The 43,387-nt window shown below is 70.8% G+C and carries 36 protein-coding genes; 13 read left to right on the top strand and 23 right to left on the bottom strand.

Annotated elements, in window-relative coordinates; translation table 11 throughout:
• Window positions 1-714: 714 nt before the first annotated feature.
• The 6 genes from ACESMR_RS18995 to ACESMR_RS18970 form a co-directional block, all read right to left on the bottom strand.
• Window positions 715-2,163 carry a hypothetical protein gene (locus tag ACESMR_RS18995; RefSeq protein ID WP_373048689.1) on the bottom strand — a complete coding sequence of 483 codons (1,449 nt, stop codon included), beginning with the start codon at window positions 2,161-2,163 and terminating at the stop codon, window positions 715-717.
• Between the two features lie 80 nt (window positions 2,164-2,243).
• Window positions 2,244-5,120, bottom strand: coding sequence for a TonB-dependent receptor (locus tag ACESMR_RS18990; RefSeq protein WP_373048688.1), 2,877 nt, complete (start codon window positions 5,118-5,120; stop codon window positions 2,244-2,246).
• A gap of 12 nt (window positions 5,121-5,132) precedes the next feature.
• Window positions 5,133-5,558: an ExbD/TolR family protein gene (locus ACESMR_RS18985; RefSeq protein ID WP_373048687.1), complete on the bottom strand. Its 426-nt coding sequence runs from the start codon at window positions 5,556-5,558 to the stop codon at window positions 5,133-5,135.
• A gap of 17 nt (window positions 5,559-5,575) precedes the next feature.
• Window positions 5,576-6,043: an ExbD/TolR family protein gene (locus ACESMR_RS18980; RefSeq protein WP_373048686.1), complete on the bottom strand. Its 468-nt coding sequence runs from the start codon at window positions 6,041-6,043 to the stop codon at window positions 5,576-5,578.
• Window positions 6,012-6,698, bottom strand: a complete 687-nt coding sequence (locus ACESMR_RS18975; protein WP_373048685.1) for a MotA/TolQ/ExbB proton channel family protein — start codon at window positions 6,696-6,698, stop codon at window positions 6,012-6,014. The genes ACESMR_RS18980 and ACESMR_RS18975 overlap by 32 nt, the downstream gene beginning before the upstream one ends.
• Window positions 6,699-6,745: 47 nt before the next feature.
• Window positions 6,746-7,546, bottom strand: coding sequence for an energy transducer TonB (locus tag ACESMR_RS18970; RefSeq protein WP_373048684.1), 801 nt, complete (start codon window positions 7,544-7,546; stop codon window positions 6,746-6,748).
• 396 nt (window positions 7,547-7,942) lie between these two features.
• Here ACESMR_RS18970 and ACESMR_RS18965 point away from each other — a divergent pair, with 396 nt between their 5' ends.
• Both ACESMR_RS18965 and ACESMR_RS18960 read left to right on the top strand, forming a co-directional pair.
• Entirely contained in the window at window positions 7,943-8,404 is a 462-nt protein-coding gene (locus ACESMR_RS18965) for a FixH family protein (RefSeq protein ID WP_373048683.1), read from the top strand.
• Window positions 8,401-9,621 (top strand): cytochrome-c peroxidase, encoded by a 1,221-nt coding sequence (locus tag ACESMR_RS18960; protein WP_373048682.1) that lies wholly within the window; start codon window positions 8,401-8,403, stop codon window positions 9,619-9,621. The genes ACESMR_RS18965 and ACESMR_RS18960 overlap by 4 nt, the downstream gene beginning before the upstream one ends.
• On the opposite strand, the gene ACESMR_RS18955 is transcribed toward ACESMR_RS18960, so the two are convergent.
• The 6 genes from ACESMR_RS18955 to ACESMR_RS18930 form a co-directional block, all read right to left on the bottom strand.
• The gene (locus ACESMR_RS18955) at window positions 9,618-9,926 is read right to left on the bottom strand and encodes a DUF2325 domain-containing protein (protein WP_373048681.1); all 309 of its coding nucleotides are present in this window, start codon (window positions 9,924-9,926) and stop codon (window positions 9,618-9,620) included. The two genes, ACESMR_RS18960 and ACESMR_RS18955, sit on opposite strands and share 4 nt — an antisense overlap.
• 258 nt (window positions 9,927-10,184) lie before the next feature.
• Complete coding sequence (locus ACESMR_RS18950; RefSeq protein WP_373048680.1) at window positions 10,185-11,378, bottom strand: hypothetical protein; 1,194 nt, start codon at window positions 11,376-11,378, stop codon at window positions 10,185-10,187.
• Window positions 11,379-11,414: 36 nt separating this feature from the next.
• Entirely contained in the window at window positions 11,415-12,392 is a 978-nt protein-coding gene (locus ACESMR_RS18945) for a hypothetical protein (RefSeq protein ID WP_373048679.1), read from the bottom strand.
• A 2-nt stretch (window positions 12,393-12,394) separates the two neighbouring features.
• A complete protein-coding gene (locus tag ACESMR_RS18940; RefSeq protein ID WP_373048678.1) occupies window positions 12,395-13,105 on the bottom strand; it encodes a c-type cytochrome in 711 nt (236 codons plus the stop codon).
• On the bottom strand, window positions 13,105-14,319 hold the full coding sequence (locus ACESMR_RS18935; RefSeq protein ID WP_373048677.1) for a YncE family protein: 1,215 nt from the start codon (window positions 14,317-14,319) through the stop codon (window positions 13,105-13,107). The genes ACESMR_RS18940 and ACESMR_RS18935 overlap by 1 nt, the downstream gene beginning before the upstream one ends.
• A gap of 2 nt (window positions 14,320-14,321) precedes the next feature.
• Window positions 14,322-14,930, bottom strand: coding sequence for a hypothetical protein (locus ACESMR_RS18930; RefSeq protein WP_373048676.1), 609 nt, complete (start codon window positions 14,928-14,930; stop codon window positions 14,322-14,324).
• Window positions 14,931-15,072: 142 nt separating this feature from the next.
• On the opposite strand from ACESMR_RS18930, the gene ACESMR_RS18925 reads away from it, so the two are divergent.
• The 3 genes from ACESMR_RS18925 (at window position 15,073) to ACESMR_RS18915 (ending at window position 19,400) form a co-directional block, all read left to right on the top strand.
• Window positions 15,073-15,786: a hypothetical protein gene (locus ACESMR_RS18925; protein WP_373048675.1), complete on the top strand. Its 714-nt coding sequence runs from the start codon at window positions 15,073-15,075 to the stop codon at window positions 15,784-15,786.
• Between the two features lie 90 nt (window positions 15,787-15,876).
• Window positions 15,877-16,269 carry an aspartate 1-decarboxylase gene (gene panD, locus ACESMR_RS18920; RefSeq protein ID WP_373048674.1) on the top strand — a complete coding sequence of 131 codons (393 nt, stop codon included), beginning with the start codon at window positions 15,877-15,879 and terminating at the stop codon, window positions 16,267-16,269.
• A 323-nt stretch (window positions 16,270-16,592) separates the two neighbouring features.
• Window positions 16,593-19,400, top strand: a complete 2,808-nt coding sequence (locus tag ACESMR_RS18915) for an ATP-binding protein (RefSeq protein ID WP_373048673.1) — start codon at window positions 16,593-16,595, stop codon at window positions 19,398-19,400.
• Here the strand turns inward: ACESMR_RS18915 and ACESMR_RS18910 are convergent.
• The 3 genes from ACESMR_RS18910 to ACESMR_RS18900 all read right to left on the bottom strand — a co-directional run bounded on the left by ACESMR_RS18910 (window position 19,358) and on the right by ACESMR_RS18900 (window position 23,521).
• Window positions 19,358-22,165, bottom strand: a complete 2,808-nt coding sequence (locus tag ACESMR_RS18910) for a hypothetical protein (protein ID WP_373048672.1) — start codon at window positions 22,163-22,165, stop codon at window positions 19,358-19,360. The two genes, ACESMR_RS18915 and ACESMR_RS18910, sit on opposite strands and share 43 nt — an antisense overlap.
• Before the next feature lie 113 nt (window positions 22,166-22,278).
• On the bottom strand, window positions 22,279-22,737 hold the full coding sequence (locus ACESMR_RS18905; RefSeq protein WP_373048671.1) for a ferritin-like domain-containing protein: 459 nt from the start codon (window positions 22,735-22,737) through the stop codon (window positions 22,279-22,281).
• A gap of 196 nt (window positions 22,738-22,933) precedes the next feature.
• Complete coding sequence (locus ACESMR_RS18900) at window positions 22,934-23,521, bottom strand: YqaA family protein (RefSeq protein ID WP_373048670.1); 588 nt, start codon at window positions 23,519-23,521, stop codon at window positions 22,934-22,936.
• 193 nt (window positions 23,522-23,714) lie between these two features.
• On the opposite strand from ACESMR_RS18900, the gene ACESMR_RS18895 reads away from it, so the two are divergent.
• Window positions 23,715-24,074 carry a DUF971 domain-containing protein gene (locus tag ACESMR_RS18895; protein ID WP_373048669.1) on the top strand — a complete coding sequence of 120 codons (360 nt, stop codon included), beginning with the start codon at window positions 23,715-23,717 and terminating at the stop codon, window positions 24,072-24,074.
• On the opposite strand, the gene ACESMR_RS18890 is transcribed toward ACESMR_RS18895, so the two are convergent.
• Window positions 24,067-24,588, bottom strand: a complete 522-nt coding sequence (locus ACESMR_RS18890; RefSeq protein WP_373048668.1) for a ClpXP protease specificity-enhancing factor SspB — start codon at window positions 24,586-24,588, stop codon at window positions 24,067-24,069. The two genes, ACESMR_RS18895 and ACESMR_RS18890, sit on opposite strands and share 8 nt — an antisense overlap.
• Before the next feature lie 113 nt (window positions 24,589-24,701).
• Between ACESMR_RS18890 and ACESMR_RS18885 the strand changes: the two genes are divergently transcribed.
• Entirely contained in the window at window positions 24,702-25,685 is a 984-nt protein-coding gene (locus ACESMR_RS18885; protein ID WP_373048667.1) for an aldo/keto reductase, read from the top strand.
• Here the strand turns inward: ACESMR_RS18885 and ACESMR_RS18880 are convergent.
• From ACESMR_RS18880 to ACESMR_RS18865, 4 genes are all read right to left on the bottom strand, one after another.
• Entirely contained in the window at window positions 25,682-27,232 is a 1,551-nt protein-coding gene (locus ACESMR_RS18880; RefSeq protein WP_373048666.1) for a GMC family oxidoreductase N-terminal domain-containing protein, read from the bottom strand. The two genes, ACESMR_RS18885 and ACESMR_RS18880, sit on opposite strands and share 4 nt — an antisense overlap.
• Window positions 27,232-27,735 carry a hypothetical protein gene (locus ACESMR_RS18875; RefSeq protein WP_373048665.1) on the bottom strand — a complete coding sequence of 168 codons (504 nt, stop codon included), beginning with the start codon at window positions 27,733-27,735 and terminating at the stop codon, window positions 27,232-27,234. The genes ACESMR_RS18880 and ACESMR_RS18875 overlap by 1 nt, the downstream gene beginning before the upstream one ends.
• 40 nt (window positions 27,736-27,775) lie before the next feature.
• On the bottom strand, window positions 27,776-28,291 hold the full coding sequence (locus ACESMR_RS18870) for a sterol desaturase family protein (protein ID WP_373048664.1): 516 nt from the start codon (window positions 28,289-28,291) through the stop codon (window positions 27,776-27,778).
• A gap of 61 nt (window positions 28,292-28,352) precedes the next feature.
• Window positions 28,353-29,129 (bottom strand): DUF2270 domain-containing protein, encoded by a 777-nt coding sequence (locus ACESMR_RS18865; protein WP_373048663.1) that lies wholly within the window; start codon window positions 29,127-29,129, stop codon window positions 28,353-28,355.
• Between the two features lie 94 nt (window positions 29,130-29,223).
• Between ACESMR_RS18865 and ACESMR_RS18860 the strand changes: the two genes are divergently transcribed.
• The 4 genes from ACESMR_RS18860 (at window position 29,224) to ACESMR_RS18845 (ending at window position 36,065) form a co-directional block, all read left to right on the top strand.
• A complete protein-coding gene (locus tag ACESMR_RS18860) occupies window positions 29,224-31,239 on the top strand; it encodes a response regulator (RefSeq protein WP_373048662.1) in 2,016 nt (671 codons plus the stop codon).
• 63 nt (window positions 31,240-31,302) lie between these two features.
• Entirely contained in the window at window positions 31,303-32,760 is a 1,458-nt protein-coding gene (locus ACESMR_RS18855) for a potassium/proton antiporter (protein WP_373048661.1), read from the top strand.
• 60 nt (window positions 32,761-32,820) lie between these two features.
• Window positions 32,821-34,566: a hypothetical protein gene (locus ACESMR_RS18850; RefSeq protein ID WP_373048660.1), complete on the top strand. Its 1,746-nt coding sequence runs from the start codon at window positions 32,821-32,823 to the stop codon at window positions 34,564-34,566.
• Between the two features lie 101 nt (window positions 34,567-34,667).
• Window positions 34,668-36,065 carry an aldehyde dehydrogenase family protein gene (locus ACESMR_RS18845; RefSeq protein ID WP_373048659.1) on the top strand — a complete coding sequence of 466 codons (1,398 nt, stop codon included), beginning with the start codon at window positions 34,668-34,670 and terminating at the stop codon, window positions 36,063-36,065.
• Window positions 36,066-36,090: 25 nt separating this feature from the next.
• On the opposite strand, the gene ACESMR_RS18840 is transcribed toward ACESMR_RS18845, so the two are convergent.
• On the bottom strand, window positions 36,091-37,461 hold the full coding sequence (locus tag ACESMR_RS18840; protein WP_373048658.1) for a serine/threonine-protein kinase: 1,371 nt from the start codon (window positions 37,459-37,461) through the stop codon (window positions 36,091-36,093).
• A gap of 306 nt (window positions 37,462-37,767) precedes the next feature.
• Between ACESMR_RS18840 and glgP the strand changes: the two genes are divergently transcribed.
• Window positions 37,768-39,387: an alpha-glucan family phosphorylase gene (gene glgP / locus ACESMR_RS18835; protein ID WP_373048657.1), complete on the top strand. Its 1,620-nt coding sequence runs from the start codon at window positions 37,768-37,770 to the stop codon at window positions 39,385-39,387.
• Window positions 39,388-39,526: 139 nt separating this feature from the next.
• Window positions 39,527-40,327: a glycosyltransferase family 2 protein gene (locus tag ACESMR_RS18830; RefSeq protein ID WP_373048656.1), complete on the top strand. Its 801-nt coding sequence runs from the start codon at window positions 39,527-39,529 to the stop codon at window positions 40,325-40,327.
• A gap of 69 nt (window positions 40,328-40,396) precedes the next feature.
• Here the strand turns inward: ACESMR_RS18830 and ACESMR_RS18825 are convergent, their stop codons facing one another.
• Both ACESMR_RS18825 and pruA read right to left on the bottom strand, forming a co-directional pair.
• Window positions 40,397-41,212 carry a hypothetical protein gene (locus ACESMR_RS18825; RefSeq protein WP_373048655.1) on the bottom strand — a complete coding sequence of 272 codons (816 nt, stop codon included), beginning with the start codon at window positions 41,210-41,212 and terminating at the stop codon, window positions 40,397-40,399.
• Window positions 41,213-41,561: 349 nt separating this feature from the next.
• Window positions 41,562-43,202 carry an L-glutamate gamma-semialdehyde dehydrogenase gene (gene pruA / locus ACESMR_RS18820; protein WP_373048654.1) on the bottom strand — a complete coding sequence of 547 codons (1,641 nt, stop codon included), beginning with the start codon at window positions 43,200-43,202 and terminating at the stop codon, window positions 41,562-41,564.
• Window positions 43,203-43,387 lie beyond the last annotated feature (185 nt).

Here is a 43,387-nt window from a genome sequence, read left to right as displayed (position 1 = left end):
GAATTGCGATTGCTCCGCAATTCGACGTTACTGGCTTGCTATTCAGTTTTCAGAGACCAACCTGTCCTGCTCACCCGCCGGCCGGCGAGGCCGTCCGTCGAGGTGGGGTGCGGCTTTTATCCCGCATCCCGTTCACCGTCAAGCAGTTTCTTTCAACCGCCCGTCGGCGCCGGCTTCTTTCAACCGGCTGGAACCTCTCGGCTATTTGCCAAGTCCGATCCCGAAGAGCTCCAACCAGGGAGCTCCTCCCTCTCCTTCCCGGCTGCGCCGTTCCGTCGAGATGGGGGCGGCTTCTACTGCCGCTTCCCGATGCCGTCAACCTTTTCTTTCGAAAGGCTTTCTGGCTGCCGACCTTTCGGTCGGCGGCGTCTCTCTCGAGACGCAAAGGCCCCAAACGAGTGGGGCCCCTTCCGTCTTCCCGGCGGATGCCGCGTCGACGTGACTTGGGCGATCTACGCTCGCGACGGCGATGCGTCAAGATGATCGCTCCCTTTTTCTCCCGGCTCCGGTGACACCTGCGCTGATCCGGAGGGAAAGCCCGCAATTCCGGTCTGTTGCACTCCGCGGCCATCCCCTGCCGCCCGGGCAGGATGATCAAAGCGCCTCGCGGATGATCGGCTCTTGCCCTCACCCGCCCTCTCCGGAATGGGCAAGGGCCCGCCGGCTGGTGCCGGCGGGCCCTTGCTTCAGAGGCCTGGTTGGCTTCGAGACGCCTTACATCTCCTCGGGCAGGACCGGGAAGTCGGTCCAGCCGTCCATCCAGTTCTCGGTGCCGAAGGCGCCGACGAAGGTGGCGGTGGTGTCGAAGAAGCCGTCGTCCGGCGGGGTGGCGCCACCGGTGAGGGCGGGCGAGCCGGCCTTCGGGAGGAAGTTCGGCGCCGCGAGGTTCAGGGCGTCGGTGAGCTGGGGGTCGACGTTGCGGTTGCCGTGCGCCGCTGCGGTGAACTCGGCGGCCTCGTCGAAGCCGTTGTCCTTGTCGGCCTTGTCCACGCTGGTGTTGGTGGTCTCGAAGTCGCTGCCCGCGTTGTTGTCGAAGTAGATCGAGTCGGCGAAGACGAGATCACCGGTCGAGAAGAGCGCGGTGGTGGCGTCGTGCTCCACGTCGATGCCGAAGTCGGCGAAGTGGGCGACGATGTGGTTCTTGAGGATGCCGCCCGTGCCCTCGTGGAGCATCATCCCGACCTGGGTCTTCCCGGCGGCGCCCGGCGCTGCGTCGGATCCGATCAGCGTGGCGTTGAAGATGGTTGGCTTCGAGCGGGGGCTCTTGTCCATGTTCGAGCCGTCGTTGTCGGACTCGTAGCCGTAGTTGCCGACGAGCGCCTCCTGCTGCACCACCACGAACTGGAGCTTGCCGGTCCAGCCGAGGTCCCAGTCGATGCCGTCGTCGTCGGGGCGGGACACCACGACGTACTTCGCCTCGGCGGTGCCGCCGAAGAACTCCACGCCGTCGTCGGCGCCGAGGTGGGTCTGGATGTACTCGAGGGTGGTTCCGCGGCCGACCCCGCCCAGGGTCAGGGCGTTGATCTCGGAGTCGGGGGCGTACTCCCAACCGGCGTACTCGATGCGGACGAAGCGGAGGACGCCGCTGTCGTCGTCGGCGTCGTTGCCGCCGTACTCGATGTCGGCGCCAGCAGCAGCCGGAAAGCCCTCGATGCTGTTCACGCCGCCGTCGGTGTTGATGGGGGCGTTGCCGAGGAGGATCAGGCCGCCCCAGTCGCCGGGGTAGCGGCCGTCGCCGTCCGGGTCGGTGGCGGTGAAGACGATGGGCGCCTCGCGGCTGCCGTCGGCCATGATCTTCGAGCCGCGGGTGACGATGAGCGCGGTGCCGTCGTTGCCCTCGATCCGGGTGCCCGGCTCGATGGTGAGCGTGGCGCCGTTCTTCACGAAGATGCGGCCGTCGAGCTCGTAGACGTTGTTTGCCGTCCAGGTGGTGTCGCTGGTGACGTCGTTCGCGACGTCGATCCGCTCGGGCTCGACCGAACCACCGGTGCCGCCGGTACCGCCCGTGCCACCGGTCCCGCCGGTGCCCCCCGTGCCGCCGGTCGCGCCGCTGCCGCCCGTGCCGCCGGTGTCGTTCTTCTCGGTGGCGTCGCCGCAGGCGATGCCGACGGTGGCGAGCGCGAGAGCCGCCAGGATGGTGAGGGTCTTGTTCCAGGTACGCATTTCGCTGTTCCTCCAGGTCGAAGCTGTCTTGCTTTTCGGCGCGCTGGGGAGCGCGCTGTCGATGCGGGGATGTCTACCGGTCAAAACGTCCAACCGAGCGACGCGGAGGCACCAACACCGGGGCTGAAACGTGACACCTCAGTGTCGCCCTGGGAGTAGGTCTCCTCCTGGTCGAGCAGGTTGGTCGCGGCGAGCTTCATGTCGAAGCCGCTGCCGAGGCCCTGCGTGAACGTCAGGTCGACGCGATGGAAGACGTCCTCGTAGATGTCCGGGAGCCCCTGGATGCCGGCGACGTCGAGGCGGGGACCGAAGACGTTGTAGAGGAGCTGGGCCGTCGTGCCGGTGAGCTCGTTCTCGTAGAGGAGACCGAAGTTCACCGCGTAGGGCGACTGGCCGTTCAGGGGCCGCTTCTGGTTGGTCATCAGCGGCTCGTCGATCTCCACCTCCGAGGTCGCGAGGGTGAGGTTGCCGGTGACGCCGAATTCGCGGAGCGACTTCGAGAGGTGGTAGAGCCCGACGCGGCCCTCGAGCTCGATGCCGTAGACGTAGCCGCCGTCGGCGTTGTCGTAGGTCACGCTCTTCCCGGTGTCGGTGAAGAAGAGCTCCTCGATCGGATTCTCGAAGACCTTGCCGAAGACGCTGGCAGCGAGGACCTCGGTGGCACCGGGGAAGAACTCGAAGCGGAGATCGGCGTTGTGGATCCGGCTGCGCTCGAGCTCCGGATTGCCGGAGTAGAAGCGGCGGCGGTCGAAGTCGTACCAGCTCGCAGAGGAGAGCTCGCGGAACTGCGGCCGTGCCACGGTCATCGCGTAGGCAGCGCGGAGGTTCATCTGCTCGCCGAGGGCGTAGACGAGGTTGACCGAGGGCAGGACGTCCTCCTCGAGGCGGTCGACACCTTTCGGTGCGTCGTCGGCGCTGGCGAAGGGCGAGTCGTGGACGAGCTCGGTGTGGGCGCGCTCGAAACGCGCACCGAAGATGACCCGCAGCGGATCGAAGAGCGTGACGTCAGCCATCGCGTAGGTGGCCACGAGCTGGAAATCGGCGGTGTAGCTGTCGGAGGTGCGGGTCTGCTCCTTGAACTGGAAGTACCTGCCGATGGTCTCGTCGTTGAAGATCTCGTTGGCGGGCAGGCCCAGCACCTCGGGGGTGGCGCGGCTGTCCTCGTAGAGGAAGCGGCGCATGCCGTAGTCGCGGGCGGACTGGCTGTAGAGCACGCCGACCTTGGGCTTCCAGCTCTCCATCGGCAGGGCCAGGTCGAAGCCGCCGCCGAAGGTCCGATCGTCGAGTTCGGAGAAGAGGCGCTGGCCGCCGCGCTCCTTGTTCATCCGCATCGAGCCGTCGCCCATGTCCTCGTAGTAGATGGTCCGGGTGTCGGGCTCGTCGCGGTTCACCACCGAGAAGTTGCCCTGCCAGTCGAGCTCGAGCTGGCCCAGGCTCTCGAAGCGGTGGTGACCACGCAGCTGGTTGAAGCTGAGCTGGCGCGCGATGAAGGCGAGGTCGGTCTTCTCGAAGTCGCGGTCGTTGTTGCTGAAGCCCCGGGTCACCTGGGCCCGGTCGTCGGCGCTGCGGCTGAAGAGCGTGATGAACGCCAGGTCGTCGGAGGGGCCGAGCTGGTAGGAGAAGCTGCCGAGGCCGCCGAGCTTCACCTTGCGGATGCCGGCGATCTCGGTGGCGTTCTCGGGCTTGCTCCCGTCGAGCGCGACGTCGACGTTGTACTCCCCCTCGAGATCCCAGCTCTGTCCCCAGGAGAGGCTGGCGAGATAGCCGAAACGGTTGCCGAAGGCGCTGACGGTGTCGCCGACGGAGGCGCCGAAGTTGAAGTTGGCGGGGAGGCTCTCGTTGCGGGCGGCCCAGGTCTGGTCGAAGGACTTGCCGACGTTGGCCCGCTCCTCGCGGTTCAGCTCGTTGGTCGGACCGTCGCCGGGAACGGCCGCCGGCAGCGCGCGGGTGCCGTCGTCGAAGCCGAGCCAGTCGCTGGAGCCGCCGGTGTAGCGCGGGCCCTGCTGGAAGGTGGTGACGCTGTCGCCGGAGAAGCCCGCCTTGAGGTTGAGCTTGAATTCGGTGGGGTACTGCTTCGAATCGATGAGCAGCGCGCCGCCGGCGAAGTTGCCCGGCAGATCCGGCGTGGCGGTCTTGGCCACGCTCACGCTGGAGAGCAGCGACGACGGGAAGAGGTCGAGGGGCACCGACGGCATGTCGGGTTCGGGGCTGGGGACGCTCACGCCCTCGAGGAGCGTGGTGTTGTAGCGGCCACCGAGGCCGCGGACGACGAGGTATTTGCCGTCGACCACGCTGGCGCCGACGACGCGCTTCATCGCGTCGGCAGCGGAGGAGTCGGGGGTCTTGCTCATCTCCTCGCCGGAGACCGCGTCCATCACCACCGCGGCGCGCTTGCGCTTCTCCATCTGCACGGCGGCCTTCGACTTGTCGGCCTGTGCCTCGACGACGATCTCGAGGACCGAGTCGTCGTCGCCGACCAGGGCGACGTCGAGCTGCTGCTCCGCGCCCGCCTCGACGACGATGCCCTGCACGCGCTGGGGCTGGTGGAGCTCGTACCAGACGCGGAATTCGTAGGTGCCCGGGGGCAGCTCGAGCTCGAAGTTGCCGTCCACGTCGGTGAGCGTGGAGAAGGGCGTGCCCTGCACGGTGACGCGGGCCTCGATGAGGGCGTCGCCGTTGGACTTCGAGGTGACCCTGCCCTGCACGAGCCCCTTGGTCGGGTCGCGGGTGGTCTCCTCCTCGCCCCAGTCGACGTCGTCGCCCAGCACCACGACCTCGTCGGCGGGTGCCGCCTCGGTGGGCGCGGCCTCGCCGGCCTCCACCGCCGCCGGCATCTCGTCCACCGCCGCCGGCATCTCGGCTGCACCATCCTCCGCCCACGCCTGCGGGGCGGCGCCGAGGAGACACACGAGGAGCGTCAGCCCCGCCGTAACGCGGGACACAAGGATGTCGTTCATGTCTTGCCTGCCTTATTTGAGCTCGCGAGAGGAGACCGCGATGGTGACCGCGCCTGCGGCACGGGCCAGATCCATCACCTTGACCGCTTCGCCGTAGGGCGCGCCGTCTTCCGCATCGAAGACCAGCGTGGCGTCGCCCTGCGCGGAGAAGATCCGCGGCAGGCGCCTGCCGATGTCGTCGCGCCGGATCGTGTCCTTGTTGATCCGCAGCGTCCCGTCTGCAGCGAGGGAGAGCACCACCGGCGGCTTGCTGTCGTCCGGCAGCGGCTGCTTCACCTCGTCCGCCTTCTTCGGGACGTTGATCCAGAACTGCTTGGTGAGCAGCGGCGTGACCACCATGAAGATGATCAGCAGCACCAGCACCACGTCGACGAGCGGGGTGACGTTCATCTGCGGCGTCACCTTGTGCTTCTTGCCGCCGCCCTGTCCGACCGACATGCCCACGTTGGAACTCCTTAGCCCGCGGCGTCTTCCGTCGGGACGCCGTCCGGGACCTTCTTGTCACCCGATTCGGAAACCACCAGCGAGACACCGGGGAAGCCGATCCGCTCGCACATCGTGAAGAGCCCGCGGACCTGGCCGTACTGCAGCTTGACGTCGCCGCGGAGGACGAGGCGGCGGTTGGGCTCGGCCTCGTGCATCTGCGCGAGCCGCTCCTCGAGCCGATCCGCCGGAATCGCTTCCTTGTGGATCAGGTACTGCCCGGCGGCGGTGTAGGTGAGCTCGATGGGGTCGAGCTTTCCCTTCCCCTCCTCGTCCGGGAATTGGATCGAGGGGAGGTCCACCGAGGCGCCGCTCTCCATCTGCGGCGTCACCACCATGAAGATGATGAGCAGCACGAGGACGACGTCGACGAGAGGCGTGACGTTGATCTCGGGCTTCGCGCCGCCCTTACGCCGCGACCCGCTCACGGTCATGCCCATGGTTCTTCTCCAGCTGGTCGATCAGCTCGCCAGAAGCGGTCTGCAGGGAGAGCTCGAAGCGGTCGATCTTCGCGCTCAGGAAGTTGAAGAGGAGCACCGCCGGGATGGCGACGCCGAGACCGATGCCGGTTACGATGAGCGCCTCGGCGATGCCGGCCGAGACGGCGCCCAGGCCGCCGGAGCCCGTCTTCGCGATCCCCTCGAAGGCCGCGATGATGCCGACCACCGTGCCGAAGAGGCCGACGAAGGGCGCCACCGACGCGATCGAGGCGAGGGCGTTCATGCCGCGGCGGCAGTCGGCGCCGATCATCTCCGCCACCCGGGCCAGCTCGCGGCGAGCGAACTCCACCGCGGTGATCTCGTGGGAGGGCTGCTTGATCCCGTCTAGGTAGCTCTTGAGGCCGGCGCGGAGGAGCCGCGGCAGCGGGTGCTTGTTGTCGCCCACCTCGGCGACGAAGGCCGCGTACTGGTGGCCGCGCACCGCCTCGGCTGCGCGCGGGGCGTATTTCGCCGCCTCGCGGTGCCAGCGGGAGATCGCCACGAGGCGGTCGATGGTCACCGCAATCGTGATGATCGCCATGACGGAGAGCGAGATGACCACCAGCTTGGCGGCGATGCCCATCTGGGCCCAGAGATGCAGAAGATCGATTTCCATCGTGCTAGCTCCTTCGGAAATTCGAGACGGATGTCGGCGCGCTCCGCTCACATGCGGAGGCGGAAGGGGATCTGGAGAATCTTGAAGACGGGGAGCTTCTCGCCGCCGGCGGCGACCGCCGGCTGCCACTTCGTGGCCTTCGCCCAGGCGATGGCGGCGGAGACGAAGGGCTCGTCTCCCTTCATCAGCTTGAGCGCGGCGATCCTGCCGTTCTCGTCGATGACGACCTTGAGGATGACGAGGCCCTCCTTGCCCTGGGCCTTCATCTCCGCAGGGAAGGTCGGGGCGCCGGACGCGGGCAGGAGCTTCGGCGGCGTGGCGTTCTCGGGGAGCTGCACCGGCTTCTTCCGGCGCACGGGCCTGGCCACCGGCTTCGCGTCGGGCTCGATCGAGGCGACCTGGGTCCCGGGGATGCCGGTGCCGCCCTCGCGGCCCGCTGCGTCGCCCTCGCCGGGCGCCGCAGCGGCCACGGCGAAGTCCTTCGCGTCCTTCTCCTCCGGCTTCTCGTCGGCGATCTTCGCCGGGGCCTCGAGCTTCTTCGGCTTCTGTGCCGGGTCCGGCGCCTTGCGCTTGAGGTGCTTCGGGGCGGAGACCATCGGCGCCGCAGGCGGCGGCTCCGGCGCAGCAGGCTCCGGCGGCGGTGGCGGCGGGAGCGGCTCGGGCTCCGGCTGCGGCGCGAAGACCACCTCGATCGGCTCCTCTTCCACCGGCTTCGGCGGCGCCGCGCCGCCGAGCAGCACCGCGCCGGCGACGAGCCCCCCGTAGGCGAAGACGCCGAAGCCGAGCGAAAAGGCCCAGCGCCGGCGCTCTCCTGCTGCCCTGTCGTGCCTCGAGAAGGATTCGAACATCCCTGTCCCTCGTGGACCGCGGGTCCCGCCGTGGATGGCGGGCTCGTCGCGGCCGTTCGATGGGTCGGGGTTCTAGGGGGGCTCTGTGACAATTGGACTGCAGGCAGGTGGCCTTGCTGCAGATCCCGCATGTGTTTCCGGCAACGCGCCCCACGCCGGGCCCATCGCCGGCCGGAGAACCCCGGCGGAGCAGGCCCCTCTTGCAGCAGGCGACCGTTTGCGGTCTGCCGGCGTCCCCGGGGCGTGACGAGGATGATGGAGCTGCTTCATGGCGAGCAGGCGGCGATCGCTCGGCTGCTCGCCGGCGGCGATCGCTTTTTTGCGTGGCCTGGTCGACTTGCGGATCGCGTCCGAGGTGATATGGCTGCTCGGATCCCCAAAGGAGCGAGAGAAGTGATGAAGAAGTTGCCGGTCCTCCTCGCGCTGCTCGCCGCGACCTCGTTCGCCTGCGGCAGCGAGTCGGAAACGGAAGCCGATCACGGGCACCAACACGGCGGTGGTGGCGAACACGACCACTACACGCCCGGGATGCAGCGGCTGACCGAGGACGGCCTCTACGAGGTCACCCTCTACAGCGACCCGGGGCCGCCGGAGATGGGGCTGAACGTCTTCACCCTCGGCCTCGCCGACGCTGCCGGCGCGCCGGTCACTGGCGCCACGGTCACCGTCGTTCCCTTCATGACCGCCCACGGGCACGGCTCGGACCGCGACCCGGTGGTCACCGAGGAGGTCGACAGCCCGGGCACCTATACGGCGACGGACGTGTCGCTGACGATGCTGGGGGTCTGGGACCTCGAGATCGGCGTGGACGGAGCGGAGGGCTCGGACGTGGTCCACTTCCGCTTCGACGTCCAGTGAAGCGGCTCCTGCTCGCGGCGCTCCTCGTCGGAGCCGGGGCCGGCGCCGCCGCCTGCGACGCGGGCTCCGACGAGACGCCGCCGCCCATCCTCACCGCGGAAGAGCTGCAGCGGCTGCGGCGCCTCGGTCCCCTGGGCGAGCCGCCGCCCTCCCCCACCAACCGCTTCGCCGACGATCCCGCAGCGGCGCGCCTCGGGCAGGCGCTCTTCTTCGACGTGCGGATGAGCTCCGACGGCATCGTCTCCTGCGGCACCTGCCACGATCCCGCCCACGGCTTCGCGGACCCCAACCCCCTCTCCTTCGGCTCCTTCGGCAGGGAGGGGAGCCGCCACGCCTCCACGCTGACCAACGTCGCGTACAACGCCTTCCAGTTCTGGGACGGCAGGGCCGACTCGCTCTGGGCGCAGCCGATCCAGGCGATCGAGAACCCGGCGGAGGGTGATTTCACCAGGACCGAGGTCGCCCACCACATCGACACCCACTACCGCTCGAGCTACGAGCCGATCTTCGGGCCAGTCCCCGATCTCGCGGGCGTCCCCGACCGGGCGGGCCCCGGTGATCCGGAATGGGAGGTGATGACCGAGGCGGAGCGCGACGCGGTCCTGCGGATCTGCGCCAACGTGGGCAAGGCCCTCGAGGCCTACATGCGCCGATTCGTCTCGCGGGACAGCAGGCTCGACCGCTTCCTCGCAGGCGACGAGAGCGCGCTCACCGAGGCGGAGCTCCGCGGCGCGAAGGTCTTCGTGGCCGAGGAGCGCGGCCGCTGCATCGTCTGCCACGACGGTCCCAACCTGACCGACGACCGCTTCCACAACATCGGCATTCCGGACGCGAGCGGGGACACGGGCCGCTTCGACGGCGTGGCGAAGCTCCTCGCCGATCCGCTCAACGGCGACGGCCCCTACAGCGACGCGCCGGGTGGCAGGCTCGCAGGCCTCGTGCAGCGGACCGATCAGATCGGCCAGTTCAAGACGCCGACCCTGCGGGACGTGACCCTGCGGCCGCCCTACGGCCATGCGGGGAGCTTCGAGAACCTCGAGGCGTTCATCGAGTTCCACGACCAGGGTGGCGGCGCAGCCGGCACCTTCGCCGGCGAGAAGGAGGGGACGATCCGGCCGATCGGCCTCTCCGCCCAGGAGAAGGCCGATCTCCTCGCCTTCCTCCACGCCCTCGAGGGCGCGCCGCTGCCTCCCGAGCTCATCGCGCCCCTTCGTTAAGCCGCCTGCCTGGTGGCGAGGGCGTCGAGGAGGGCACGGAAGCGGGAGACGCCGCAGGTGCGCAGGACCACGAAGGGCCGCTCCGACTCGCGGGCGGCCTTCTTGCCGAGCTGCACCGCGCCGTGGCTGTTCACGTCGGGGGTGAGGACCACCAGCTCCGCCCGCTCCACCAGGGAGCGGAGCTCGCCGGCGCCGCGGCCGCTCATGTGGCCGCCGTGGAACTCGAGCTCGTGCCCGTAGGTGGCGGCGAGCTGCTCGAAGAGGCGTTCGTTGCGGTCGAGGCCGCCGATCATCGCGATGCGCATCACAGGCTCCGGAAGGGAAGGGCCGGGAGCCGGGGGTGGGCGGGGCGATGCTTCGGGGCACAACGGAGAAAGCCCACCTCCCGGAACCGGGCGGTGGGCTTCGAAGAACGGACCGTCGTCGGCAATCAAGCCGGCGACGGGCGCACGCCCACCGCAGCGACTCGACAACAACACGAGGTGGCGGCGAAGGGCGTCATCGAGAGAAAGCGTAACGCTGCCGCCGGCGGCACGCAAGGCGAGCTGCCGCGCCACCGCAGCTCACGGCGCAGGGAGCGACCAGACGCCGCGCTCGGTGGCGACGTAGACCGTGCCGTCGGCGCCGATCTCGATGGCGCGGATGCTGCTCGCGCCGAGGGTGCCGGTCGGGTTGTGGAAGGTGGTCCCCTCCTCCCGCAGGGCGCCGAGGCCGAGATCCTGATCGCCCACCCAGACGGTGCCGTCCGGCGCCACCCGCACCGCCCGCAGCGCCCGCCCGGGGATGAGCGGCGGGAGGAAATGGTCCACCGACGCGTCGGCGGGGTCGTAGCGGGCCAGCCCCCTGCCGAGGGAGGCGGCGTAGACGCGGCCCTGCGCGTCGACGGCCAGGTCGAAGTTGTCGTCCGTCTCCTCCGGCGTGCCCCAGAGGTTCTTCACCACGGTCCACTGCGCGGTGAAGAAATCGTTGGTCTGCTCGTAGGAGAGGCGCGCCAGCTGGTGCATGTCGCCCTCCCAGACCGAGCCGGCGTGATCCACCGCGAGGCCCCAGGCGCTGCCGTGGGGATGGCGCGGGTGCCGGTGCTGGAGCACGGGGTCGCTGCCGAGGAAGAGCGCGATCACCTCGTTGGTGCCGAGCCAGACGTGGTCGGTGCGGCCGGGGCGGCGGTCGACGACGATGCGGAAGACCTCGTGGATCGGCTCGCCCATCGAGAGGTCGGAGATCACGTGGTGGCTCACGGTGGCGGCGCCATCGGTACCGATGCGCAGCCAGCCGAGATCGTGGCCCTGGTAGCCATAGCCGACGAAGACCTCGCCCGGTGCGCGGCCCGCGACGGCGACGATCTCGTTGCTGGCGAGCCCATCGTCGGTGGTGAAGCGGCGCAGCTTGCCGTCGGGGGTGCGGAGGACGAGACCGGCGGAGGTGCCGATCCAGATCTCCCCCTCCGGCGTCACCGAGAGCGCCCAGGCGCCGGGATCGGGCAGGGCCTCCGGCGGCACGACATTCGTCCAGGCGGCGGAGGTGTCGCCGGGCGGAAGGCCACCGGGCCATTCCCAGGCGCCGCCGCTGCCACCCTGCCCGCCGCTACCGCCGGTGCCACCAGCCCCGCCGGTTCCGCCCGTGCCGCCGGCACCGCCCGGTCCGCCGGAGCCCCCGCTCCCGCCGGGAACGAGGGGGTCGGGCGAGGCGTCCGTGGCCCCGCCGCCGCAACCGAGGAGAATGCCGCCCACCACCACCGCCAGAAGACCCGCCCGCATGGCAGGCAAGTTGGCGAGGGGAGACGGGCGCCGCAATCACCCCGCTGCCTTGCCGGGGCGACGCCGCCGCCGGGCGAGCGCGAGGAAAGCCGCAGCGAGGCCGGCGAGAGGACCACCGGGCGCCGCAGCGCAGCCGCCATCGTCGCCGCCGCTTCCGCTGCCCGCCGTGCCGCCGCCGGTGCCACCGCTACCACCGCTGCCGCCGGCACCAGCGCTCCCGCCTGCGCCACCGACACCGCCGACGCCCCCCGTGCCACCGCTCCCCCCGGTCCCGCCGGTACCGAGGGGCTCGTCGACGCGGACGAAGAAGCGCCCCCACGCCTCGTGCGAGAGTCCCCGCCCGTCCTCGAGCGTGGCCTTGACCATCCAGTCGCCCTTCGCGAGGCCGGTGGTCTCCCAGGTGTAGCTGCCGTCGGCGGCGGGAAGCCCCTCGGCCACGAGGATCCGCTCCGAGCCGTCGATGGCCGTGGTGGCCTCGAGGCGGATGGTGCCGGTGCCGTCGGGATCGAAGGCCTCCCACTCGATCACGTAGCTGCCCCGCGCCACGTCGCTGTCGCCGTCCGGCTGCGCGACCAGCACCGCCGGCGGCACCGGGTCGCCGGGGTGGGCGACGGTGACCACGCCGCGGGAGAAGGCGACCATCTCGAAGGGCGGATCGTGCGCGAGCGAGAAGAGGAAATAGCTCCCGGTGGGGACCTCGGAGGTATCCCAGACCATCTCGTTGGCGGGATCGAGCTCGACCACGCCCTTGGCGATCGCGGTGCCGTCCAGCCCCTGCGGCATGCCGCCCATGCGGTACGTCGGCGGCATCTGCGCGGTGAAGAAGAAGTCGATGGTGGTGTTCTCGGTCTCCGCTGCGTCGTCGTAGTCGAGCCAGCCGAAGGTGAAGGATTCGTCGGCGAGCTCACCCACCGTCTCCGGCGCGGTGAACCAGGCGATGGTGGGCACGCCGCCGACGTGGGCCGAGGCAGCGGCAGGGGCGAGGACGAGGGCGGTGGCGAGCAATCGCTTCATGACTAGAGCCCGTAGAAGGAGAGGAGCGCGCCGAGGTCCTCGTCGGAGAGCGCCTCGAGCGAATAGAGCGGCATGTTGCCACCGACGCCGAAGAATTGGCCGTGCCGCACCTTCTCGGTGAAGACGAGGGCCGGTTCGAATTCCGGGAAGGCCTCGAGCGCCTCCTCGCGGGCCTGGTCGGGCAGGATCGGCGCCGCCGCGACGAGGCGCCCCGCCCCGGTCGATGGCTCGCCGTGGCAGCCGCCGCAGGCGAGGCGGTGGACCTCGGCGCCCCGGGCCGCGTCACCGCGGGGCGGCGCCTCCTCGATCCGCTGCACCACGGTGAGGGGCAGCGCCTCGGTGGGGCCGTCGCGGTCGATCGAGAGCAGGTAGTCGTAGAGCGCCCTGCCCTCCTCGCTCGCTGGATCGAGCGGGTCGCCCTTCATGAAGTAGACGAGGCAGAAGTCGACCGCCTCGCGCAGGTCGAGGATCTTGCCGCCCCACCAGCTCGGCCGGGCAGCGGCGCCGGCCAGCGGATAGCCCGCGAGGATCCGCTCGTCGCCAGGCGCCACCGCGTGGCAGCTGGTGCAGGCCAGGGTATTGAAGCTGCTGCCGGAGAGAGACGGGGACGCTGCCAGCGCGGCGCCGTGCTCCGCTGCCGGCGTCGTCTCGGCCTCCGAGCCGCAGGCAGACACAACGAGTGATAAACCCAGGGTGAGAAAGAGCCGGCGCATCAGCGGGCCTCCGGGACGAGGACGACGTCGTCCGGGAAGAGGCCGAGCTCCACGTGGCCGGTGGGCGTGAGCCCCTCCGTCCGGAAGCGCTCGAGGGAGCCGGGGCGGCTGAGCCGATCGCCCTCGCAGACGACCCAGAGCTCGCTCTCGTCGGCGGAGAGCACCGCCGCGTGGGGGTTCTCGCAGCCGAGGGGGCCGAGCTCGACGCTCTCGAGAATCGAGCCGGCTGCAGGATCCACGACGACGAGGCGATCGGGCCCCTGCATCGGGAGGTAGAGGCGGCTCCCGTCCGCGGTGAAGTCGCCGAAGAGCGGCGTGCCCTCGAGCGGGAGGGCACGTTCGGGGAGCTCCGCCCCTGCTGCCGGATCGATCACCCGAAGCCCGGGGTTGAGCGGCGAGGTGCTGCTCACCCAGACCAGGCCGTCCGGGGCGACGGTGAGGGCGTAGGGCAGGTAGCGCGTCCGGAAGAGCTCGCCGGTCCCTGCATCCTCCGCCACCGGCACGATCCGCACTTCGAAGGAGGCGGTGTCGACGATCGCCAGCTCGTCGCTGTAGCCGCAGCTCACGTAGGCCTGCGAACCGTCGGGTGCGAAGCCGATGCCGTGGGAGGAGGGGCAGATCTCCACCCGGGCGATCCGCTCCATCGTCGCGCCGTCGGTGACGACCACCGAGGAGGCGGCGGCGGCGTAGTCGCCTTCCGCCTCGGCGAGGGTGACGAGGTCGTAGTGGCTCTGCCAGACCCGCATCGTGCCCGGCTGGAGGCGCACGTCGCCGGGACTGCGGTCGACGCGGGCCCGCCCGAGCTGCCGCCCGGTGACCGCGTCGATCTTGATCAGGTAGCCGTCGGCGGTGCCGGTGCCGTGGCTGCCGTGGGGCCCGCCGGCGCTGGCACCGGGTTCGACCGTGTTGGCGATCCCGACGAAGAGGAAGCGCCCGTCCGGCGTCGGGGCGAGATGGTGCGCCCCTTCGAGCTCGACCGGGAAGATGCCCACCGGCACCCGGCCGATCTCCTCGAAGGAGACGGGATCGACGAAGGAGACGGTGTCCTCGCCGGAATTGGAGACAGCGAGCCGGGGCCCCTCCACCGGCGGCAGGAGCGAATGCGTGGGCCAGGCGGTCGCCGCTGCGAAAGCGAGGCCGCCGTCGGCCTCGGCGTCACAGGCTGCGGCGAACAGGAGCGGCAGGAGGGCTGCCGCGCGGTACGGCAACGGCACCGTCATTTCTCCCCGATCGAGAAGGTGCGGCGCTCGCCGAGCCACGGCCCTTCCTCGATCACGTTCTGGTTGAGATAGGTGCTGGTGATTTCGACCGAAACCTCGCCCGACCCCACCAGGCGCCGCCAGGCGATCGGATCGGGCTGCCAGCTGCGTTCGGTGGTGAAGAGCCAGAGCGAGGAGCCGTCGGCGAGCTTCATCTCGACCAGGTAGACCCAGCCGGTCACGGGCGGAAGATGGGCCCAGGCGAGGGGTAGACCGAAGGCAAGCTGCGGCATCACCCCTGCCGGTGCCTGCAGCCGCGTCGCGCCCCCGGGGAGCGCCGCGATGGCCTGCTCCCAGCGCAACGTCGCGGGGACGCTGCTCCCCACCACCGCGCCTGCCGCCGGCTCGGAGAGGGTGGCGGCGCCGGCGACCGCTTCCGCGGTGCAGCGCTTGTCCCAGACCCGCTCGATCGCCTCGTCCGAGGCGTCGCCGTCGTAGACGACGGCGGGGAGCGCCCCTTCGCAGCGCAGGCCCTGGTTCTCGGTGGCGTCGCTTCCGCCGCAGCGCACCAACTGCACCGCGAGCAGGCTACAGGCCACGAGGGAAATCCGGGTGAGGACGCGCATGCTACCTCCGGTTGCGCGCAGGAAGGACCCACTCTATCGGACGGCAGCGGCCGGGATGCAACCACAGGGAAAGCAGGCAGGCGGACGGGGGCGCACCGCGGTGTCGGTTGACGCTCCTGCAGGCGGGCGCAATCGTATGGGGGTGAAGCAGCCCGAACGCTCGAAGAAGGAAAAGACGATCCTGGTCACGGCGTTCGAGCCCTTCGGCGGACGATCCGTGAACCGATCGCAACTCGTGCTCGAGCACATCGCCCGGGCTGCAGCTGCGCCCCGGGGGATCCGGCAGAACGCCCGGGTGGTGACGAAGAGCCTGCCCGTCTCCTTCGGCAAGCTCGACAAGGCCCTCGATCGGGCGCTCGCCTGCAAGCCGGACGCGGTGCTCCTCATGGGTGAATCGGGTTCGGCGGAGGAGCTGCGACTCGAGCGGCTCGCGGTGAACCGCATCGAGGCGCGCCTCCCCGACAACGACGGCGAGCAGCCCACCGGGGAGCGGGTGATCGAGGCGGGGCCCGCCGCCTACTTCTCCACGCTGCCGCTCAAGGCGGCCCTCGGCAGCATGCGCCGCGCCGGGGCCCCCGCGGCGCTCTCCAGCGACGCGGGGCTCTATGCCTGCAACTACGCCTACTACCTCGTGCTCCACAAATTGCACCGGAAGGCGAGCGGCGAGCTGCCCCCCGTGGTCTTCGTCCACGTGCCGGTGAAGAGCCGGGCGGTGGCCCTGCGTACCGCCACCCGTGGGGTGCTCGCGCTGGTGCGCCACCTCATCGATCGCTCCGAGGCGGCGCCCCGGGTACCGGTGCGGCGCACCGCGTCGAAGCGGGTACCCGCAACCCCGGCTGGCGGTCGAAAGGGTTGAAACGCCCCCGCCCAAGTGTTTAGAAAGCCGGTGCCGAAAGGCGCCGACCCCGATCCACGGGGCGGCGACCGGACGGTACGGAGCGACCCGATGCGCCGCCAGGTGTTCAAGTCGAAGCTGCACCGCGCCACCGTCACCCACGCCGACGTCGAATACGAGGGCTCGGTGACCATCGACGAGGATTTGCTCGACGCCGCGGACATCGCGGAATTCGAGGCGGTCCACGTCTGGAACGTGACCAACGGCAGCCGCCTCGTGACCTACGCGCTCAAGGGCCCCAGGGGCTCGCGCGTGATCTGCATCAATGGCGCCGCGGCCCACCTCACCAGTCCGGGCGACAAGGTGATCATCGCCACCTTCGCCGACATGGAGGAGGAGGAGCGCAAGGCCTACAAGCCCACCGTGGTCCTTCTCGACGACGAGAACCGGATCAAGGAGGCGCAGGCCACCGAGGTGCCGGGGCCGCTCCGCCGCGTGGGATGAGCTCGTGAAGATCCACGAGCTCGCTCCGCCGGAGGCGGAGCAAACGCAAAAGGAGCGCTCTTCGCGCACAGCGCGAGCGACGGGATCGGGCCCGCTTCTGGCGGCACCGATTCCTTCCCGCTGATTGCCGGAATCACGCAGCCAGAGAGCCCGGGTCGCCGCTCCCACCGAGCGGGGCCCGGGCTCTCTCGTCTGCAGACGAAACGCCGCCCGTGCGGGTCCGTACCGCAAGGGCATCTTCGCAACTGCCGCTGCCCGCCTCATGTTCACGGGAGGTGCCGTGCTCTGTAGCCAGGAGCACGCGCCGGGGGGACAGACGCGGCGTGAGCCCGATCGTCAAGACAGCGCTCTGGGTGCTCGCCGCGATCACCCCACTGCTGATCGCTACGCTGGCGATCCTGCGGTGGGACGCGACGCAGCAGGTGCGCGCGGCGCAGTCGGAGGCGGAGCGGAGCGCGCAGTCGGTGGGACGGCTGGTCGAGCTCACCGTCGGCGTCGCCGCCGGCAGGCTCGAGGCCCTCGCAGACGCCCCGACCCTCGAGGCCGCGATCGAAGGTGACGCCCAGGCGATCGCGCAGGAGCTCGCCCTGGTCCGCCAGGATCCCGCCTGGCTGGGCCTGGTGGTGGTCGGCCCCGACGGCGAGAGCCTCGGCAGCGTGGGCCAGATCACCGCCCGGGATCTCGAGCTGGTGCCCGAGGGCGGCGGCGTCTCGGTGGCGCCGCGCAGGGGCTTCGAGGCGGCGCGGGCGATCATCGCGCGTCCCGTGGTGGTCGACGGACGGGAGATCGGCTGGCTCGCCGGCGCCTATTCGCTGGGCGCCCTCGAGGCGGTGCTGGGCCGCTCCCCCGACGGCGGGATGACCCTTCTCACCCTGCCGGACGGCACCGTCCTGCTCGGGCCCACCACCAGCATCGACGGCCAGGTCGACTTCCGTTCCGACGGCACGCAGATGACCGCACGGCTCAAGGGCGAGGTGCTCGCCGCAGCGGTCGAGCCGGTGCTCGAGGGCGGCGCGCGGGTGGCGAGCGTGCAGGCGCCCGCCGCGTTCAGCCGGGGCGTGGGCTGGGTGATCGCGGTGCTCGTCCTCGCGCAGCTCCTCCTCGCGGCGGTCATCGTCCTGTGGCGGGACCGGCTGGTCCGTGCCCACCAGCGGCTCCAATTCCGCGAGCGGGAGCTCGCCGCGCTCCAGGAGCTGGCCACCGACGCCACCGTAACCGCCAACCGGGACAAGGTGGTGCGCATGGCCGGGGCACGGATGGCGGAGCTCATGCCCGGCGTCGACCGCACCTGGATCGCGCTCACCCTCACCGGCGAGCGGGAGCGGGTGCAGCTCTACCAGACCTATCCGGTGGTGAAGGACCCGGTCGTGGTCCCGGCGGACGGGAACCCGATCGTCGCCCGGGTCCTGCAGCACGGGCACCGGGAGATCGGCGAGCTCGTGCCCATCGGGCCCTCCTGGGCGGCCGCCGGCTTCGAGGACGGCAGGTGGGAGTGCTGGATCCCGCTGGTCGCCCACGGCCGCATCCTCGGCGCGATCGCCTGCCTCTCGCCCGGTGGGCGGGCGGACCTCTCGATCGACGAGCAGCGCCTCCTCGACGGGCTGGCGGCCACCCTCGCCGTCGCCATGGAGAGCCACGAACGGCTCTCCGAGCTCTCGCAGCAGCGGGCGATCCTCGCCACCGTGGTCGACGCTTCCCCCGATGGCCTCCTCGCCCTCGACGGCGCCAACCGCGTGGTCCTCGACAACCCGGCGGCGCGGGCGCTCTTCCTCGCCGATCGGCCCCTCGTTGGCGAGACGATCCCGGAGATCCTCGAGCGGACCCGGGCCCGGGGCGGCAACCCCGATTTCGACTTCGATCCGATCCGCCTCCTCGAGAAATCGCGCGCAGGCACGGTGGCCCGGGGGGCCTTCCGCCTCGGCTCCGGCGACGGCGTCCGAGCGATGGAGTCGATCATGGCCCCGCTGCCGCTTCCTGCCGGCGAGATGGGTAGCCTCGTCGCGATGCGCGACGTCTCCGAACGGGCGGAGCTGGAGGAGGTGCGGCATCTGCACGGCCAGGTGACGGAGCTCGCCCGGGAGGCAGCCGGGCGCGCGGCGCTCCTCGAGCAGGTGCTCGCCGCCAGCGACGTGGGCATGGCCTTCCTCGACGACGGGGGGCGGGTGGTCTACGCGAACCAGCTCTTCGCGGAGCTCCTCGGCATGCGCGCGCCGCCCCGCGGCATCGACGAGAAGGAGCTAGAGGAGCTGGTGCGGGAACGGGTGGAGGGGCAGTTCGTGGACCTCAGGACCGCTGCCCTGCTCCACACCGCGCCGCCGGCACGACGCATCCTCGCGATGCGATCGGTGGAGGTGCGCCAATCCCCGGAGCAGAACGTGGGGCGGCTCGTCTCCCTCCGGGACGAGACCGCGCAGCGCGAGCTGGAGGAGGCCCGGGAATCCTTCATCGGCGTCGCGGCCCACGAGCTCAAGAACCCGCTCGCCGTGCTGCGCGTGCAGGCGGAGCTCGGCGTCCGCGACGAGCGCCGGGCACCGGATGCGCTCCACCGCATCCTCCTGCGCACGAGACAGCTGCAGGAGCTCGTCGACCGGCTCCTCGACGCCACCAGGGCCGAGCTGGGCCGCCTCTCGATCCAGCGCGAAGAGGTGCAGGCGCTGCATCTGGTCTGCGAGGCGCTCGAGCCCTTCTTCGCGCAGTCGGAGCAGCTCCACGTCGAGGGAGACGAGACCCTCACCGTCTCCGTGGATCCGGTCCGCTTCAAACAGGTGGTCTCGAACCTGGTCTCGAACGCCCTCCGCTACGGCGGCGAGGGGCGGGTCGACGTCAGCGTGCGGCGCGCCGACGACTCGATCACCGTCGCGGTGCAGGACCGGGGACCGGGGATCCCGCGGGAGGAGCAGCGGCAGATCTTCGAGCGCTTCGGCCAGGGACGTTCGGCGAGCAAGGGGCCGGGCCTCGGCATCGGCCTCTACCTCGCCCGCCGCATCGTCGAGGCCCACGGGGGGACGATCGAGCTGAGGAGCGAACCCGGGGCCGGCAGCACCTTCACGGTGGTGCTGCCGGCGCCCGGGCCCGAGGAGCCGGCGCGCTACGGTGCCGGCGACATCATGCAGGCATCGACGAAGCCGTAATCGTCGAGGGTGCCGTTCAGGTGGACCCACGCTGCGTCGGGTGCGCAGGTGGCGCCGGTCTGGCAATCCGCATCCGCCTCGCAGGCCTCGAAGCAGATGTTGGCAGCGCAGACGCTGTTGCCGAAGCAGCTCTCGTCCTCGCAATCGGTCTTGCCGTCGTTGTCGTTGTCGAGGCCGTCGTCGCACCAGAACTCGTAGCAGCTCGAGCTGTAGCGACAATCGTCGTCGTCGCAGTCGACCTTGCCGTCCCCATCGCCGTCGACGCCATCGCCGCAGCAATTGCCGCCGGTGCAGACCTGCTCGTTGCAGGCGCCGCTCCCGAAGCAATCGCTGTCGACGCAGTCGATGCCACCGTCGCCATCGTTGTCGATGCCGTCGGCACAGCAATCGCCCCCGGCGCACCGGGATTCATTGCAATTCGGCGCGTCCCAGCAGTCGTCGTCGAAGCAGTCGACGAGGCGGTCGCCGTCGTTGTCGAGGCCGTCGGAGCAGCGGCCGGCCTCGTTGCAGGCCGGGTCCGACGCGCAATCCACGTCGAGGCAATCGGCGCGCCCGTCGCCGTCGTTGTCGACGCCGTCGGCGCAGCAGTTGCCGCCGTCGCAGAAACGCTCCATGCAGGCGGGCACCGCGGCGCAGCCCGGGTCGTCGCAGTCGACCAGGTCGTCGCCGTCGTTGTCGAGCCCGTCGCTGCAGAGGTCGGCGGAGCCGAGGCCCTCGTGGTTGATCGTGTTGCAGGGGGCGTTCCATCTGCAGTCGGGGTCGGCGCAATCGGTGAAGCCGTCGCCGTCGTTGTCGGTGCCGTCGCTGCATTGCGCGTCGCTCGCGTTCTCCCGGCAGATGGAATACCAGCGGCAGTCGTCGTCGGTGCAATCGGTGAAGCCGTCACCGTCGTCGTCCCTGCCGTTGGAGCAGTCGTTCTCCACCAGGCCGCAGCTCCACGAGCAGTCCGGATCGTCGCAGTCGACGAGCCCGTTGCCGTCGTTGTCCACGCCGTCCGAGCAATTGCTCTCGTAGTTGCAGCGCGAATCGCAATCGCCGTCCGCGCAGTCGATGGCGCCGTCGCCGTCGTTGTCGATCCCGTCGCCGCAGTCGTGCTCCTCGAAGCAGGCGGAGAAGCAGTCGAGGTCCGCGCAATCGACGTCGCCGTCGCCGTCGTTGTCGATGCCGTCGTTGCAGTCTTCCGGCAGCGCCCTGGGATCGAAGCAGAGGCCGGAGAGGCATTCCCTGCCGGAGCTGCAGGCGTCGCCGCCGCGCAGGGCGCCGGCAGAGCCGACGCAGCGCTGGGTGGCGATCTGCCGGGTGGTGTCGGAGGGGTCCATCATCGGCCTGCAGGCCCAGCCAGCGTCGCAGTCGGCGTTGGTGGTGCACTCGGTGCCGTGGCACATGCCCACGCGCTGCCAGACGTCGTCGCTGGTATAGCTCCAGCCGTCGTCGCCAACCGAGACCAGGTAGGCGGTGGGGACGCATTCGGTCTGTGCGCTGCAGTCGAGATCGTCGTCGCAGAGGCCGAAGCAGAAGCCGTCGGAGCAGTTGTTGCTCCGGCACTGGCCGTCCTCGGTGCAGGCCTGCCCCGCGGTGAAGACGCCGCGCCCCGGGTTGCAGACCGAGACGAGTGCGTCGCCCTGGCGGCTCATCGCCAGCGAGCAGGTCTGGGTCGGGTTGCAGCCCGCGTCGTCGGTGCAGGTGGGGAAGCAGGCGGGAGCGACGTCGACGCTCTGGTCCGGCAGGGTGAAGGCGACGTCGACGCAGGTGGAGCCCGCGGCGCAGTCGGCCGCCTCCTCGCAGGTGCCGTAGCAGACCGCCTGACCGGAGAGGCAGAAGTTGCTCGCGCACTCCGCATCGGTGACGCAATCCTCGCCGCCGCGCTTGGTGCCGACCGCCCGGTCGCAGACCCGCTCGAGGCCGCCGTCCTCGCCCACGGAGAGGCTGCAGACCTCGCTGGCGTCGCAGTCGGCGTCGGTCTCGCACGGCTGCAGCACCGGGATGCAGATACCCACCGAGGCGCCGGCGGGCGCGGTGAGATCGATCGCCTGGCAGCGGAAGCCCTCGCCGCAGGCGCCAGCCACCTCGGGATCACAAAGGTCGGTGCAGCGCTCGTCGCCCTGGCCGTAGGTCACGCAGAGCAGGTCCTGCTCGCACTCCTCGGGCTGGCAGGCCTCCTGGACACCGGCGCCGCCGTTGGGGGCGAGGCAGGCGCCGACGGGCTCGAGCTCCTGGGTGAAGGTCACCAGCGCGCAGCGGTCGTCGCCCTCGCAATCGCCGCCGTCGCCGTAGGGATCGCAGATCTCCTCGCAGCGACCGAATTGCGCCGAGCCGTCGGGAAGGACGCAGAGCTCGCCGGTCTGGCACTCCTCGTTGGTGGTGCAACCCGCGGTCTGCTGGCACGCACCGGCGACACAGGCGGCGCCGCCGCAGTCCGCGGCGGTGATGCACTCGACGCAGGTATTGTCCGGGGCGCAGCGCCCATCCTCGCAGTCGGCGTCGCCGAGGCAGGCGACGCAGCGGCCCGCGTCGGTGTCGCAGCGGCTGGCGCTACGGCCCTCGCATCCCGCATCGTCGACGCAGGGGCCGCAGCTTCCCTCGTTGCAGGTCGGCGTCTCCGCCGGGCAGACGGCGTTCGAGCTACAGCCGCCGCCGGTGCCGCCGCTCCCCCCCTGGCCACCGGCGCCGCCGGTTCCCCCTGGTTCCGTTTCCTCGCCGCAGGCCGAAAACGCCAGCAGCGACAAGGCGATGCAGAAGACACCGAGCCATCGGTTCCTGAACATGCGCTACGCCCCTCCGGTGAATCCGGTGAGCATAGCAGCAGGAGCACGGCCGGACGAAAGCCCCTTTCACCCCCGGTTGCCGGGCCCTCCACGGATCCCGGCCCTCGGGCAGGTCAGACGTGGGCGCCGGTCTGCTCCCAGATCCGGTTGCGCAGCGCATCCTCGATCCAGGCGAGGTGCCGCTGCTCGTCGCGGAAGTTCCGCTCGAGCAGGTTGCGGATCGGCTCGGGCCAGTTCTCCCGCAGCGCGTTGCCGTAGCTCGAGTTGGTGAGCTTTTCGTTGCCCTGCATCGCCCGCAGCGCCGCCTCGTTGCCCATCATCGAGGTGACGGCGGTGAAGCCCTTGAGCACGAAGCCCTTCGCGTCGGGGCGCTCCTTCGGCGTCCCGCCGAGGCGCCTCACCTGCTCGGAGAGATCGACGATGTGGCGCCGGTGGTCGTTCTGGAACTCGCCGAGGCGGGCCCGGATCGACTCCACGTCGATCCGGTCGATGGCCGCCTGGTAGGCGCCCACCGCGTCGTGGTCGAGCTGGATGAGGTCGTTCAGTTTCTCGATGATCTGCGACGGGTCCATGGGCTGCTCCTCCTCGGGCGGCGAAGCGGTGCCGCCTACCGTTGGCGGAAGGTAGGGCGGCACCGGGAGAAGAGAAGCCACCAGCCGGGTCGGCGTCTTGTATCTTGCCCACTCGGCCCCGCTGGCGCGGGACCAAGCGGGCAAGAGGCGCGCTTCGCGCGCAATTTGCTTTGCGTTGGAGCGCCCCACTGGGCGCTCAGAACTTGATGTAGCGGCGCGCCTTCTCGCCGAAGAAGGCGAAGGCGAAGGAGACGCCGAAGAAGCGCGCGGTGCGGCCGATCACCGAGGCGAGGAGGAAGGCCGGCAGCGAGACCCCGACGAGCCCCGAGCCGATCGCCACCACCTTGTACGGCGTCGGCAGCACCGAGCAGAGGAGCGCCAGCATCCAGAAATTGTCGGAGAGCGCCTGGCCGAGGGTGGTGTCGACGCCGAGGCGCGTGGACTGGATGGCGATGTCGGTGGAGATCCCCAGGGTCGCGGCGAGGGCCTCGCCGCCGACGTGGCCCAGGGCGTAGCCGATCAGGCCGCCCACCAGGCTGGCCAGGGTTCCGGTGGTGGCGTAGCGGAGCCATTTGCGCGGTTCCGCCAGGACCATCGGCACCAGGATCGCGAAGGGGGGCACGGGGAACACCGAGCCGTCGATGACGGAGACGCCGAGCATCGCCGCGTGGGCGTGGGGCGAGCGGGAGAGCGCGGCGACGCGGGTGCGGAGCCTGCCCATGAAGCCCTGCTTGCGGCTCTCCCCTGCGGTGGTGACGGTCTCGGCCTGGATCGGTTCGCTCATCTGCTGCGGGCCCTTCGCTTCTGGTGGCCGGGCAATGTAGCGCGTCCCCGACCGCTTGCGTCAGCCTCGTTTGTCCCCCTGGCGACCGGGCGGGCGCCGGGGCCGAAAGGAAGCGTGGCCATCCGGGAACGGTTGCGTCACCCCCGGGCCATTCCCTACAAGCAGCTGGGACCACCCATCCGAGAGGACGTACATGTTCTGGGACAAGCTCAAGCCGACCGAGGCCGAACCCCGCGCCGAGGCGGTGGACGTGGGCAGGGACGGCACCTTCCAGGTCCGCTGGAACGACGGCAAGGTGTCGAGCGTCGCGGTCCGCGACCTGCGCCTCGACTGCCCCTGCGCCTCCTGCATCGACGAGTGGACCGGGGCGAAGCTCCTCGACCCGACCCGCGTCCCCGTGGACGTCAGGCCGGTGGCGATGGAGCCGGTGGGCAACTACGCCGTGCAGATCCGCTGGAGCGACGGCCACGAGACCGGGCTCTACACCTGGCGGCAGCTGCGGTCCTACGCACCGGGCGAGCCCCGCTACGTGCCCCGCCGCACGGCTACTTGATCCGGCGGAGGTGGGGCACCTTCGGCTGCCCGCCGCCGGGCGGCGGCTCCTCGGGGCCGCCGTCGTCCTCGGTACCAGGCTCCGGGGGCGCCGGATTCTCCGCCGACCCCTCGAGCACCGCGAAGCGTGGCCGCCCCTTGCTGGTCTGCTGCTGCGGCGGGGGCGGCGCCTCCCCCTGCGCCAGCGTCGCCTGGACCAGGTCCTCCGGCACGTCGGCAGGGAAGAGGAACTGGTCCTTCGTCGCGTGCGAGTACATCTGGTAGAGGCTGTTCCAGGGGAGCCTGCACGAGTGGGGCATCCCCCCGAAGGTGAGGCTCGCGATCACCCCCCACTCGTTCATCTCGAGCGGGAGCTGGAAGCGGTACGAGAGGTTGAGCCGCAACCTCGGATCGTTGGCGAATTGCGCGGGCACGTCGACGCCTGGACGGCGCGCGTCGACGGTGACCATCACCATTCCGCGATCGAGGAGACTTTCGAGCAATTCCTGCTTGCTGGCCGGCTTTCCCGTATCCATGGGCGGCGCATCATGACCACGCCGCGGGCCGGAGGGCAACTGCTGCCTTTCGGCCTTGCATCCCTTCGCCGGGCCGCAGAGAAAGTCGCCACCCGTCCACCGGAGGCAAGGACATGGAACGCAGGCAGCTTCCCGGAACCGACCGCACCGTCTCCGCCATCGGGCTGGGGACCTGGGTTGCAGGCGGCACGTCGTGGGGCGGCTCCGAGCCGCGGCTGATCGCGAAGGCGATCGAGCGGGCGCTGGAGCTCGGGATCGATCTCGTCGACACCGCCCCGGTATACGGCTTCGGCAGGAGCGAGGAGATCGTCGGACAGGCCCTCGTCGATCAGGGCGCGCGGGACAAGGTCTTCCTCGCCACCAAATGCGGCCTCGCCTGGGACGACCAGGGGCGCGTCCGCCGCGACTCCTCGCCTGCCCGGATCCGCGCGGAGATCGACGATTCGCTCCGGCGCCTGCGGACCGATCGGATCGATCTCGTCCAGGTCCACTGGCCCGATCCGCGCACGCCGATCGCCGAGACGGCGCGCACCCTCGAAGAGCTCGTGGGCACGGGAAAGATCCTGGCCTGGGGTGTCTCCAATTTCGACGCGGCGCAGCTCGCCGAGGCGCAGGCCTCCGGCAGGCCGGTGGTGGACCAGGTGCCGTACAACATCTTCGAGCGGGAGATCGAGAAGGAGCTCCTCCCCTTCTGCAGGGAGAAGCAGGTGGGCGTCTTCGCCTACGGCGCGATCTGCCGGGGCCTCCTCTCCGGGAAGTTCCGCTCGGACGCCACCTTCCCCGAGGGCGATCTGCGCCGGGCCGATCCGAAATTCCAGCAGCCCCGCTTCGGCCACTACCTCGCGGCGCTGGAGCGCTTCCGTCCCATCGCCTACGCCCGCGGCAAAACGCTGACCCAGCTCGCGGTGCGCTGGCTCCTCGATCGGCAGGGGGTCACCGCGGCGCTCTGGGGCGCCCGCTCCCCCCGGCAGATCGAGGAGGCGGCAGGCGCCATCGGCTGGTGCTTGAGCGAGGGCGAAATCGCGGGCATCGACCGGATTCTCGGCGAGACGGTGCCCGATCCGATCGACGCCTCCTTCATGGCGCCGCCGGCTTAGTGGATCGCGGGGGCTCGACGGAAGTCCTCGGCGATCCCCCAGGCGAGCTTCGTGGCCAGCGCCATGATCGGCAGCTGCGAGTTGACGCCGATCGAGGTGGGGAAGATCGATCCGTCGATCACGTAGAGCCCCTCGACATCGAAGGTCTCGCCGGTCTCCCGCACCGCGCCGGCGCTGCGATCCCGGCCCATCCGCGCGCTGCCGAGCGGATGGAAGGTGAGGCATTCGAAGCGCTTCGCCCGGATGTTGGGATCGTCGAGGAAGGCGAGCTCGTCGGGTGAGCGGATCGGCCGCTGGCCGAAGACCGGCAGGAGCACCTCCCTGGCACCGGCGGCGAACCAGGTCTCGGCGAGGAGCTTGATCCCGCGGATCAGCCGCGCCTTGTCCCGCGGCGCCATCCGGTAGGTGAAGAGCGCCCTGTCGCCGGGCAGGCGCCAGACCCTGCCGCCGCCCTCGTCGTGGACCATCAGCCCGAAGGTGGCGAGGTGGCGCATCCGGCCCGCGTATTCGGTGAACTCCCTGCCGATGCCGGGGAGCATCGCCGCGATCACGTTGGGCGCGGTGAAGATGCTGTTGAGCGTGAGCCCCTCGTCCTGGAACGCGTCGGCGTAGGCGCTCTGCATCGCCCCCTTCCAGCCGCTCACGTCCTCGTCGAAGAAGGCGGCGACCCTGGCGGCGGGATGGAGGGAGAGATGGCGGCCCACGTGGCCGGACCAGCGCCCCACCCCTTCGCGCTGGAGCAGGAGCGGGGTCGAGAGCGCCGAGGCGGCGAGGATCACCCGGCGCGCCCGGATCCGCACCCGGCCCCTGCGCCGCCCCTCGCCGTCGAGGAGCCTGCCCTCCACGCCGGCAGCCCTGCCCGACTCGATCCGCAGCCGCGTCACCCTGCAGTCGGCGATCACCAGCGCGCCCCGCTCCCGCGCCCGCAGCAGGTAGGTCAGGTCCACCGACATCTTGGCGCGATGGGGACAACCGAAATTGCAGCGGGAGGACCCCAGGCAGCCCACGGTGTTGCGGCGCATCGGCTCGAGGCCGTAGCCGAGGCGGCGGGCCCCCCTGGCGAAGAACGTGGTGGAGCGGGATTGCATCGACGCCGGCACCGTGTGCACCGAGCTCGTCTCCTCGACGCTCTTGTAGGCGGGCTCGAGGTCCGCCGGCGAGAAGCCGCGCAGGCCGTGGACGCGGCCCCACTCCTCGAGGACGGGCTCGGGGATCCGGAAGATCACGCCGCCGGTGAGGGTGGAGGATCCGCCCACCGTGCGCCCGGCGAGGATCGAGAGGAGCGGCGTGTCGCCGAGGCCCAGCGCCGCCGTCGTGCCGGCGTCCCGGAACATGTGCTGCATCGTCTCGGAGGGGCGGAAGCGCGCGTAGCGCTCGGGCGGCACGTGGCCACCCTCCTCGAGCACGATCACCGAGAGGCCCGCCTCGGCGCAGATCGCGGCGGCCACCGAGCCCGCGGCGCCGGAGCCGACGATCACCACGTCGGCGTCGAGGGAGAGATCGCCTGCGTGCTGGCGACCTTCGAGGATCGGCGTCGTCTCGGCCATCACGCCCCTTCCGCCACGTGCGGATCGTGGCGCTCGCCGCCCACCACCTGCAGCTTGCTGCCGGTCGCGGGCAGGGGCGAGCCGCCGTCCCGGGCCCAGGCGGGACCGAGGAGCCCCTCGCCGTCGTAGCCGGTGCGGGCCAGCATCTCCGGGTGCTCGAAGTAGTGGAGCCCGAGCGCGGTCTTGAGCAGCACCATGAGGAGGCCGAGGCGGCGGCTGCGCTCGATGCCGACCAGGCAGCGGGCCCGCTCCGCCGCGCCGAGCCGCACGAAGCGCTGCAGCCGCCGCAGGAAGAGCAGCGGAGAGAATTGGACGACGAGGAGGGCGCCGCGGAATGCCATCTGCGTCTGCAGGCCCGCCCTGGCGAACCAGGGACGCAGGCTCGCGAAGACGAAGGCGACGCGCTCCTCGGGGAGGCTGCCACTGCCCTCGTCGAAGAGGGTCTCCATCACCCGCCGCACCACCGCGAGCTGCCGCGGAGAGAGGTCTTTCATCCGGCGCACCCCCTCTCCTCCTTCGTCCCTCCGGGCAACGGAGCCCGGATCAGGAAGGAAGATGCTTCCTCTCCGCCCGGGCGGCAGCAGGGCCTCCCCTCCCGGGGGCGCCGGCCTGCCCCGGCGCTGGGGGAAGGGAGCGGAAGACCCAATCCCAGAGGGGAGAGGTGACGCCGTAGCGGGCGTGGAATTGGGCGTGGTGGTGGATCATGTGGTGGCGGCGGAGCGCCTTGAGGATCCGACCCCGCGGCACCCGGTAGTGGGTGGCGTAGTGGACCCACTCGTACGCGAGGTAACCGGCCACCAGACCGGCGAGGAGCGAGAGGCCCGGGCCCGTGCCGAAGAGCCCGAGGAAGGCAAGCGCGTGGATCGCCGAGCCACCCAGCGCCGAGGGGAGCGGCGCGAGGGCGAGGCGGCGCTCCTCGAGGCTCGCGTGGTGGGCGAGGTGTCGCTTCCCGAGGGTCCGGGGGAAGTGGTGGAAGACGAAGCGGTGGAGCAGGTACTCGAGCAGCGACCACCAGGCGAGGCCGGCGAGAAAGAGCAGGAAGATCGACGAAGCGTTCACGCTGGCGCCACCCCCGATGGCGATCCTCTGTCCACGGGCCGAGCGGCGGACAACCGACCGTTCAGGCGAGCCGATCCTCGTTCCGCGCGGGACGGATCCGTGGTGGCTGCGAGCGGAGCTGGACCTGCCCCGCCGGCCCCACCCTGCGGAACGGCTCCGAGAGGGAGACCATGCCCCGCCGCGACGGCGGCCGCAGCTCCGTCGCGGGGAGCGGGGCCCGGGTTCCCAGCCAGAGCAGCCAGAAGAACACGCCCACGCTCACCACCCAGCCGGCCCAGAGCACGACGCCGGGCATGGGACCGATCTTCGCCCGGGCGATGAGCTCACCCCAGCTCGTCGCAGGGACCGGGTGGATGTCGATCTTCACCACCCAGGAGGCGAGGAGGAGGGCGAGGATCGGCGCGTAGGTCCGTCGCATCCGGAAGACGAGGGAGTCGAGGGCGGAGATCCGCAGGCGGGGCCTCGTGAACTCGCTCGCCATGGCCGAGTAGAAATCGACGGTGATCGGCTCGCGGCGCATCAGGGGCACGAGGTAGCCCGACTCCATCAGGCGCACCCGGCGGGCCCAGATGTCGTAGTAGCGGTAGCGCCGCGCCTCGACCACGAGGAAGGTGAAGACGAGCATCGCGCCGGCGAGCAGGGTCGGATGGGGCGAGGTCGCCGAGGAGAAGGTGAAGGAGACCACCGCGGCGGTGGTGGTGATCGCCCAGTTGGTGGTGGTGTCCAGGCGCGTCCGCCAATTGGTGGATCGCTGCACCTCCGCCCGGTAGATGTGGGCGAGCGTGACTTCGCTGATGCCGGGACTCTTGCCCTGGCTGCGGCCGAGCCGCTCGGCCATCGCCGACCTCCTGCTTCCTCCAAAGATTCGGCGTGGGGGCCCCAGATGCCAGCGGGCCTTTGCCGCAGGCCCCGGGGATGCCGATCGTGAGGCGGTGTTCTACGAGTCCGCCGGCCCCGAAGAGATCAGCCCCGAGATCCTGGAGCTCGCCTCCTTCCTCCACAGCGAGGCGTCCTCGATCGCGCGGACCGCGGCCACCCTGATCATGGGCGGGCTGCCCCTCCTCGGCACGGGGGCCAGGCGCAGGCTCCGCAGCCTGCTCGGCGACCAGCTCCTCGAGCTGGCGCGCCACCTCCAGAGCTTCGGGGACGAGGGTCCCCGCCTCTACGGCGAGAGCCAGCGCCGCTATGCGGCGTCCCGGCTGGCGGAGGGGATGGCGCTTCACGAGGCCCTCGGCGAGCGGGCGGTCGTCCACGAGTGCATCCTCGTTCGCTGGTCGGAGGAGAAGGGCGCCATCCCGGTGAAGCAGGCGCGCATCCTCGCCCAGAGCTTCGCCGAGGTCTCGAGCCAGGCGGCGGAGGTCTACCTCACCTTCCAGCGGGCGGAGAGCGTGGCGTTCCAGGAGGCGGCCCTCCTCGACACCATCGTCCACCACCTCGACGAGGCGATCCTCGTGGTGGAGCCGGACGGCACGATCAGCTACGTGACGCCGGCGCTCGAGCAGATCGTCGGCCTGCCGCCGCGCTACTTCATCGGCGTGCAGCCGGAGCGCCTGGGCAGCCTGCTGCAGCGCCTCGACCTGCGCGATCGGCAGGGCACGCCGATCCCGCGCGAGGAGCTGCCCGACCGCAAGGCCCTGGTGAGCCGCGAGGCGCAGCACGCCGATTTCGTCCGGATGCGGCGGATGGACGGCACCGAGGGGATCGTCGAGCTCTACGCGGCGCCGGTCTTCGCCGAGGAGGGGCAGCTGCGCGGCGCGATCGTGACGTTGCGCGACCGGACCGAGAGCGCGCGGCAGACCGTGGCGCTGGAGCGCGCCTACGAGGACCTGCAGACGATGCACGCAAGGCTCCTCTCCCGGAGCAGGCTCGAGGCGATCGGCGAGCTGGCCGGCAGCGCCGCCCACGCGCTCAACAACCAGCTCAACGTGATCACCCTGCGCGTGCGACGGCTCCTCGAGAAGCCCGAGGCGGCGGAGGACGCCGCGGCGGTGGAGAAGTCGGTGCGCGAGATCGCCGCCCTGGTGGGCCGCCTGCAGGAATTCGCCGAGGCCCCCGAGGCGCGGGAAGCGGAGCCGATCGACGTGCGCAAGGTGGTGGAGACCGCGCTGCAGATGACGCGCGCCGAGCTCGGTCCCGGCAACCCGGTGCAGCTCGCCACGAGGCTGCGGGAGATGCCGCCGGCGCTGGCGGAGAGCGACGCCCTCCTCGAGTTCACCACCGCGCTCCTCCTCGGCGCCAGGGATGCGAGCCCGCCGGGCTCCACGGTGCTGGTGGAGACCCGGATAATGGACGACCACGTGGTGCTGCGCGTGGTGGACCGGGGGCCGGCCTTGAGCGCCGCCCAGGTGGAGCAGCTCTTCGAGCCGCTGGCGCCCGGTGGTGCGGAGCGCGCCCTCTCGCTCTCGGTGGGCAGGCAGGCGGTCCAGCGGTGGGGCGGCGAGGTGCGCGTTCTCCACGAAGCCGAGGGCGGCAACGCCTTCGAGGTTCATCTGCTCCTGCAGGGCGCAGCCGCCGTCGCGCACGCAGCCGAGGCAGCGAAGCACGTGGAGGCCGAAGCGGAGGCGGAGGCGGAGCGCCGCAAGGGCGCCCCGGCGCCTGCCCGCGTCCACCGTGTGCTGGTGGTGGACGACGACGTGGACAATGCGTCGATGCTCGCCGACCTGATCCGCGACGCGGAAGGCACCGAGGCCTTCACCGCAGGCACCGGGGCAGAGGCGCTGCAGGTGGCGGAGCGCTCGCCGCCGGAAGCGGCGCTGGTGGATCTCCTCCTTCCCGACACCAAGGGCTGGGAGGTGGTCACCGAGCTCAAGCGCCGCTTCCCCGACATCCGGGTCGCCGTGGTGAGCGGCCTCGCGGTAACCCGTGAAGAACGCGAGCAGAGCGGCGCCGATGCCGTCTTCCGCAAGCCGATCGACACCGACGAGCTGCTGCGTTTCCTGGGGTTCTGATCGAGGTTTGCAGCTCGCTTGCCTGGTGGTACTTGCAGCGACGTGCCGATCGCCGAACCGACGTTGACAGCACTCGTTCTCCTTACCGTCGGCGTGCTCATGGGCGCGAGCGTCCTCTTCAGCCGCGCCGCCGGGAAGACCGGCGTACCCGTCGCCCTGCTCTTCCTCATCGTCGGCATGATCGCCGGCGAGGACGGGCTCCTCGGCATCCGCTTCGAGGATTTCGGCTTCGCGTTCCGGGTCGGCACCACCGCGCTGGTGCTCATCCTCTTCGACGGCGGCCTGAACACCCCGCTCTCCTCCCTGAAGCAGGGGCTCCGCCCGGCGCTGGTGCTGGCGACGGTGGGCGTCGCGGGGACGGCGGGGTTTCTCGCAATCGGCGCCAGGCTCCTCGGCTTCACCTGGGGAGAAGCGTTCCTGATCGGCGCCATCGTCTCCTCCACCGACGCCGCCGCCGTCTTCACGGTGCTCCGCTCGAGCGGCATCCACCTGAAGAAGCGGCTCGGCACCACCCTCGAGCTCGAGTCGGGACTGAACGACCCGATGGCCGTGATCCTCACCATGGCGGCGACGCAGGCGCTGGTGGCCCACGAGTCGCTCGGGTGGGGGATGCTCCTCGACGTCGTGATCCAGCTCGGCGTCGGCGCCGGGCTCGGCATCGGCATCGGGTTCGCTGGCCGCTTCCTCATCCAGCGCTCGCGCCTCTCGGCGAGCGGGATGTACACGGTGATGACCGTGGCCGTCGCGTTCATCGCCTTCGGCGTGCCGACGCTGGTCTGGGGCAGCGGCTTCCTCGCCGTCTACCTGGCGGGGATGACGATGGGCAACGGCAAGCTGCCCTACCGGACGGGCCTGCTCCGGGTCCACGACTCCCTGGCGTGGCTCGCGCAGATCATGATGTTCCTCCTCCTCGGCCTGCTCGTGACGCCCTCCGCGCTGGTGGAGGTGGCGGTGCCGGGCCTCGCCCTCGGCCTGATCCTCGCCTTCCTCGCGCGGCCTGCGGTGACGGCGCCGATCCTCGCGGCGTTCCGCTTCAAGCGGCGGGAGACGCTCTACGCGAGCTGGGTGGGGCTGCGCGGCGCGGTTCCGATCATCCTCGCCACCATCCCGATTCTCGCCGGTGTCCCGGGAACCGAGCGAATCTTCAACATCGTCTTCTTCATCGTGGTGGTGAACGCCTTCCTTCCCGGCGCCACGGTGCAGCGGGTCACCCGGTGGCTGCGCCTGGAGGCCCCGGAGCCGCCGCCCCCCGCAGCGGTGCTCGAGATCGCCTCCTCGCAGATCCTCTCCGGCGACGTGCTCTCCTTCTACGTGGACAGTTCGTCCGCGGTGGCGGGCAGCGTGATGGCGGATCTTCCCTTCCCGGAGGGCGCCGCGGTGATGCTCGTGGTGCGGGGCAACGAGATGATCGCGCCCAAGGGGCAGACCCGTCTCGATCCGGGCGACCACGTCTACGTCTTCTGCCGCCCGACGGATCGCCCCTTCGTGCAGCTGATGTTCGGCCGCACCGAGGAGAGCTGACGACCGGGGTCGCCGTCGGGCAGCGGACGCTGTAGCCCTGCGGCTTCGCAGCAGGAGCCCATGTCGCACCCCCGCGCCGGTGGGAGGCGCCGCTGCAGCGCCGGCGCCGCCTGCGCAGCTTTCGTTCGGGCGGCCCCGGTCGAGGGGGCACCGGACGAGGAGGCTGGCGTGGGGCGCGGGTGGCGGTGGTGGTTGGCGACTGTCGGCGCGGTGGGCTGCATCGGCCTGCTGGCGGAGGGGGCTGCAGCCTGGCTGCAGCCGCCGTCGCCTCCAGCGCCACGCGCATCCGATCCTGCCCCCGCCACCCTCCTCGGTCCGGCGCTCCGGGATCGCGCGGTGCTCCGGCCCGGAAGCAGCCTGGCCCGTCGTGATCTGGTGGCTGCGCCGGACGGTCCCTCCCTCGGCATGGTGCGCGAACCGCGCTTCGGCGCCACGGTCCAGTGGCTGCGCCGCTGCACCTCGGGCGACGCGGTCGTCACCGTCGAGCGGCTGCGCGAGGGCGTGACCTGGGTCGTGGTCCACCGCGAGGGGAAGCCCTGCTTCCGCCTGCCCTTCGCCGACGGCCCGGATCAGGCGCCCGCGTCGCTCCGGATCCACGGCACCGTCGACGCCGCCGGCGACGCGGGGCCCATCGGCATCGTCCACACCGCCGCGCTCCAGCCGCTCCTCGGCGACGACGGTCTCATGTTCCGGCGCGAGGAGGTCCACATGCTCCTGGTCGGCCTCGACGGCAGGATCCTCCTCGAGCGGGCGCTGGAGACCCGCGCCGCAGCTGCCGGTGCGTGGGGAAGCGCCCTCTCCCTCGCGCCGCTGATCTGGGATGGCGAGACCCTCGTCGCCTGGTCGAGCGCGCGCCGCTGGGAGGCGAACGCGACCCAATGCCTGGGCAGCCTCCTCCGCCTCCAGCGCCGGGGTCCTGCCGCGGTGGCGGAGGGCGTTCCCTGCGAGGCCGCCGGCGTGGTCGACGTGGACGGCGACGGCCTGGTGGAGATCGCAGCGACCACGGCATCTGCGGACGGCGTCCCCTGGGAGGCGATCGTCGACGCCGGCGGCGACTTCGCCGCCACCTGGGCGAGCGCGGCGACGCCGCCGCGGCTCATCGGCGAGGTGGCGCCCTCGCTCCTCGTCGGTCCTGCCGATCCCCTCGCGGGCAGCAGGCTGGTGCCGTGGCCGTGGCGCGACGAGGGAAGGGAGCTGCCACCGGACGACGGGGTGCGCTTCACCTTCGACTGGGATGGCGACGGTGCGGACGAGGTGATCCTCTCCCGCGCCGGCGGCGCGCTCGTGCTCGATGCTGCCGGCGTCCGGCTCGCGGAGGTGGAGGGCGTCCCCCTCGTCGGCAGGATCGACGGATCGGTCCGCGAGCTCCTCGTGCGCCGGGCCACCTGCGTGGCGGCGGTGGCCACGGACGGCGGGAGCCGCTGTGCCCCGGGCGACGTCGGCGCGCTGGAGCGGCAGGTCTCCGTGGGCCGCTCCTTCGACTGGACGGCGGACGGCACGGCGGACGTGACCGCGATCGGCACCGGCGCCGACGGGACGCTGCTCCTCGCCGCGTGGGCGGAGGGGGACCTCACCTTCGCGTGGACCGCCTCCACCCTCGAGGAACTGCCGCCGCGCCACCAGGCGCCGCGGGCGCTCTCCCTCTCCGGGAAGCGGGGCGCGGAGGTGCTGGTGGCGACGCCGGAGGGCTTCGCCATCCGCGCGGTGCCCGATGGCGCGATCCGCTGGAGGGCGCTCGCGGAGGATGGCGTCCTCGACGCCTGGGCGCTTCCCGCCTCGGGTCCCTCCTCCATCGCCGTTCGCTGACCCTGCGGGGGTGCGGGTTCGAGGCTCCCCGCCGGGTCGGTGGCACCCTACCTTCTTTCGTCTCTCGCACCCCAGCCATCGAGGCGACGAGGAGGTGGCGCGTGATCAACCAGCGCAGCGTATTCCGGATCGACGACCCCTTCCGTGGCGACGTGGTGGCGGAGGTGCCCCTCCTCGACGCGGCGCAGGCCCACTCCGCGGTGGAGCGCGCCGCGGCGGCGCAGCGCGGCTGGGCCAGGCGCTCCCTCGAGGAGCGCATCGCCGTCTCCCAGGGCTTCGTCGGCGCGCTCGAGCGGCGCACCGAGGCGGTGGCCCGCGACATCAGCCGCCAGATGGGAAAGCCCCTCGCGCAGGCGCGGGCGGAAGTGGGCACCTGCCTCGACCGGGTCCGGAGTCTGATCGCGCAGGCGCCGCGGGCCCTGGCGCCGGAGGCGCTGCAGGAGAAGGCCGGCTTCACCCGGCGGATCACCCACGAACCGGTGGGCGTGGTGCTGGTGATCGCCGCGTGGAACTACCCCCTCCTCGTCCCCGTGAACGCGGTGGTGGCGGCGGTCCTCGCAGGCAACGCGGTGCTCCTCAAGCACGCGCCCCGCACGCCGCTCTGCGCGGAAGCCTTCGCCGCAGCGTTCTGCGAGGCCGGCGCCCCGCCGGATCTGGTGGTGCCCCTCCACGTCGACCACGACGTGGTCGCGCAGGTCGCCGAGCATCCGGCGGTGGGCTACGTCTCCTTCACCGGCAGTGTCCGGGGCGGCAGGCAGGTCTATGCAGCGGTGGCGCAGCGCCGCTTCGTCGAGGTGGGGCTCGAGCTCGGCGGCAAGGACGCCGCCTACGTGGCGCCGGACGCCGATCTCGGCGCCGCGGTGGAGAACCTGGTCGACGGCGCGATGTACAACGCGGGCCAGAGCTGCTGCTCGATCGAGCGGATCTATGTGCATCGATCCCTCTACGATCGCTTCGTCGAGCAGGCGGTGCGGGTGGTGCGCGGCTACCGGCTCGGCGATCCCCTCGACGAGGCGACGACGATGGGGCCGATGGCGCTGCCCGGCGCGCCGGCGGCGCTGGCGGAGCAGGTCGCCGACGCACGGGAGCGCGGCGGCGCGGTGCTCTGCGGCGGCGAGCCGCTGCAGGTGGAGGGGCGCGGCCGCTTCTTCGCACCGACCGTGGTGGCGGACGCGCCGCAGGATTCCGCGCTGATGCAGGAAGAATCCTTCGGGCCGGTGGTGGGGATCGCGCCGGTCGACTCCGACGAGGAGGCGGTGAAGCGGATGAACGACAGCCGCTACGGCCTCACCGCCTCGGTGTGGAGCACGGCTCCGGCGCTGGCGGAGCGCCTCGGCGCGCAGCTCGAGGCAGGCACCATCTTCCTCAACCGCTGCGACTTCCTCGACCCCGAGCTCGCCTGGAGCGGGTGGAAGGAGAGCGGCAGGGGTGTCTCGCTCTCCCGCTTCGGCTTCCTGCCGGTGACGCGCCGGAAGAGCTGGCACTTCCGGCTCCCGTAGCCCTGCGGTAGGCCGCGGCGTCGCATCAGAGCGGGCGGGGCTGCTGCTCCGTCGGGCGCGGGGCCTTGCCGCTCGCGGGCGCTGGCGGGCGCCGCCGCTGCTGCTCCTGCGGCGAAGGCGTCGTCGCTGCGGGCGGGGGCGAAGCGGGCCTCCCACCGCGCTCCGCTGCAGCCGGTGGCTGCGGCGCAGCCGGCGCCGGCGCGGTCTCGCGGAGGATCCACCAGGCGGCGATGCCTGCGAGGAGGGCGAGGCAGGCAGCTGCCGCTGCCACGAGAACGCGCGCCGATCGCCGGGCCTGCGCCTCCGCGTTCGTCGGCTGGGCAGCGGTCGCCGTAGCCGGTGCGGAACCTGCAGCCACGGCCCCTGCCGCATCGAGGAGGGTGGCGCTCCCGGCAGGCCTCGGAGTCGTTGCCCTCTGCTCGGCCGGAGCCTCCAGCAGCGCGCGAAGCCCGGCCTCGACCTCGACCACCGTGGGCCGCTCCGCCGGCGCCTTCGCGAGGCAGGCCATCACCAGCGACTCGAAGGGCTGCGGCAAGCCGCTGGGCAACCCGGCCCCTGGCGGTGGTGGCGTGAAGGTGAGCTGCCGCACCAGGGTCTCGCCGAAGGTCTTCCCCTTGATCGGCTGCACGCCGGTGGCGAGCTCGTAGAGGATGACGCCCAGGGCGTAGACGTCGGCGCGGTGGTCCACCGTGTCGCTCCCCGAAGCCTGCTCCGGGGCCATGTACTCGGGCGTGCCCACCACCGCCCCGGCAGCGGTGCGGGCCATCGAGATCCCCGGCTCGGGATCGAGATGCCGGGCGATGCCGAAGTCGAGGAGCTTCACGAAGTCCCGGACGCCGCCCCGCTCGGTGAGGAAGACGTTGTCCGGCTTGAGGTCACGGTGGACGATCCCGGCGCCGTGCACGGCGCCGAGCGCCGAGGCGAGCTGCGCCCCGACGTGCGCCGCCCGCACCGCAGGGAGGGCGCCCTCGTGCTCGAGGAGCTGCCGCAGGCTCTGGCCCCGGAGGAGCTCCATGATGAAGAACTTCGGATCCTCCGGGGCCTCGCCCTCGAAGAAGTCGGTGATCTCCACCACGTTTTCGTGGGCGAGGAGGTTCACCGCCCGGGCCTCGGCGAAGAAGCGCTTCACCGCCTGCGGATTGGAAGCGAGCTCGGGCTTGAGCATCTTGAGCGCCACCTTGCGCCCGAGCCGCGTGTGCTCGGCGAGGTAGACGCGGCCCATCCCGCCCTCGCCGATCAACTCGACCAGCCGGTAGGAGCCGAGGACGAGGCCCTGCTGCCCGACGAGAAGGGTCCGTTCGTCCACCGCGTCGGCGGGGCCGAGACGGGTTCCGTCCCTCGTGCAATAGGCGGCGTCCGAGCCGTAGCTTCCGCCGCACCGGGGGCACAAACGCATGTGACAAGCTCCATCCGGCGGCTTCTCGATCAACCGGGACGGCCCGAATATCACAGCGCCACAGGCGCAGACGGAAGGGGCGAACGGAGCACACATCCACCTACCGACCAGGCAGCCCCCGGGAAGGCGGGGGCGGCCCTCGGTGGTTCCGCCGCAGAATCCGCCGGACCCGAAGCCGCGGCCAGGCAGGTACGGCGGGTGCCGCATGCTCGCCCGCTTCTTCCGTACCGCCCCGGTTTGGGTTCAAATGAACGTCGATTGGTCGACAGTGGGGTCGGGAGCTCCGCCCCCCAGGAGAAGCAAGAGATGTCCCAGCCTCGCGTCGCCTATTTCTGCATGGAGTACGGGCTCCACGAGGAGCTGCCGATCTATGCCGGTGGCCTCGGAATCCTCGCCGGCGACCACGTGAAGAGCGCGGGCGACCTCAAGGTCCCCCTCGTCGCCATCGGCCTCTACTGGCGCGAGGGCTACACCCGCCAGCGGATCGGCCAGGACGGTTACCCCTACGACGAGTTCCCGGCGCAGCACCACGACTTCCTCGAGGACGCGGGCATCCGCTTCACCGTGCCGATCCAGGGCAACCAGGTGGAGTGCCACGCCCTCAAGTGCACCCGCTACGGCAACGCGCCGCTCTACCTGATCGAGCCGGTGGAGGAGCGCTTCCGCTGGATCACGCGGCGCCTCTACGGCGGCCGCCACCACGACCGCATCGCCCAGGAGATGCTTCTCGGCGTGGGCGGCGTGCGGATGCTCCGGGCCATGGGCCACGAGGTGGACGTCTACCACTTCAACGAGGGCCACGCGGTCTTCGCCGGCCTCGAGCTGGTGCGCGAGGCGATGGCGGCGGGCAAGTCCTTCGAAGACGCCTGGAACGACACCCGCGACCAGATCGTCTTCACCACCCACACCCCCGTGCCCGCAGGCAACGAGTCGCACGATCACGGCGTGCTCCGGGAGATGGGCGCCTACCTCGACTTCAGCTACGAGCAGCTCACCCGGATCGGCGGCGATCCCTTCAACATGACCGTCGCCGGCCTGCGCCTCGCCCGCCACGCCAACGCGGTGGCCCAGCTCCACGGCGAGACCTCCCGCGAGATGTGGAAGCAGGTCTCGGGCGCCGCTCCCATCGGCGCGATCACCAACGGCGTGCACCGTCCCACCTGGCAGGACGCGCGCGTCGCCGCTGCCTACGAGGCGAAGGACGAGAGCGCCCTCTGGAACGCGCACCAGGAGGCCAAGCGCGAGATGGTGGCGGAGGTCCGCGCCCGTTCGGGCATCGAGCTCGACGCGGGCCGCCTGATCATCGGCTTCGCCCGCAGGGCCGCTGCCTACAAGCGCTCCGACCTCATCCTCCGCGACCCCTCGCGGATCGAGCCGATGCTCGAGCGCCGCGAGGTGCAGCTCATCTACTCGGGCAAGGCCCACCCCCACGACGAGATCGGCAAGCGGATCGTCGCCAACCTGGTGCGCCTCGCCCGCCAGTACCCGCACTCGGTGGTCTTCCTCGAGAACTACGACATGGCCATCGGCCGCAGCCTCACCCGCGGCTGCGACGTGTGGCTGAACAACCCGATCCGGCCGCTGGAGGCCTCGGGCACCTCGGGGATGAAGGCTGCCATGAACGGCGTGCTCAATTTCTCGGTCCTGGACGGCTGGTGGCCGGAGGGCTGCGAGCACGGCGTGAACGGCTGGCAGATCGGCGACGCGTACGAGGGCACCGACCGCGACGAGCACGACCTCAACTCGCTGATGGACGTGCTCAGCCACCAGGTCCTGCCCACCTACTACGGCAACCGCAAGAAGTGGGTGGAGATGATGTTCGCCTCGATCGAGATGAGCGCGTGGCGCTTCTCCACCGACCGCATGGTCACCGAGTACTTCGACAAGCTCTACGGCCTGCACAAGCGCCTGCGCGCGGTGGTCTGACCGCCAAACCATCCGGTCCCTTTCCCGGGGGATCGGCGAAGGGCCCGGCGATTCGTCGCCGGGCCCTTCGTGTTCCTGGCGAGGGGAGCGCGCTGCCGCTCGACCCGCCGGGCCGCTTCGTGTTTACCTGCGCGGCGCCATGCGCATCGGCGGCTTCGTCATCCACGGGAACAACGCGGACACCCTCCCCCGCTGCCTCGACTCGCTCGCTTCCGTCTGCGACGAGGTGGTGGCCGTCGACTCGTGCTCAACCGACGGATCGGCGCAGATCGCACGGGCAGCGGGCGCCCGCCACGTGGTGGTGCCGTGGCAGGGCTACGGCTTCGCCCGCGCTGCAGCCGCAGCGCAGCTCGCCGCCTGCGACTTCATCTTCTTCCTCGACTCGGACGAGTGGCTGGCCGAAGGCGCGGTCGAGGACTTCGCGCGCTTTCGGACGTCGCGCCCCACCCTGCCCCACTACCGGCTCGAGCGCCGCGATTGGGCGGAGCTGCCGGGGCATCGCTTCGTCTACCGAAGCGAGCGTCACGTACGGCTGGTGCGGCGCGAGGCGGCGACCTGGACCCCGCAGATGGTGGTGCACGAGGCGTTGCCCAGGCGGGAGTCGAGCTCGATGGGCGCGGTGATCGAGCACCGCTTCGCCACTTCGGTGGAGGAGCTGGTCTCGAAGCAGGACCGCTACGCGCTCCTCTGGGCGATCCGCGCCAACGCCGAGGGGAAGCGACCCAAGTCGACGCTCCTCCAGCGCCCTGCCCACCTGGTCCGCGACTGCGTGATCAAGGGCGGCCTGTTCCGGGGCGGCGTGGATGCGCTGCGCCTGGGCTGGGGGGTCTCCCGCTACCACGTCCGCAAGCACGAGCTGCTGCGGGAGGTGGAGCGGGGCGAGCACGCGGAGGCGGTTCGCGCCTTCGCCGACGGGCGCTTCGCCGACCTCTTCCGGTAGGAACGGGTCCACCCCCCATCGCCGGGAGGGTGGACCGCTTCCCTTCAGGTCACCAACTGCGCGAAAGGATCAGGTCTCGGTGCCGTTGGGGCTGTACGACTTGTCGCACTCGAGCTGGCAGTCGTAGTTGAAGGTGCAGCCGGGCAGCTGGTCGAGGCTCAGACCGTCCGGGCACTCGCAGGTCGGCTTGTAGGTGCTGTCGCCGGCGGTGTAGTAGCCCGAGTCGTAGCAGCCGCAATCGATGACGAGGTCGCCGTAGTAGCCGCCATTGCCGTCGCTCTCGTAGCCCGGGTAGCCGTAGGGCGTCACGTCCTCGCAGACATCGAACTCGAAGGTCTTCTCCGCGTTCTTGGTCAGGCAGACGATCTTGTTCTTGTTCTTGCCCTTCTCGAGCCACTCCACGCTCTTGTTGGCGAGGTACGGGTCCTGCTTGGCGACGTCCTTCGAGTCGTAGCAGACCAGGTTGTTCTTGTTGTATGCGTCGTTGATCGGCTCGCTCCTGCAGTACGAGTCGGTGTGGATGGTGTACCAGAACTCCCACTTCGCCGCGGGGACGTTGGCCGAGGGGCAGAGGTCGTCGAACTTGATCTTCTTGCCCCACGAGTCGACGAGCCCGCCGTCCTTATCGAATTTGTAGCAGTCCTCTTCGAGCTTGCTCAGGCACGCGTACTTGCCATCCGCGTACTCCTTCCGCTTGCCGCCGATCTTGACGAAGTTGCCCGTGAAATTCGGGCCGTCCGCCACGATCGCGAACTCGGCGCTCGCCACGTCCTCGGGTCCGGACCCCGAGTCGCCCTCACCACCGCCGCAGCCTGCGAAAGCAAGCGAACCCGCCACCAGGCTCGCCACGAAGAAACCAGAGACACCGAAATACTTGCTTGCCATCTCTTTCCTCCCCCCTCTGCGGAAATCACCAGAGGCAAGAGAAAGCTGTAGCTCGCAAGACGAGCGGGCAAGCGCCGACCAGTGGTACGAAAGGACTCACCACGAGGGCAAACCCCAACGAATCTGCCTGTCTCCACTTTTTCGCCGACAGGGAAGCCGGCTACCGAGTGATGAACGTCCCTTCCCACACCCATGGGAGAGCGATCGTGCACAGGCGATCCGGAAGACCCTCCGTGCCCCTCCCCGGGAGAGGAAGCGATCCGAACGGAGGCCCGAAACGGACGAAGGCCCCGCCTCTCGCGAAGGGAGAGGGCGGGGCCTTCGAGCGCTCGAGCCTTGCTGCTCGAGGCTACTCCGCGTCCTGGAAGGAATAGCCGAGGGCGGTCGGCGGCGCGAAGTTCTCCTTGATGGTCCGGGGCGAGGTCCAGCGGATCAGGTTGAGGATCGAGCCGGCCTTGTCGTTGGTGCCGGAAGCGCGGCTGCCGCCGAAGGGCTGCTGGCCGACCACGGCGCCGGTGGGCTTGTCGTTGATGTAGAAGTTGCCCGCGGCGTGCCGGAGCTCCCGCATCGCCGTGCCGATCGCCTGGCGGTCGCGGCCGAAGATCGCGCCGGTGAGGGCGTAGGGCGCCGACCGGTCGCAGACCCGCAGGGTCTCCTCGTAGCGGTCGTCCGCGTAGGTGGTCACGGTGACGATGGGCCCGAAGATCTCCTCGCACATGAGGCGGTTCGCCGGGTTGGTTGTGTGCACCAGCGTGGGCTGCACGAAGTAGCCGACCGACTTGTCCGCCTCGCCGCCGGCGACGATGGTGGAGTCGCCGCTGCTCCTCGCGTGCTGCAGGTAACCCACGCACTTGTCGAACGAGCCCTCGTGGATCACCGCGCCCATGAAGTTGCGGAAATCCGAGACATCGCCCATGCGGATCTCGCCGATGAGGCCGACGAGGCGATCCTTGAGCTTCGGCCAGAGGGAGTCGGGCACGAAGACGCGGGAGGCTGCGGAGCACTTCTGCCCCTGGAACTCGTAGCCGCCGCGGGCGATGGCCACCGCGAGGGCATCGAGGTCGTCGGCAGCGGAGGCGTGGGCGAAGATGAAGTCCTTGCCGCCGGTCTCGCCCACCAGCCGCGGATACTGGCGATAGCGGGCGATGTTCTCGCCCACCGTGCGCCACATCGACTGGAAGACGTGGGTGGAGCCGGTGAAGTGGACGCCGCCGAGCTCGGGGTGGGCGAAGATCTGCGCGGTGATCTGCGCGGGATCGCCCTGCACCATGTTGATCACGCCGTCGGGCAGGCCCGCCTCGCGGAGGAGCTGCATCGCGTACCAATTGGAGAACATCGAGTGGTTGGAGGGCTTCCAGACCACCGTGTTGCCCATCAGCGCCGGCGCCGCCGGCAGGTTCGCGGCGATGGAGGTGAAGTTGAAGGGCGAGGCGGCGAAGACGAAGCCGTCCAGCGGCCGGTAGTCGAGCTGGTTCCAGTTCTGCGGCGCGCTGACCGGGGGCTGCTGGGCGATCAGGTCCTGGGCGTAGGCCACGTTGAACCGGAAGAAGTCGACGAGCTCGCACGCAGCGTCGATCTCCGCCTGGTGGGCGGTCTTCGACTGGTTGAGCATCGTGGAGGCGTTGAGGATCTGCCGGTACCTGGTGGAGAGGAGCTCCGCCGCCCGGAGGAAGATCGCCGCGCGGTCCGCGAAGGACATCGCCGCCCAGGCGGGCTTCGCAGCGAGGGCCGCGTCGATCGCAGCCTGCACGTGGGAGGCGTCGCCCTCGTGGTAGGTGGCGAGGACGTGCCGGTGGTCGTGGGGGACGCGGCTCTCGCCGGTCTTTCCGGTCCGCACTTCCCTGCCGCCGATGAAGAGCGGGATGTCGATCTGCTCGGAGGCCATCTTCGCGAGCATCGACTTCAGCGCCGCTCGCTCTGCGGTGCCCGGGGCGTACGAGAGCACCGGCTCGTTGATGGGGGTCGGAACGCGAACGGTCGCGTGGATCACGGATGCCTCCTAGAATGGTGGTTCGCGGGGCTTATACCCCGACCGGTGCCGGGCGGAAACCGCCCCGTGGTGCAGGCGGAACCCTGATCGCCATGTCATGGCCGGCGGGCGGACCGGCACGAGGCGCGGGCCGCTGCACGCGGCCAACCGCTGGGAAATACGGAGATTCCCTGCCCGGCATGCCC

Origin of the sequence: Vulgatibacter sp., from assembly GCF_041687135.1 — a bacterium.
Classification (GTDB): Bacteria; Myxococcota; Myxococcia; order Myxococcales; family Vulgatibacteraceae; genus JAWLCN01.
This window is presented reverse-complemented; position numbering and strand designations above follow the sequence as displayed.

Excerpts from the sequence above, each read along its gene's own strand:
- ACESMR_RS18995 (WP_373048689.1), bottom strand. The coding sequence starts at position 2,163 with ATGCGTACCTGGAACAAGACCCTCACCATCCTGGCGGCTCTCGCGCTC.
- ACESMR_RS18990 (WP_373048688.1), bottom strand. The coding sequence starts at position 5,120 with ATGAACGACATCCTTGTGTCCCGCGTTACGGCGGGGCTGACGCTCCTC.
- ACESMR_RS18985 (WP_373048687.1), bottom strand. The coding sequence starts at position 5,558 with ATGTCGGTCGGACAGGGCGGCGGCAAGAAGCACAAGGTGACGCCGCAG.
- ACESMR_RS18980 (WP_373048686.1), bottom strand. The coding sequence starts at position 6,043 with ATGGGCATGACCGTGAGCGGGTCGCGGCGTAAGGGCGGCGCGAAGCCC.
- ACESMR_RS18975 (WP_373048685.1), bottom strand. The coding sequence starts at position 6,698 with ATGGAAATCGATCTTCTGCATCTCTGGGCCCAGATGGGCATCGCCGCC.
- ACESMR_RS18970 (WP_373048684.1), bottom strand. The coding sequence starts at position 7,546 with ATGTTCGAATCCTTCTCGAGGCACGACAGGGCAGCAGGAGAGCGCCGG.
- ACESMR_RS18965 (WP_373048683.1), top strand. The coding sequence starts at position 7,943 with ATGAAGAAGTTGCCGGTCCTCCTCGCGCTGCTCGCCGCGACCTCGTTC.
- ACESMR_RS18955 (WP_373048681.1), bottom strand. The coding sequence starts at position 9,926 with ATGCGCATCGCGATGATCGGCGGCCTCGACCGCAACGAACGCCTCTTC.
- ACESMR_RS18950 (WP_373048680.1), bottom strand. The coding sequence starts at position 11,378 with ATGCGGGCGGGTCTTCTGGCGGTGGTGGTGGGCGGCATTCTCCTCGGT.
- ACESMR_RS18945 (WP_373048679.1), bottom strand. The coding sequence starts at position 12,392 with ATGAAGCGATTGCTCGCCACCGCCCTCGTCCTCGCCCCTGCCGCTGCC.
- ACESMR_RS18940 (WP_373048678.1), bottom strand. The coding sequence starts at position 13,105 with ATGCGCCGGCTCTTTCTCACCCTGGGTTTATCACTCGTTGTGTCTGCC.
- ACESMR_RS18930 (WP_373048676.1), bottom strand. The coding sequence starts at position 14,930 with ATGCGCGTCCTCACCCGGATTTCCCTCGTGGCCTGTAGCCTGCTCGCG.
- panD (WP_373048674.1), top strand. The coding sequence starts at position 15,877 with ATGCGCCGCCAGGTGTTCAAGTCGAAGCTGCACCGCGCCACCGTCACC.
- ACESMR_RS18910 (WP_373048672.1), bottom strand. The coding sequence starts at position 22,165 with ATGTTCAGGAACCGATGGCTCGGTGTCTTCTGCATCGCCTTGTCGCTG.
- ACESMR_RS18905 (WP_373048671.1), bottom strand. The coding sequence starts at position 22,737 with ATGGACCCGTCGCAGATCATCGAGAAACTGAACGACCTCATCCAGCTC.
- ACESMR_RS18900 (WP_373048670.1), bottom strand. The coding sequence starts at position 23,521 with ATGAGCGAACCGATCCAGGCCGAGACCGTCACCACCGCAGGGGAGAGC.
- ACESMR_RS18895 (WP_373048669.1), top strand. The coding sequence starts at position 23,715 with ATGTTCTGGGACAAGCTCAAGCCGACCGAGGCCGAACCCCGCGCCGAG.
- ACESMR_RS18890 (WP_373048668.1), bottom strand. The coding sequence starts at position 24,588 with ATGGATACGGGAAAGCCGGCCAGCAAGCAGGAATTGCTCGAAAGTCTC.
- ACESMR_RS18885 (WP_373048667.1), top strand. The coding sequence starts at position 24,702 with ATGGAACGCAGGCAGCTTCCCGGAACCGACCGCACCGTCTCCGCCATC.
- ACESMR_RS18880 (WP_373048666.1), bottom strand. The coding sequence starts at position 27,232 with ATGGCCGAGACGACGCCGATCCTCGAAGGTCGCCAGCACGCAGGCGAT.
- ACESMR_RS18865 (WP_373048663.1), bottom strand. The coding sequence starts at position 29,129 with ATGGCCGAGCGGCTCGGCCGCAGCCAGGGCAAGAGTCCCGGCATCAGC.
- ACESMR_RS18850 (WP_373048660.1), top strand. The coding sequence starts at position 32,821 with ATGTCGCACCCCCGCGCCGGTGGGAGGCGCCGCTGCAGCGCCGGCGCC.
- ACESMR_RS18840 (WP_373048658.1), bottom strand. The coding sequence starts at position 37,461 with ATGCGTTTGTGCCCCCGGTGCGGCGGAAGCTACGGCTCGGACGCCGCC.
- glgP (WP_373048657.1), top strand. The coding sequence starts at position 37,768 with ATGTCCCAGCCTCGCGTCGCCTATTTCTGCATGGAGTACGGGCTCCAC.
- ACESMR_RS18830 (WP_373048656.1), top strand. The coding sequence starts at position 39,527 with ATGCGCATCGGCGGCTTCGTCATCCACGGGAACAACGCGGACACCCTC.
- ACESMR_RS18825 (WP_373048655.1), bottom strand. The coding sequence starts at position 41,212 with ATGGCAAGCAAGTATTTCGGTGTCTCTGGTTTCTTCGTGGCGAGCCTG.